The sequence below is a fragment of the Mesorhizobium sp. M1D.F.Ca.ET.231.01.1.1 genome (assembly GCF_003999155.2).
Taxonomy (GTDB): domain Bacteria; phylum Pseudomonadota; class Alphaproteobacteria; order Rhizobiales; family Rhizobiaceae; genus Mesorhizobium.
This window is the reverse complement of the sequence record NZ_RZOZ02000007.1, coordinates 177,282-234,952: the sequence shown is the minus strand read 5'-3', so window position 1 is coordinate 234,952 and position 57,671 is coordinate 177,282. Positions and strand designations below refer to the sequence as shown.

Below are 57,671 nucleotides of genomic sequence, written 5' to 3'. Positions count from 1 at the left end.
TCTCGTCGCAAAGCTACCGCTTCACGCAAACCTTGCTGCAAGACGTGATCTACCAGAACCTGCTCCTGCAACGCCGGACCGATATCCACGGGCGAGTTGGTGCCGCTTTGGAGCAACTGTACGGCGACAAGCCGGAACGGCTCGAGGATTTGACCGTGCTCGGCCATCATTTCGCGCTGAGCGCCGAGCGGGAAAAGGGCGCGCGTTACCTGCAGGCAGCGGGCGATCGCGCTCGCATGATATACGCCAACGACGACGCCCTTCGTTTTTACGAGCGAGCACTGACCGCGCTGGGCGCGACCGGGCAATCACCGGTCAAACTGGCGATTGCAGAGCGCATTGCCGATTTGAGCGGCCCGGCAGGCCGCCGCGAGATCGCGCACCGCCACTACGAGACGGTCTTGCAGGCATATCGGGAGTCGGCCGATCGTGTCGCCTCGGCGCGAGTTCTGCGCAAGATCGGCCGGCTGCTCTGGGACGTCGGCAAACGGGACAACGCAGAGTCTCGCTATGCTGAAGCGGCAGCGCTGCTCGACGGAGCGGATGCCCCGGTCGAGCAGGCGCATCTGTGGCAAGAACGTGGCCGGCAGGCGTTCCGTAGCGGAGATCACGCTCTCGCGGCAAAATGGGCAGACGCGGCGCTGGATTGCGTGCGAGCTCTGACAGCGGAGCATGTCTCCGAAGCAGGGCGTGAAGCCACACTTGTGACCGCCGAGGCGCTCAATACCAAGGCTGTTGCGCTGGCTCGCCTTGGGCGAAGCCATGAAGCCGTGCGTCAGATTGAACGTAGCATTGAATTGGCCGAAGCCGCCGGTCTGCCGGGCACGGCCTGTCGCGGCTACACCAATCTCGGCGTGCTCTACACGACCATCGATCCGGCAAAGGCGATGGAGGTCTGCCGGCGCGGTCTTGAAGTGGCGCGCCGTATTGGCGATTTGGGGTTCCAGGCGCGGCTTCTCGCCAATCTGGCGGTCGCCTGTTGTACGTTCACAGATCGCTGTCCGACTGAGGGCGTTCCTGCCGCTGAGAAGGCCATCGAGATCGACCGGGCGCTCGACCAGCGCGAACACCTGGCGGTGCCGTTGATCGTGCTTGGGCAGATCCACCAGTGCAACGGCCGTCCGGAACAGGCGGTTGGTTTGTTCCATGAAGCGCTGGATGTAGCCCGCGAAACGGGCGAACCCCAACTGCTGTTTCCGTGCTATGATGGTCTTGCAACGCTCAATCTCGACCTCGACAATCTGACCGAGGCCGAACGCTACTTTTCCCTGGCGCAGGGAATATGCGCCCAGCACGGGCTCGACCCGGAAGCGCTCGTCGTGCTGCCTTTTCTCGACTAGCCGGGTGGGAGGTTGGAATGTCCGCGCATAGTGACTTGGTACCGCTTCAACCGGGTGATCGTGCGCCAAACGTGGTACTCGACGCCATCACCCAGGAAGGCAAGATCGCGCTCGACGACTTTCGCGGACAAAAACCGGTGCTGGTCGGCCTGTTTCGAGGTCTGCATTGTGCGTTTTGCCGGCGCCATATCGCCGCCCAGGCGCGGCTTGATCCGGAGTTGCGCGAAAAGGGCGTGGGGAGCCTGACGGTGGTCAATACGCCGATCGAGCGGGCGCGTCTCTATTTCCGCTACCACCCGATGCCGAATCTGCTTGCGGCCTCCGACCCTGAACGCGCTTCACATCGTGCTTTTGGACTGCCCAATCTCGAATTCACCGAAAACGAGACGAACTGGCCGTACAAGGTCGCGATGGCAGCAGCAATGGATATGCGGGTCGACATACCAGGCGAGTTGCCCGGTCCTATGAACCCCATTGCGGCCGCCGAAATCCTCGACAAGAAGGACCATTACGAAGTGACCGAAGCCGACCAGCAGATGATGGCGACGGGACACGGACAACTGATCGGTCAGTTCCTGCTGGACCGGCAGGGCATCGTCCGCTGGAGCTTCACGGAGGTTCCAGAGGGTGGGCGATACATGTTTGCGGCGCCAAGCCCGCAGGAGCTGATGTCAGCGGTCTCCCAAGTCGCCCAATAGACTTGCGAACAAGGTAAGCATGACACCGCCCAGAGAGCGGCAACGCTGTCGCCCGCGAGCGCAAGTTTCACAACAAATTCAATAGTTTGCTTAAAATAGGATGGTACCGTTGGCTGGGCTCGAACCAGCGACCCCCAGATCCACAATCTGGTGCTCTAACCAACTGAGCTACAACGGCACGTCCGCCTGAGCGCAATCCGAGGAGAAATTGTTCTCCGCGTCGGCATCTCGGCGATGCGTCCCTTACGGGCTATCGGAGTCTAATTCAAGGCCTTTAATAAGGCAAAGACAGGTTCAGCGAACCGGCATCAGGCAAACGGACAAAAGAAAAGGCCGGCGGGAGGAGGTGCCGGCCTTTTCCTGTTACGAGCCAGCGGGAGGAGGTGCTGGCTGGTCACCCCGGAGAGCAAAGGGAGGAGGTTTCGCGCTCCGGGTATTCGCTTGATCAATTCATCGCATATCTATTTGTCTGACGAAATGCGACGTTTTGATGCATCGTTGAGCCCGAATATCAGGCAGCCTTGATGTCCTTGAACGCCTTTTCAAAAGCGGTCTTCACCGGCTTCGAGACGTCCTCGACGGCCTTGGAGGCAACGGCCTGAAAATCCTTGGCCTGCTCGACGGCCATCTCGGCGCGCTTGCGCAGGAAAGCGGTCTGCAGCTCGACGACCTCGGAGAGCGTCTTGGCACCGACCAGGGCTTCGAGATGCGAGAAGCCGGCTTCGGTATTGGCGCGCAGCACGGCGATGGTCTTGAGCGACAGGTCGCTGGAAACGGTCTTGGCGGTCTCGTAGGTCGACTCCAGAACCTTCTGGGTCTCCTCGGCGCCGCTCTTCAGCTTGGTATAGGCCTCTTTCGACTGCTCAACGCCCTTCTCGGCGAAAGCGCGGAACTGGTCGGTGGCCTTGGAAGCGTCGAAGCTCGGGAATTCAATGTTCTCGATGGTGTCAGCGGTCTTCGTGGTGGTCTTGGACATTTTCCAACCTCTCAGGGGGCAGCGGCTTTGACAGAAAGCCGTCTCGTTCATGTATGATGGCAATATAAAGGCATCTTTTGTGCATTGCAACATCTTTGTTGCAGCGCACCATAAAAATCGCCCGACCGTTAACCACGAGCCCAGAGATTTCGGCCTATGCACGGCATGGCTTGTGGACCTTCGCTCCGTACGCTTTTATTAACAAAGCGTTAACCGAAATGCCCGCTTCGGAGGGTTCGCCAGCGCATGCCGTCTGAAAACTACTCCTTCCTCGATGTCGCCGTGCTCGATGCGGTGCGCCAGCGTTTCGCCGCCGGCGACGCGCTTGCCATATTGTCGGCCGACCTCGAGCAGGTGATCTGGGCCAACGGGCCAGGCGCCGCCGTGTTCGGCTATCCGAATATCGAGGCCATCATCGGGGCCTCGGCGCGGCTGCCGCTGATCGCCAGGCGGCAGATCATGGCGACCAGCGGCTTTCCGGACATCGGCAGCGACCGCGCCGTCACCGTGAGGCTGGCGACCGGCATGGTCAGCCGGGCCGTCGGCTTGCTGGCCAGCGCGGTGACTATGCCGGACGGCGAAAAGGCGGTCATGCTGGTGGTGCCGGCGGCGCAGACCGGCTCGCGCAGCCCAGCCGAAATCGCCGGCCGCGCCATCGGCGGCTTCACCGAGGCCGGACATTTCATCGCCTTCATCGATGCGCAGGGCCATGTCGAGGCGGCTTCGGAGGGATTTGCGGCGCTCGGCATCAAGCCGGAGACCCTGGCGGCCCTGGTTGCGGATATGGCAAGCGCGGGAGACCGCATCGTCAAGCGGCTTGTCCCGGGCGCAAGCACCTCCTACCCGGCCGGCCTGGCACGGTTGACCGACGCGCGCCATCTTCTGGTGGTGATCGACGAGGACCAACTCGACGGCGATCAGGCGGCAGCATCGGAAAGCGCGCCCACCCAGCCCCCGGCCGCGGCAACGGGCCAAAAGGCGGACACGGTCCCGGCGCTGGCTGCCGACAGCGCCCGGCCAACGGAAAAGACCGTGGCCAGGGTCGACCATGCAGCGGACACCGCCGTGGCAGGCAGGCAGGCAGCCGATGCAGGCCCCGCGCAGCACGACCATTGGTATTTCAACGCCGGCGGCGACGATGTGAAAGAGCCGGCGGCGCCGGCACCGGCCGAACCGAGTGGCGCCGCGGCCGGAACGCGGCAGGACACCACCGAAACGGCGACGACAGAGCCGACCGCGGCTCGCGACATAGACCGTTCGGCGCCGCCGCTGCGTTTCGTCTGGCGCACCGATGCCGAAGGCAAGTTCAGCGCGCTGTCGCCGGAATTCGCCGACCTCGTCGGCAAGCCGGCCGCCGATGTGATCGGCCGCCGCTTCAGGGACGTCGCCACGACTTTCGGCCTCGACGCGTCGGGCGAGATCGCCACGCTGCTCGAGCGGCGCGACACCTGGTCCGGGCGCTCGGTGCTTTGGCCGGTGGCAGGCACTGACCTTACGATCCCGGTCGATCTTGCGGCGCTGCCGGTCTATGGCCGCAGCCGCGCCTTCGAAGGTTTTCGCGGCTTCGGTGTCGCGCGCAGCGCCGACGCCGTTGTCGACCCGGAAGCGCTCGGCATGGCGCTTGTGCCCAATGGCGCCGCGCCGGCCGAACCCGAACCTTCGGACGGGCAACCGGCGGCCGAGCCTACGAAGCCCGCCGATCCGTTCCTGGGTGAAGTGCCGGCGCTGACCATCGTGCCCAAGCCGGAGCGGCGCTATGCCGACAAGGTGATCCGGCTGGCCGAGCACCGGCAGCCGGCCAACGACAAGCAGCCGGGAAATGACGCAGCTGCCAGTGACAAGCCGGCCAGTGACAAGCCGGGAAATGAGAGGCCGGGAAGTGAGAGGACCCTGTCGATCCTCGAGCGCAGCGCCTTTCGCGAGATCGGCGAGCGGCTGCGCAAGGACAGTTCCGGCCCGGCCGAGCCGCAAACCAGCGACAGTGCCGGGGCAGAAAGGCGACCTGATGCGGCTTCAGCGGCCGACAAGCCTGGTCTCGCGGCCGAACAACCGAAGGCCGATGAGAGGAAGGCCGACGAATCTGATCTGACGGCGCCTCGCGCGACCTCGCATGGGCCTGTCGTGCAGGAGGATGACGAAACCTTTGAAACGGCGGAGGCTGAGACCGAAGCGGAAGATCAGAAGGACCTGGCTCGGCTCGACGGCACCGACGGCGCCTCCGAGGCGGCCATTGGCGAAGACGAAACGCCACCCGCCTCCGGTTCGCTGCTCAACTATGCCGGGCCCGAGAAAGCCGACGAGGCAGGTCCCGACACCCGCCAAACCGCAGCGACCGAAAAGGGATCCGAACCGAAGGCTGAACGGCCGGCGCCTGCCCCTGACGCAGGCGCTGACGACGACAGCATGACCGCCGACGATTTTCGCGACGCGCAAGACAGCGAGGACTGGGCCGGTTCCGACGCGGACGGCGCCCTGCCCCCGGCTGAACAGCCTGGCGAAGCGAAAGCGGCGCCGCCGGAACGGCCGCGCCTGGAGGTGCCGCCGCTCAAGCTTGAAGGCTTCGTGCCGTCGGCTTTCTCCATCGGAGAGGAAGGCAGGGCTCCCGATACGTCCATTCTCGCCAGGCTGCCTGTGCCGTTGCTCATCCATTCCGGCGACGTGCTGCATTACGCCAATGAGGCGTTCCTCGAACTCACTGGCTACGACGCGCTGAAAGACCTCACCGATGCCGGCGGGCTCGGCGCCTTGTTCGCCGACCACTACTCCGACGACGGCGAGGCCGACGAAAGCGACCGTTCCTTGAAGCTCCAGACCCGCCAGGGCCTGGAATTCCCGATCGATGCGCTCCTGCGTTCCGTGCCGTGGCGCGGCGGCAAGGCGCTGATGCTAGTGGTGCGCCGTTCCGGCGAGGACGAAGCGCCGGCCGCGCATCTCAGCGCGGCCAATGACGAGCCGAGCCAGCAGCCGGATGTTTCGGAGCTGAAGTCGCGCATCGCCGAAATGCGCACCATCATCGACACCGCCACCGACGGCGTGGTGCTGATCGGCCGCGACGGCAATATCCGCTCGATCAGCCGCCCGGCGGAGGCGCTGTTCGGCTTCGACAGCGATGAGGTCGCCGGCAAGCCCTTCGCCTCGCTGTTCGCCATCGAGAGCCAGCGCGCGGCGCGCGACTATCTCGCCGGCCTTTCCGAACCTGGTGTGGCGAGCGTCCTCAACGACGGGCGCGAGGTTATCGGCCGCGAGGCGCAGGGGCGTTTCATCCCGCTGTTCATGACCATCGGCAGCCTGCCCAACGACAGCGGCTTCTGCGCCGTCGTGCGCGACATCACGCAGTGGAAGCGGGCCGAGGAGGACCTCACCCAGGCGCGCGCGGTGGCCGAGCGCGCCTCCTCGCAGAAGACGGATTTCCTCGCCCGCATCAGCCACGAGATCCGCACGCCGCTCAACGCCATCATCGGCTTTTCCGAACTGATGGTGGACGAGAAATTCGGTCCCGTAGCCAACGACCGCTACCGCGACTACCTGCGCGACATCAACCGCTCCGGCAATCACGTGCTCGATCTCGTCAACGACCTGCTCGACATCTCAAAGATCGAGGCAGGCCAGCACGAGATGGCCTACGAGGCGGTCTCGCTCAACGACACGCTGGCCGAAACGGTTGCGATGATGCAGCCGCAGGCCAACCGCGAGCGCGTCATCATCCGCTCGAGCTTCGCCTCGCGGCTGCCCGAAGTGGTGGCGGATCTGAGAAGCGTGCGCCAGATCGCGCTCAACATCCTGTCCAATGCCATCCGCTACACGCAAGCCGGCGGACAGGTGATCGTATCCACCGCCTACGAAGCCTCCGGCGACGTCGTCATGCGCGTGCGCGACACCGGCATCGGCATGACCCCGGCCGAGATCGAGCAGGCGCTGAAACCGTTCAAGCAGATCAATGCGCTGAAACGCGGCCGCGGCGACGGCACCGGCCTCGGGCTGCCGCTGACCAAGGCGATGGTGGAGGCCAACCGCGCCCGCTTCGCCATCACCTCGACGCCCGGCGAAGGCACGCTGGTAGAGGTCGCCTTCCCCTCGACGCGCGTGCTGGCTGAATAACCCGCTTCGAAAAGAAAAAAGGCGTCCAATGGACGCCTTGAAAGATGGGATTGCTGTCACAACGGGGGCTTGAGCGAATCTGAACCTCAGGGGACGAGGAACGGGATCTCTCCCTCAAGTTACACGCGACTATCGGCGTCGTCCCTTAACAAGTCCTTACCGCGGCCTCAAAAAATTTACGAATGTGTACCACTCGTGAAATCTAGGTAAATTCGCCCGACAGAGTTTTTTAACCATACCGCAGCGGCTCAATCCGCAAGCTGTGGCAGGTTCCTGAACAGCTCCAGCGCTTCGGGATTGGCCAGCGCCTCCTTGTTCTTGATGGCGCGGCCGTGGACCACGTCGCGCACGGCAAGCTCGGTGATCTTGCCGGATTTGGTCCTTGGAATGTCGCTGACGGCAACGATCTTGGCCGGCACGTGGCGCGGGCTGGCGCCGGTGCGGATCCTTGCGCGGATGCGCTTTTCCAGATCCTCGTCGAGGCTCACCCCGGCGGCCAGCCGCACGAACAAGACGACGCGCACGTCATTGTCCAAATCCTGACCGATGCAGAGCGCTTCCAGGATTTCCGGCATCTGCTCGACCTGGTTGTAGATCTCGGCCGTGCCGATCCTCACCCCGCCCGGATTGAGCGTGGCGTCGGAGCGGCCATGGATGATCATGCCGCCATGCACCGTCCACTCGGCGAAGTCGCCATGGCACCAGACATTGTCGAAGCGCTCGAAATAGGCCGCGTGGTACTTTTTGCCTTCCGGGTCGTTCCAGAAGCCGATCGGCATCGACGGGAAGGCTTTCGCGCAGACGAGTTCCCCCTTCTCCTGCCGCACCGGCTTGCCGTCGTCGTCCCAGACGTCGACCGCAAGGCCGAGGCCGGGCCCTTGGATCTCGCCGCTCCAGACCGGCTCCGTCGGCACGCCGAGCACGAAGCAGGAGACGATGTCGGTGCCGCCGGAAATCGAGGCCAGGTGCACGTCCTTCTTGATGCCGTCATAGACGAAGCGGAAATCCTCCGGCGACAAGGGCGAGCCGGTGGAAGAGATGGTGCGCACGCTGGCGAGATCATGGCTCTTGATCGGCTTCAGCCCCGCCTTGCGCACGGAATCGATGAATTTCGCCGAGGTGCCGAAATAGGTCATCTTCTCGGCATCGGCGAAATCGAACAGCGCGTTGCCGTCGGGATAGAAGGGCGAGCCGTCGTAAAGCAGCAGCGTCGCCCCCGAGGCGAGGCCCGAAACCAGCCAGTTCCACATCATCCAGCCGCAGGTGGTGAAATAGAAGAAGCGGTCGCCGTCGAGCAGGCCGGCGTGCAGCCGCTGCTCCTTGACGTGCTGGATCAGCGTGCCGCCGGCCGAGTGAACGATGCATTTCGGGATCCCGGTCGTGCCGGAGGAGAACAGGATGTAGAGCGGGTGCGAAAACGCCAGCCGCTCGAAGGCGAGCGGCCTGGCGGCGAAGGGCGAGAGCGCCTCTTCCAGCGCCGCTGCCTTGTCGATGGTGGCGGCGACGTCGGCAGACGTGCCGAGATAGTCGACGATCAGCACCTTTCGCACTGTCGCGAGCTTCCCGGCAACCGCCCGGACCTTGTCGGCGACCTCGATCGCCTTGCCGTTATACCAGTAGCCGTCCGGCGCAATGAAGACGACCGGCTCGATCTGGCCGAAACGGTCGAGCACGCCCTGCTCGCCGAAATCGGGCGAGCAGGAAGACCAGACCGCGCCGATCGAGGCGGCTGCCAGCATGGCGGCGACCGTCTCGGGCATGTTGGGCATCATGGCGGCGACGCGGTCGCCCTCTTTGACCCCCAGCGACAGGAAGAGCTGCTGCAGACGCGAGGTGAGCGCATTGAGCTCGTTCCACGACAGCCGGCGCTCGATCTTGTCCTCGCCGCGAAAGACGATTGCCAGACCGCCGCCGGTCTTCTTCAGCAGGTTCTCGGCGAAATTGAGCTTGGCGTCGGGGAAAAAGGCCGCGCCCGGCATCTTCTCGCCATCGACCAGCGCCCGCTCGCCCTTGTCGCCGACAAGTCCGCAAAAATCCCAGACCAGGTCCCAGAACGCCTCGCGATCGTCGATCGACCAGCGGTGGAGCTCGGCATAGCTGGAGAACGCCTCGCCTGATTTCGCAGCCGCAGCCTTCATGAAAGCGGTCATCGGCGCGGAGGCGATCCGGTCCTGCGTCGGCGTCCACAAGGGGGTGTCGGCCATGATCTTCCTCCCAAAAGCGCGTCGCGATTGCGGCAGTTAAGCCCGACATCGCCCGACGTCATTGTCCTAAAACCGCCATGCGGTTTCGGCGTCGGACAGGCTTATCGCTTATGCATACCGCAGCGCAGCAGAGCAAGATTTTGTTGGAATGAGCGGCCAGGACGCGGCGCAAACGCCATCCCGGGGCCATAAAGACTTGAAAAGCGTCGGCGCTTGGTTACACCCGTCGGGCGATTTTGTCGGCAACGGAAACATACGGGGCGAGATGCCATCATCTTTGATCCGGCGCGGGGTATGGGTCATCGGCGTTGCGGTGCTGGTCATCGCGCTCGCCGTCGCCGCCTTGCCGCTGATTGCCTCGACACGCATCGTGCGCGACCGCATCGCCTGGGAGTTGAGCGCCTGGAGCGGCTTCCGCGTGACTATCGACGGCTCGCCGCGCATCGAGGTGTGGCCGAAATTCCGGGCGATCCTCAGCGACGTGACGCTGTCGCAATGGACCGAGACCGACGCCCCGCCGGTGGTCGAAGCCGAGCGTGTCGAAGTCGACCTCTCCGCCATGGCCGCCCTGCAGGGCGACGTCCGGTTCTCGACGGCAAGGCTGGTGCGGCCGACCATCAGGGTCGAGCGCACGGCGCGCGGCCTCTACCTGCCTGCGCTGCCGACGGGCGGCCGCATCACGCGCTCGATTGACACGGCGCGCGGCGTAGTCACCGCGAACCCGCAGAAACCCGATCTCGGCAGATTGCCTTCCGATCCGTTCGGCACGGTCGAGTTCCGCGACGGCCGCGTCGTGACCTCGGTGGGCGGCAAGGAGACCGAAATCCTGAGCAGCCTCAGCGGCCAAGTGAACTGGGCGGCCATGAACAGCGACGCCACGCTCACGGCGACCGGCATCTGGCGCGGCGAGAGCGTCCAGATCGATTTTTCCTCGGCGAGGCCGCTGGTGCTGTTTGCCGGAGGCGCGGCGCCCGTCACGCTCGCCTTCAAGGCGGCGCCGGCCACGCTCTCTTTCGACGGCATCGCCTCGATGTCGGAGAACGCCTATCTCGATGGTCAGGCGAAATTCGCCGCTCCTTCTCTGAGACGCCTGCTCGAATGGTCGCAGGCCGGCATCGCGCCCGGCGCCGCGATCGGATCCGTCTCGGTCGCGAGCAAGGTGACGGCGTCGGCGGGGCGGGCAAAATTAGAGAACACGACGGTGGCGCTGGACAACAATCCCGGCATGGGCGCGCTGGACCTTTCGTTCAGCGAGGCCCTGCCCGTCATTGCCGGCACGCTTGCCTTCGACACGCTCGATCTTCGATCGTTCTTTTCCGCTTTCACGCCGATCGCTCCCACCGGCGAAGCAGGCCCCGGCGAGATCGACACCAGCTTCGCCGACAAGATCAACCTCGACCTCAGGCTGTCGGCGGCGCACGCCACCGCCGGCCCGATCCAGCTCGCCGACGTCGCCGCGACCGCGCAGGTCAAGAACGGGCTTGCCGTTTTCGACATCTCCGACGCCTCGGCCTTTAACGGCAACATCCAGAGCAGCCTGCGTTTCGACCGCAAGCCGGACGGCACCCAGGTCGAGATGCGGCTCCTGGCGTCGGACGTCGACACCGGCGCCTTCGCAACCGCGGCGGGGATGACGCGGCTGGTGCCGGCCGGCACGGGAACCGTCTCGATCATCCTCAAGGGGCCGGGCAAGGCCTGGGGTTCCATCTTCGAGAACGCCGACGGGTCCTTCTCGGCGACGTTCGGGCCGGGCTCGCTCAACGGGCTCAACCTGCCGGCCTTCCTCAAGCGCAACGAACAGGGCGGGTTCTTCGCCCTCGACGACGTCGCCGACGGTTCGCTGCCGATCGACGGCGCCGAGATCAAGGCGAGCATCTCGAAAGGCGTGGCGCGGTTGGACAAGGCCGAGGTCAATGCACAGAAGTACAAGATCTGGCTTTCCGGCATTGCCTCCTATACCGGGCGCGGACTGGCGCTCTCGGGCGGTATCGTCCCGACCGGTCAGCCTGCGCAGCAACAGCCGGCGCAGCAACCAGCCGCCAGCGGCCAGCCAGCCGTGCAAGCCCCGCCGCCGCCAAAGCAATCGCTGTTCTTTGTCGGCGGCAACTGGAGCACGCCGTTCATCTCGCCGATCAGCCGGGGCGTTTCCGGCCAATAAGGCAATTGCCCCTACCCGCGCTGGGCTGCCTGCTCGTCGCGCTGGCGCTGGACCTCGCGGCGCTTGTTGGCGATCGAGGCGATGATGACGCCGACGGCGACGACAGCGATCAGGATGGTGCAGGCGGCGTTGATCTCCGGCGTCACCCCGAGGCGCACCTGGCTGTAGATCTTCATCGGCAGCGTCGTGGCGCCCGGGCCGGAGGTGAAGGAGGCGATGACCAGATCGTCGAGCGAGAGTGTGAAGGCCAGCATCCAGCCCGAAATGATCGCCGGCAGGATGACCGGCAAGGTGATCTGGAAGAAGGTCTTCACCGGCGACGCGCCGAGGTCCATGGCCGCTTCCTCCAGCGAGCGGTCGAAGGAGACCAGACGCGACTGCACGACGACGGCCACGAAACACATGGTGAAGGTGGTGTGGGCAAGCGTCACCGTGAAGAAGCCGCGGTCGAGTCCGACGGCGACGAACAGCAGCAGCAAGGACAGGCCTGTGATGACTTCCGGCATGACCAAAGGCGCAAAGACCATGCCCGAGAACAGCACCCGCCCCCTGAAGCGCGTGTAGCGCGTCAACGTAATCGCCGCCAGTGTGCCGAGCACCGTCGCAGCGGTGGCCGAAATGACGCCGACACGCGCCGTCACCCAGGTGGCGTCCATCAGGCCCTGGTTGTGGAACAGCGATACGTACCATTTGGTCGAGAAGCCGCCCCAGACTGTGACAAGCTTCGATTCGTTGAAGGAAAAGATGATGAGCAGCACGATCGGCAGATAGAGGAAGGCAAAGCCGAGCACGATCGAGCTGATGTTGAAGCGGCTCCAGGTGGCGTTCATTTGCCTTGCTCCTGGGCTTTCGCTTGTGCCTGCTGGAAGAACATGATCGGAATTATAAGCACCAGAAGCAGGATGACGGCCACCGCCGACGAGACCGGCCAATCGCGGTTATTGAAGAACTCGTTCCACAGCGTTCTGCCGATCATCAGCGTCTGCGAGCCGCCAAGCAGGTCCGGGATGACGAATTCGCCGACCGCCGGGATGAAGACCAGGAGGCAGCCGGCGATCACGCCCGGCAGCGACAGCGGGAATGTGATCTTCCAGAAGGCGCCGGTCGGTGGGCAGCCGAGGTCCTGCGCCGCCTCGATCAGCGAATAGTCCATCTTCTCCAGCGACGAATAGAGCGGCAGCACCATGAAGGGCAGGTAGGAATAGACGATGCCGATGAAGATCGCGTTGTAGGTGTTGAGGATCTGCAGCTTGTCGCTGATGATGTGCAGCGACAAAAGTAGCTCGTTGAGCAGCCCCTCCGGCTTGAGGATGCCGATCCAGGCATAGACGCGGATCAGGAACGAGGTCCAGAACGGCAGGATCACCAGCATGAGCAAGATCGGGCGGACCGTTGCAGGCGCCCGCGCCATGCCATAGGCGATCGGATAGCCGACGATCAGCGTCAGCACTGTCGAGATGCCCGCGATGATCACGCTCGTCACATAGGCGTTGAAGTAAAGCGCGTCCTGGGTCAGCAAGGTGTAATTGTCGAAATTGAGCTCGCGAAAGCCTGCGAAGAATCCTGAAACGCCGTCGCTGAAATCGAGCACGGGCGTGTAGGGCGGCATGGCGATCGCCGTCTGCGACAGCGAGATCTTGAAGACGATGATGAACGGAACGAGGAAGAAGAACAGCAGCCAGAGATAGGGGACGACGATGACGAGGCGGTCGACGAAACCCTTCGCCAGTCGGGTCGGCAGGGCGGCGGTTTCGGCTGACGGAGAAGCGGCGGCGGCGATGTTGGTCATGGCCCGCTCCTATCTTGTCAGCACGACGCCAGCGTCGGGCCGGAAGGAGACCCAGGCGCGGTCGTTCCAGGTCAGCGGATCCTCGCTGACGCGCGAGGCGTTCAATGCGCTTGCCCGCACCATCTGACCGTCGTCGAGCCTGACGTGGTAGACGGTCATGTCGCCGAGATAGGCGACATCATAGACCTCGCCCTCAAGCGCGTTGACGACATCTGCCGGCTTCTTCGACGAGACCTTGATCTTCTCCGGCCGGATCGCGAAGACGATGTCGGCGCCTGCAGCGGCATCGCCGCCACTGTCGACGACGATCTGCGCACCGGTCGTGCCGGTGATGCGCGTCGTGCTGGCCGTCCGCTCGGCGACCTTGCCCTCGAACAGGTTCACATTGCCGACGAAATGCGCCACGAAGCGCGAGGTCGGGGCCTCGTAGATCTCGGCCGGCGTCGCCACCTGCATCACCTCGCCCTTGTCCATGATGGCGATGCGGTCGGCCATGGTCATCGCTTCCTCCTGGTCGTGGGTGACGACGACGAAGGTCAGGCCGAGTTCCTGCTGCAGGTCCATCAGCTCGAACTGCGTCTCCTCGCGCAGCTTCTTGTCGAGCGCGCCGAGCGGCTCGTCCAGAAGAAGGACCTTCGGCCGCTTGGCGACCGAACGGGCAAGCGCCACACGCTGGCGCTGGCCGCCGGAAAGCTGATGCGGCTTGCGCTTGGCGAACTGCTCGAGCTTGACCAGCCGCAGCATCTCGGCGACGCGTTTTTCGATATCGGAGGCTGGCATGCCTTCCTGCTTGAGGCCGAAGGCGATGTTCTTCTCCACCGTCATATGCGGGAACAGCGCGTAGGACTGGAACATCATGTTCACCGGCCGCTTGTAGGGCGGGATGCCGCGCAGATCCTGGCCGTCGAGCAGAATGCGCCCCGCGGTCGGCTCCTCGAAGCCGGCGAGCATCCTGAGCAAGGTCGACTTGCCGCAGCCCGAGGCGCCAAGCAGCGCGAAGAACTCGCGTTCGAAGATGGCCAGCGACAGATTGTTGACGGCGGTGAAGTCGCCGAACTTCTTGGTCACCCTGTCGAACTGGATATACGGCTTGGCGCTCGGATCATTCCATGGCGCGAAATCCCTGCGGATGCTGCCAAGCGATTTCATAGTCCCCACTCCGTTCTATTCTTGGTACTTCAATTTCTTGGCGCTTCAAAAGAAAGCGACCCCGGCAGTTGGCTGCCGGGGTCGCCTTTCGATGCTTATTGGCCGGTTACGATCTTGGTCCAGGTGCGCGTGATGACGCGCTGTGTCTTGGGATCGTACGGCTGCACGGTATACAGCTTCTTCATCGTCTCCTCATCGGGATAGACGGACGTATCTTCCAGGATCGCCTTGTCGACGAATTGCTGCGAGGCCTTGTTGCCGTTGGCGTAGAGCACATAGTTCGTCGACTTGGCGATGACTTCCGGCGTCATCATGTAGTTGATGAATTCATGTGCCTCGGCGACATGCGGCGCGTCGGCCGGGATTGCCATCTCGTCGAACCACACCTGGGCGCCTTCCTTCGGCACCGAATAGCCGATCTCGACGCCCTGCTTGGCCTCCTCGGCGCGGCTGCGCGCCTGGAACACGTCGCCCGAAAAGCCGACCGCCAGGCAGATGTCGCCGTTGGCAAGCGCGTTGATGTACTCGGACGAGTGGAACTTGCGGATATAGGGCCGGATCTTCAGAAGCGCTTCCTCGGCCTTGGCAATGTCGTCGGGCGAGGTGCTGTTCGGGTCAAGGTTGAGATACTTCAGTGCCGCAGGGATCATGTCGGAAGGCGAATCCAGCACATAGACGCCGCAATCCTTCAACTTGGCGAGGCTGTCCGGATTGAAGAACACGTCCCAGCTGTCGATCTTGTCGGTGCCAAGGGCCGTCTGCACCTTCTTGACATTGTAGCCGATACCGACCGTGCCCCACATGTAGTTGACCGAGTATTCATTGCCCGGATCGAACTTGGCGATGCGCTCCGCAATGACGTCCCACATATTGGAAAGGTTGGGCAGCTTCGACTTGTCGAGCTTCTGGAACACGCCGGCCTGGATCTGGCGCGCCAGGAAGTTGGCGCTGGGCACGACGACGTCGTAGCCACTGCCGCCGGCCAGCAGCTTCGTCTCCAGGATCTCGTTGGAATCGAAGGTGTCGTAGACGACTTTGATGCCGGTCTTCTTGGTGAAATCGTCGATGATCGAGCTGTCGATATAGTCCGACCAGTTGAAGACATTGACGACGCGGTCGTCGGCATGGCCGCCTACGGTAAAGAGCGTCAGAAACGCCGAGGTCGCCGAAAGCAAAAGCGCTTTGCGGATCATGATGTTCTCCTTTGGTGAGTGTTCCCGTGCCGCCCTGTCGCGGCGTGAACGCGGGGCGGCCTTTGTTTCAGATTGTTGAGCTTTCCGGGGAGCGATAAGCGCGACCCGCTGGGGCCGCGCCGGATCGTTAAGTAGCGGTTGCGGCCCTTGCACCCCCTCCGGGAGGGTATCAGAGCGGCGTCAGCGGCGTTCGCCGCGGCGTAATCAGAAATATGACGTTGCGGTCCGGCCCCGAGGAGGCCGGCAGAGACACTTGGCAAGATACGCCTGTCTTGTTGTTGCCGTAATCGCAGCCTGCCCGCCCGGCGACACGGTTGTCAATGGGGGGAAGACTCCCGAGTGTCAATTGGGAGACGGCAGGCCGGTGATGCCCGGCCGCTCGGGCCGTGTCTGCCGCTTGAACTCGAATGCGATGTGAACAAGCAGCGCCGTGACCACGACCGCGCCGCCGATGATGGTGCGCACCGACGGCACCTCGGAATGGACGAGCCAGACCCAGATCGGACCGAGGATCGGCTCGAACGTGCCGAGCAGCGCTGCGACGGCCGCCGGCACCAGCCGGGCGCCCATGGCGAAAAAAGCAAGGCCGACGCCGAGATTGATGACGCCGAAGGCGAACAGAAAGCCCATATCGCGCGCCGAGACGGCAAATTCCGTGGCCTGGGAGGCGGCAAAAGCACCGGCCAGCAGCGCGCCGAGGCAAGTGGCCGGCACCATGCGCACATGGGCGAAGCGCCGGGTGATCACGGTCGCGCACGAAAACATCACCGCGATCAGCAGCGCCAGCCCGTCGCCGATCGGTGAGACGGCTCCGCCCAACGACTCGGAGACCATGATGGCCACGCCGGTGATGACGGCGGCGATTGCCGCCCAGGTCCCCGGACTCACACGTTCGCGAAACAACACCCAGGCGAGCAAGGCCGCCAGAAGCGGCACGCCGGCCTGCATCAACAGGATGTTCGCGACCGTCGTGTAGGCGAGCGCGACGATGAAGCTCGTCGAGGCGGTGGCAAAGCAGAGCGCGACGCCGAGCCCCGGCAGGCCCATGTCGCGGAACAGTTTCCAGGTGCCGCGCCAGCCGTCGCGCCAGGCCATGAAGGCGATGAGGAAGGCCACCGCCCAGAGCGAGCGCCAGAACACAACGGTCCAGCTGTCGCCGACATGGATGAAGCGGGCGATGGTGCCGCCAAAACTCCACATCAGCGCCGACAGGAAGACCAGCAGCATGCCGATCCGCTCCTCGCGCGGCGAGACGGCAGGCAAGGCAACGCGAGGCGAGGCGGTATCGGTCATGGACGGGACTGTCAGCGATTTGCGAGCGGCACGATCCACCACGGACGACCAGACTATATCTTATTCGCGTAGCGCAAATGCCGGAGCGAGGCGTGATCCAGCATCCGCTGAAATGTAGGACAAAGCCGACTTACGTCCCCCCGGGACCGCCGCAAGCTTTTGCGGCAAGCACTATCCCTGGAAGTCGAAGGCGCTGAGACCCGTCACCATCTCGTCGAGACCGAGCGGTCGCGTCACCGGCGGCTCGGCGCGCGCCAGGCAGCCGACGCGCTCGCAGAGCCTGCAGGCCGGGCCGACCGGGGTTGCGGATGCCATGCCTTGCGCGGCCTTGCCGGCGGACGGTCCGGGCAGCGCCGCGCCGTAGACGATCTCGTCGCGAAAGCCGATGTCGCAGCCGAGCAGAAGCGCCGTGCGCCGCGGCCGCTCGGAGAAGGCGCCTTGCGGCCCTTCGAGCGTGCGGGCGATGCAGAGGAACTCGGCGCCGTCCGGCATTTCCACCGCCTCGACCAGTATCCGGCCCGGCTGGGAAAAGGCCGCATGGACGGGAAGCTTCGGGCAGGCGCCGCCGAAACGACTTTGCGGATAGCCCAGGCTGCCCGCCTTGCGGAAGCGGTTGCCGGCGTTGTCGACCTCCAGCATGAAGAACGGCACGCCCGCCGCGCCGGGCCGCTGCAGCATGGTCAGGCGGTTCGCCGCCTGCTCGAAGGACACGCCGAAACGGGAACGCAGGACGTCGATGTCGTAGCGGGTGCGGATCGCAGCCGCATGAAAGGCCTGATAGGGCATCATCAGCGCGTGCGCGGCATAGCGGCCGAGCTCGAAGCGGGCGAGCCGGCGCGCCTCGTCGGTTGCGAGCTTCAGCGCCTGTATCTCAGCGGCCACGGCGACGGTCATGCGCATCAGGCTGGCCTCCATGGCGACCTCGCGCAACTGATCGAAGGGGGAGAGCCTCTCTGACAGGAACAGGCGTTGCGAATGACGGTCATAGCGCCTGCGCCAGTTCGGCATGGTGGCAACCGGCAGCACCTTGACCACTATGCCGTGCTCTCGCCTCAGCCAGGCCTTCAGCGCGGCGAACAGGTCGTCTCCGGGATCGAGCAGCGAAATGAAGGCTTCGGCTTCCTCCTCCAGAGCCGCGAAGTGGTTCGGCCGATGCTCGAAGGTCTCGTGCACTTCATCGACAGGCAGGCGCGTGCCGGACAATGCGGTCGCCCTGCCCTCCTGCGCCAGAAGCTCATTGAGATCCGATAGCCGCTCGGCCTGCTCGCGATAGGCGCGAAACAGCTTCACCATCGCGGCGGAAGCGTTCGGCGCGATCTCGGCGAGATCGATCAGCTCCTGGTCGCCCGGCAGTTCGCCGGCCAGCAGCGGATCGCCGAACACTTCCTTCAGCGCCGCGATCGAGCCTTTGGTCTCGCCCTGCAATTCGTGCGGGTCGATCTTGTAGACGGACGCCAGCTTGAGGATGAGCTGCACCGTCAGCGGCCGTTGGTTGCGCTCGATGAGGTTGAGATAGGACGGGGAGATGCCCAGCCCTTCGGCCATCGCCGTCTGGGTCAGGCCCTTGGCGTTGCGAAGCCGGCGGATACGCGGCCCGGCGAAGATTTTCTGGTCGGCCAATCGACTATCCTTGACAAGATTTTACAGGAAATGGCGCGATGTGCGGCGAGCCGTCTTTTACAATCGTGACAAATTTACAGCGCCAGCCTGTCAAACGCAATACAGGTTTTCCCTTATTTTCCCCGGAAAACTCCGGTTTCTCTGGCGATTTTTGCGTCGCAATGTAAACAATGTCACACATCAGCGGCGCCGAAAATAGTCTCTACGAACGCGCCATTCGAACAAGCAGAATCGATCTGGAGCAACCGATGACTGATTTTTACAACCTCGTCCCGTCCGCGCCGGAAGGCCGTTTCGACGGCATCGAACGGCCCTACTCGCCCGAGGACGTGAAGCGGCTGCGCGGCTCGGTTCAGATCCGCCAAACGCTTGCCGAGATAGGCGCGAACAGGCTGTGGAAGCTCATCCACGAAGAAGATTTCGTCAACGCGCTCGGCGCCATGTCCGGCAACCAAGCCATGCAGCAGGTCAGGGCGGGCCTGAAGGCGATCTATCTGTCGGGCTGGCAGGTCGCGGCCGACGCCAACACCGCGTCGGCCATGTATCCGGACCAGTCGCTCTATCCGGCCAATGCGGCGCCGGAGCTGGTCAAGCGCATCAACCGCACGCTGCAGCGCGCCGACCAGATCGAGACCTCCGAAGGCAGGGGGCTTTCGGTCGAGACCTGGTTCGCGCCGATCGTCGCCGACGCCGAAGCCGGCTTCGGCGGACCGCTCAACGCGTTCGAGATCATGAAGGCCTTCATCGAGGCCGGCGCGGCAGGCGTCCACTACGAGGACCAGCTGGCGTCGGAGAAGAAGTGCGGCCATCTCGGCGGCAAGGTTCTGATCCCGACCGCGGCGCATATCCGCAATCTCAACGCGGCCCGCCTTGCGGCGGACGTGATGGGCACGCCGACGCTGGTGGTGGCGCGGACCGACGCGGAGGCGGCAAAGCTGCTCACCTCTGACATCGACGAGCGCGACCGGCCTTTCGTCGATTATGACGCAGGTCGCACGGTCGAGGGCTTCTACCATGTCAGAAACGGCATCGAGCCCTGCATCGCGCGCGCCGTCGCTTACGCGCCGCATGCGGACCTGATCTGGTGCGAGACCTCGAAGCCGGATCTTGAGCAGGCGAAGAAGTTCGCCGAAGGCGTGCGCAGGCATCATCCCGGCAAGCTGCTCGCCTACAATTGCTCGCCGTCGTTCAACTGGAAGAAGAACCTGGACGACGCGACCATCGCGAAGTTCCAGAAGGAGCTCGGCGCCATGGGCTACAAGTTCCAGTTCATCACGCTGGCCGGCTTCCACCAGCTGAACTTCGGCATGTTCGAGCTGGCCCGCGGCTACAAGGACCGCCACATGGCGGCCTATTCGGAACTGCAGGAGGCCGAGTTCGCGGCGGAGGCGCATGGCTATACCGCGACCAAGCACCAGCGCGAGGTCGGCACCGGCTATTTCGATGCCGTGTCGATGGCGATCACCGGCGGTCAGTCTTCGACCACCGCCATGCATGAGTCGACCGAGCACGCGCAGTTCAGGCCGGCGGCCGAGTGACGACAACATCAGAGGAAACGCCCGAAGGGCATTTACGTCAGGGAGAAGACCAATGGCATCGATAAGCCGCGTCAAGGAACGGGCCGAAGAACAGTCGAGCGCGATGAGCGTCGACCAGCAGGCGACGATCCGCATGCTTGCCAACGATCTGCACAGGCTGAACCAGTCTGTGATGAAGGCAGTCGAGGCGGGCGTCTCCGTGGAACTGGTGCGTTCGGCCAGGCACCACGGCGGAGACGGCAACTGGGGTGATCTTTTGATCCCAGTGATCGTCACCCAGCAGAACCACAGTTGACGTTACGTCAACAAGTCTTCGGCGAGTGTCTCCCGTGCGCTATACGCTCGGGAGACTTTCGAGTTTTTCGAATTCCGCTTGCGAAAACAGGGAGAACTTCCACCGAATTTTAGGAATTCTTGCTATATTCTCATTTTCCACTATTTCTGCTTGACACCGCTGGCGATCTCGCGCCAATTGCGTTCAGGTTTCAACCCTGCATTGAACCAGAGCGCCCGCCCGATATGTCTCCCGCCGATCGTGACGACTCTCGAAAACCATTCAAACCTGCGGACCGCGGCGCGGCAGCCCGGCTGTCGGCGGATTTCTCCAAGGTGCTTGTGGTCGGCAGATCGTCGATCAACCGGGTCGTGGTGTCGAAAATCGTCGAGAAATCCGGGCTGAAGCCGATTTCCGAGTCGCCTGAGACGGCCGGGAAGGCTTTGGCCGGCCAGGCCCCCGGCGCAGTCATCCTGGACGGCGGACCCGACGACAAGGATTGCGACGGGCTGTTGTCCAGCATCGACGCGCTGCGGCGCGCTGCCGGCAAGGCGCAGCCCTCGGTGATCCTGCTCTCAACCAGGAATGGCACTCCGGACAGCCTCGGCCTGTCGAGCGTGGTGGACGCCGTGGTGGCCAAGCCGATCACGCCCGAAAGGCTGCAACCGGTGATCGATCGCCTGGTCGGCCGCGGCTAGAGCGAACGGATTCACCCGGCTTTGGCGATGGCCTCGACCAGCGCCGGCAACTCGCCGAGATCTGATATCTCCCGGAAACGCGGCGCCGCGACTGGCGCCTCGGCGTGCTCCACGGCCCAGGTCAATTCGTGCGGCACATGGATGCCCCAGCCGCCGGCCTCGATGACCGGCACGACGTCGGACTTGAGCGAGTTGCCGACCATCATGCTCCGCTCAGGACCATCGCCATGGCGGCTGAAGATGCGGGCATAGGTGGCGGTGTTCTTGTCGCTGACGATCTCGACGGCATCGAAGAGCTCGCCCAATCCCGACTGCGCCAGCTTGCGCTCCTGGTCGAGAAGGTCACCCTTGGTGATCAGCACCAGGCGATAGGAACCCGCCAGCCTTTCGACCGTCTCACGCGCATGCGGCAGCGGCTGGATCGGGTGGCTGAGCATGTCGCGTCCGACCGCGAGGATTTCAGCGATGGTCGAGGCCGGCACGCGGCCCTGGGTAACCTCGATCGCCGTCTCTATCATCGATAGCGTGAAGCTCTTTATGCCGAAGCCATAGAGGCCGAGATTGCGCTTTGCGGCCTCGAGCAGGTTCGCGGAAACCTGGCTTGCCTCGCTGTGCTCGGCAAGCATCGAGACGAAACGCTGCTCGGTCATGCGGAAGAACTGCTCGTTCTGCCACAGCGTGTCGTCGGCATCGAAACCGATCGTGGTCAAACGTGGAGCGGACATAGGGACACTCACTCTTTCGCGGATTGGGCTCATGTAAACCTCGTCGCCCCGCGCCGCCAGCAGGAAGACGCATGCGGCAACGGGACAGCACGAATTCGCGCCTCCCATGGCTGGCTCTGGCGCCTCCCCTTCCCTTCTCCCACGGCGCCCGGCTATACTTCGAAATCCGCAACACAATCTGGTGAATGATGCCGCCTGAAAAAAAGGAAGTCCGTCCGTCGAGCCGGGGGGGACGCGCCCGCACGCCTGCCTTCTTGAAGAATGAACGCGGCGTGAAGAACTGGAAGGAAGCCAGCGCCTGGCTGGAGTGGCGCGGCATCGAGGACATCGAATGCATCACGCCGGACCAGGCCGGCGTCGCCCGCGGCAAGATGATGCCGTCGAAGAAATTCACCTCCAACACATCGCTGGCGCTGCCTTCGGCGGTGTTCATGACGACGATCTCCGGCGGCTATCCGGAAGACGGCAACGGCTTCCACTATCCGGAGGACGACGGCGACCTAAAGCTGTTGCCCGATCTCTCGACGCTGACCGTCGTGCCCTGGGAGGAAGACCCGACGGCGGCCGTGATCTGCGACCTCGTCCACCAGGACGGCCGCTCCGTCGAATTCACGCCGCGCAATGTGCTAAAGCGCGTGCTGGCCGCCTATGACGATCGCGGCTTCAGGCCCGTGGTGGCGCCCGAGATCGAATTCTACCTGGTGCGCAAGAACCCCGACCCGGACTATCCGCTGACCCCGCCCGTCGGACGTTCCGGGCGGCCGATCGGCGGCGGCGCCGGCTATTCGATCGCCGGCGTCAACGAGTTCGACGAGCTGATCGACGACATCTACCATTTCTCGGAGCGGCAGGGCCTGGAGATCGACACGCTGATCCACGAGGAAGGCGCCGGCCAGCTCGAGATCAACCTGCGGCACGGCAATCCGATCGAGCTCGCCGACCAGGTCTTCATGTTCAAGCGCACGATCCGCGAGGCGGCGCTGAAGCATGAGATCTACGCCACTTTCATGGCCAAGCCGATCCAGGGGCAACCGGGCTCGGCCATGCATATCCACCAGTCCGTGATCGACAAGAAGACCGGCCGGAACATCTTCTCGGCCGAGGACGGCTCCGAGACGGACGCCTTCTTCCACTTCATCGGCGGCATGCAGAAGCACGTGCCGAACGCGCTGGTGATGTTCGCGCCCTACGTCAATTCCTACCGCCGGCTGACGCAGGCCGCCTCGGCGCCTGTCAACACCAAATGGGGCTACGACAACCGCACGACGGCGTTCCGCGTGCCGCGATCCGACCCCGCTGCGCGGCGCGTCGAAAACCGCATCCCGTCCTCGGACGCCAATCCCTACCTGGCGCTTGCCGCCTCGCTCGCCTGCGGCCTGATCGGCATCACGAAGAAGGAAAAGGCCTCGGCGCCGGTGCTGACCACCGCCAACGAGGACGAGATCGACCTGCCGCGCAACCTGCTCGAAGCCGTCGATCTGTTCGAGGCGGACAGGGAGCTCGGCGCCATCCTCGGCAAATCCTTCGCCGCAACCTATGCGGCCATCAAGCGCGCCGAGTTCGAGACCTTCATGGAAGTGATCAGCCCGTGGGAGCGGGAGTATCTGTTGTTGAACGTGTAAGCGACGACTATGTCGCGTGAATGGTGAATAGTGAATGGTGAGTGGTTTCATATTAGACGGGTGAATGCAGGGCAGAGTGCTTTTCCACAGCCATTCACTATTCACCATTCACCGGCGTTCCCATGCCCTACCAGTCTCCCATTTCCCCCGGCCGTTCCTGGTACGAGGATACGGCCGGGCCCCGCACTGAATACTCGCCCCTCGACGGCGACCGGAGCTGCGATGTCGTCATCATCGGCGGCGGCTTCACCGGATTGTCGGCGGCGGCGCACCTGGCCAAGGCCGGCACGGATGTCGTGCTGATCGAAGCGCATCGGTTCGGCGACGGCGCATCGGGGCGCAATGGCGGCCAGCTCGGCACCGGCCAGCGCGCCTGGGCGGAGGAGCTGGAGGCCGAATACGGCTTCTCGCGCGCCAAGGCGCTGTTCGATCTTGCCGAGGAAGCCAAGGCGCATCTGCTTGACTTCGCCGCCGCCAACGAAATCGAGATCGACTACATGCCGGGCCAATTGTCGGTGGCGCACAAGAAGCGTTACGTCGACGACTACAAGCGCCATGCCGAGATCATGGCGGGCCGCTTCGGCTACCCGCATGTCAGCTTCATGGATGCGGCGGAAACGGCGGAACGGCTGGGCTCGGCGCGCTATTTCGGCGGCACGCGCGACACCGGCACCGGGCATATCCACCCGCTGAAGCTGGTGATCGGCACGGCAAAAGTGGCGGCCGCGGCCGGCGCGCGTCTGTTCGAGCGGACGCCTTCGACCGGCATCGCCTCAAGCGGCGGCAAGGTGAAGGTGACGACCCCGAAAGCAACCATTTCGGCCGAGAAATGCCTCATCGCGGTCAATGCCTATGGCGGCAAGCTGGAGCCGGTGAGCGCGGCGCATATCATGCCGATCGGCTCCTTCATCGGCGCGACCGTGCCGCTCGGCGCCGAGTCCAAGGTGTTGCCGGGGGCAGAGTCGGTGGACGATTCACGCTTCGTCGTGCGCTATTTCCGCAAGTCGAAGGACGGGCGGCTGCTGTTCGGCGGCCGCGAGGTCTATGCCGTCAACGATCCGAAGGACATTCATATCCACATCCGCCGGCAGATCGCCGAGCTCTATCCGGCTCTGAAGGATGTCGAGATCACCCATGGCTGGGGCGGCTATGTCGGCATCACGGTGCCGAGGAAGCCTTTCGTGCGCGAGGTGATGCCGAAGGTGATCTCGATCGGCGGCTATTCCGGCCACGGCGTCATGCTGTCCAACTTCTTTGGCAGGCTCTATGCCGAGGCGGTCGCCGGCAACCGCGACCGGCTGAAGCTGATCGAGGATCTGAAGGTTCCCGCTTTCCCGGGCGGCCGTCGTTTTCGCGCGCCGCTGCTGTTTCTGGCGCTCAACTGGTTCGCATTGCGCGACAGGATTTGACGTCGAGCATTCCAGCGGAAGTGCTTGATTCGATGCAGGGCGCTCCGTCTACGGCATTTTGCAGAATCCTTAACAAATGCAGGAAATTTCACAAAAAGGCGCACTCATGCCACAATCGCCGGGAAGAGATGCTAGTTCTGGGCGATAAAACGGGGATTTGCGCGGGCCTGCCCGCTGTAATTTCGGGACCGACGCCAGCCGCGAACTGTTTGCGGCAAGATCGAAAGAACGTCGGCCCGGTTGTTGGAGGTGGTCTAAGTGTATGAGCCCTTCAGTTTCGGCGCGCCGGAACGACGGCGCTTCGCAGTGCAGTTCGGCTATGACATGCGGCCGTCCTTCTGGCAGGGTCTGCAGTCGAACGCGCATCTGGTGATAGCGGCTGTCGGCACCGTGGCGCTGCTCGGCGTGGCTGCGGTGGCGCTTTGGCTGGCCCTGCCGGCCAATGAACGGCAGGCGATCGCGAGCGCGGAGCAGACCGTACCCGCGATCCCGGTCAAGACGAAGAAAATCGCCCCGGCCGCGGCGAGCGCTGTCAGTATCGCCGCCGCGCCGCAAGCCGCGCGCAAGGCCGATGCGGTTTCGCCCGTGACGGCGGCCCGTGAAGCCACCATTCCGGCGCTGGCATCCAACAACCCCCGCTGGAGCGCCGCGAGTGGTGAGCCTGCGCCTGCCGCGGCAGAGGCTCTGCCAGCCTCGTCCGCTCAAGCCCGCGAGAAGCCGGCAACGCAGGACGACAAGCCAACCGCTGCCGCCTTCGCCGAATCCGCATCGGGGAACGATGCTTCGGCCGCGTTGTCGAAGGTGGCGGCGCCTGCGCCAGGGGCGAGCCAGCCGGCGGATACGAAGAAGCCGGATGACAAGATGGACAGCGCCCAGACCGCGGCCATTCCAGAGGCAAAGCCTCAGGTTCCCGAGGCTCAGCCGACGGCAACGGGGGACGCAGCCCAGGACAAGCCGAAACCTCAGCAGGCCAGCGCCGGCACCAATGGGCGCATCCTGAGGGCGGTCACCATGCGGAGCGGCCCGAAGAAAGGCGCATCCGCAATCGTCACGGTGCCCGCCAAGTCATCGGTGCAGGTGATGGGCTGCAACAAATGGTGCGAGATCGTCTATAACGGCAAGCACGGCTGGGTCTACAAGAGCTACGTCAAGACCGGCGTCTGATGCGTCGCTGGCGGCCTGCCGCCGCCGCGACGTCAATTCAGATGCAGCGCCCGCCGTCGACCTCCAGCGCCACGCCGGTGATGAAGGCGGCTTCGTCCGAAGCCAGCCAGAGCGCCGCATTGGCGATGTCGAGCGGCGTCGACAGCCGGCCGAGCGGGATCGAGGCGCGGAATCTTTCGCGGATCTCCGGCGTGTCGGCGCCCATGAATTTCTCCAGCATGCCGGTCTCGCCGGCGACCGGGCAGAGGCAATTGACGCGGATGTTCTTCGGCGCGAGCTCGACCGCCATCGACTTGGTGGCGGTGATCGCCCAGCCCTTGGAGGCGTTGTACCAGGTGAGGCCCGGCCGCGGCCTGATGCCGGCCGTCGAGGCCGTGGTGAGGATGACGCCGCCGCCCTGCCGGTTCATGATCGGCACCACGGCAAGGGCGGCATGATAGATCGCCTTCATGTTGACGGCGGTGATCAGGTCGAAGGTTTCCTCGTCGACGCCCAGCATGTCGCCGTTGCGATGGGTATAACCGGCGTTGTTGACCATGATGTCGATGCGGCCGAAGGCGCTCTTGGCGGCGTAGACCATCTCGTCGAATTCGGAGCGTTGCGAGACGTCGGTCTGGGTCCAGATCGCACGATCGCCGATTGCTTGCGCCACGCGCTCGGCGCCCTTGGCGTTGAGGTCGGCGACCACGACGCGCGCGCCCTCCTCAGCGAAGCGCTTCGCCATGCCCTCGCCGAAGCCCGACGCCGCGCCGGTGATGATGGCCACCTTGTTTTCCAGACGCATGGTTTTCCCAGTCATTCTAGATGATCCCGTTTCGCGGAGGGCGGCTGCCGCCATTCTCCCTTAGCTTTCGTCACATTCACGTTCTATGTTGCAGGCGCGAACGCTGCCGGAAGCCATCGCTTGCCGACAAGCCTCCAGGCAGCGCCAGTGTCAAGGGCAGCATATGGACCTAATCGATCCCAAGCGATTGGTCCTGCATGCGACACCAAGGCACTGGACGATTTAAATCGATTAGAATATATCAGCCCCGCTACCGGCGACCGGCATCAAATCGGACTGACCATGACCAGCCAGATCATCCCCGTCGACCCTTTCGACTTCATCATCTTCGGCGGCACCGGCGACCTGTCGGAGCGCAAGCTTCTGCCCTCGCTCTACCATCGCCAGCGTGGCCAGCAATTCTCCGAGCCGACGCGCATCATCGGCACGTCGCGCGCAAAAATGACCGACGCCGAGTTTCAGGCCTTCGCCAAGAAGGCGATATCCGAGCACGTGAAGCCGGCCGACGTCGACGCCAAGGAGCTCGATACCTTCCTGGCGCGCCTTTCCTACGTCCCGGCTGACGCGACCACCGGCGCCGGCTTCGACAAGCTCAAAAAGGCGATCGGCGACAGCGACCGCATCCGTGCCTTCTATCTGGCGGTGGCGCCTGCTCTGTTCGGCGACATTTCGCACCAGCTCAAAGAGCACAAGCTGATCACGCCGAACTCGCGCATCGTGCTGGAGAAGCCGATCGGGCGGGATCTCACCTCGGCGCGGGCGCTCAACGATGCGGTGGGCGATGATTTCCACGAAAGCCAGATCTTCCGCATCGATCACTATCTCGGCAAGGAAACGGTGCAGAACCTGATGGCGCTGCGCTTTGCCAATGCGCTCTACGAGCCGTTGTGGAATTCCGCCCATATCGACCATGTGCAGATCACGGTTGCCGAGACCGTGGGTCTCGAGGACCGCGTCACCTATTACGACAAGGCCGGCGCGCTGCGCGACATGGTGCAGAACCACATCCTGCAACTGCTTTGCCTGGTCGCCATGGAAACGCCGTCGTCGATGGACGCGGACGCCGTGCGCGACGAGAAGCTCAAGGTGCTGAGGGCACTGAAGCGCATCAATGGCAACGAGGCGCCCAAGCACACCGTGCGTGGCCAGTATCGCGCTGGCGCCTCAGCCGGCGGAGCCGTCAAAGGCTATGTCGAGGAGCTCGGCAAGGACAGCAACACCGAGACCTTCGTCGCCGTGAAGGCCGAGATCGGCAACTGGCGCTGGGCCGGCGTTCCCTTCTATCTCAGGACCGGCAAGCGGCTGGCGACCCGCGTTTCGGAAATCGTCATCGAGTTCAAGCCGATCCCCTACTCCATCTTCGGCGACAGCGCTGGCCCGATCTTCGCCAACCAGCTGGTCATCCGCCTGCAGCCGGACGAGGGCGTCAAGCAATACATCATGATCAAGGATCCGGGGCCTGGCGGCATGCGGCTGCGCCAGATCTCGCTCGACATGAGCTTCGCGCAATCGTTCCAGGGCCGGGCGCCGGACGCCTATGAGCGCCTGATCATGGATGTGGTGCGCGGCAACCAGACGCTGTTCATGCGCCGCGACGAGGTCGAGGCGGCGTGGAAATGGATCGATCCGATCCAGAACGCCTGGGAAAGCGCCAGGCAGGAAGCGCAGGGCTATACGGCCGGCACCTGGGGGCCCTCGGCCTCCATCGCGCTCATCGAACGTGACGGACGGACATGGCACGAGAGCAATTGAACGGCGCCGCCTACGCCTGGAACGGCTTTGCCGACCGCCAGCAGCTGGCGGCGGCGCTTGCCGGCCACGTCGCCGCCCGGTTGACGCAGGCGATCGCCGAGCGCGGCACGGCACTGCTCGCCGTATCCGGCGGCACGACCCCGGCAAAATTCTTCGCCGCCCTGTCCGCCATACCGATTGCCTGGGACAAGGTCACGGTGACGCTGGTCGACGAGCGTTTCGTGCCGCCCAGCTCGCCGCGCTCGAATGCCGGGCTGGTGGCGGCCAACCTGCTGCAGAACCAGGCGGCTGCAGCGCGCTTCGTGCCGCTCTATCACGAGGCGGCGAGCATCGAGGACGCAGCCGCCTCGGACAGCGAGGCCCTGCGGTCGCTGACCTGGCCGCTGGACGTCGTGGTGCTCGGCATGGGCGGCGACGGCCACACGGCCTCGTTCTTTCCCGATGCCGGCAACCTCGCTGAATTGCTCGACCCGTCCTCGCAGCGGATCGTGCTGCCGGTGCACGCGCCGAGCGGCGGCGAGCCGCGGTTGACGCTGTCGATGGCGCGGATCGTTGCCGCCGGCTTCATCGCGCTTCACATCGAGGGCGAGGACAAGCGCAGCGCCTTCGACGGCGCGATGGGAGCAGGCGCAAAAAAGCCGATCCGAGAAGTGCTGGAGGCAGCACCGATACCGGTAGAGGTGTTCTGGGCACCCTGATTTCACGAAGGAACAGCCCCGGAGGCTGTGGGAGGACGTTTTCCGGGGCTCGAAAGGACCGACCATGACAGCCAGACGCGACATCGAAGCCATCACGGAACGCATCCGCCAACGCTCGAAAGCCGGCCGCGAAGCCTATCTCGGCCGCATCGCGGAGGCATCCGGCCGCGCCGCCAACCGGGCGGTGCTGTCCTGCGGCAACCTCGCGCACGGATTTGCCGTCTGCAGCCCGTCGGAGAAGGTCGCGCTCGGCAGCGATCGCGTGCCGAACCTCGGCATCATCACCTCCTACAACGACATGCTGTCGGCGCATCAGCCGTTCGAGACCTTCCCGGCGCTGATCAAGGAAGCGGCACGCGAGGCCGGCGGCATCGCCCAGGTGGCGGGCGGCGTGCCGGCGATGTGCGACGGCGTCACCCAGGGCCAGCCGGGCATGGAACTGTCGCTGTTCTCGCGCGACGTGATCGCCATGGCGGCCGCGATCGGCCTCTCGCACAACATGTTCGACGCCGCCGTCTTCCTCGGCGTCTGCGACAAGATCGTGCCGGGGCTGGTGATCGGGGCGCTGACTTTCGGCCACCTGCCGGCGGTCTTCATCCCGGCCGGACCGATGACGTCCGGCCTGCCGAACGACGAGAAAGCCAAGGTCCGCCAACTCTATGCCGAGGGCAAGGCGGGCCGCGCCGAGCTGCTCGAGGCCGAGTCCAAATCCTATCACGGGCCGGGTACCTGCACCTTCTACGGCACGGCCAACTCCAACCAGATGCTGATGGAGATCATGGGCCTGCACACGCCGGGCGCCTCCTTCGTCAATCCGGGCACGCCGCTGCGCGACGCGATGACGAGGGAAGCGGCCAAGCGGGCGCTGGCCATCACCGCGCTCGGCAACGCCTATACGCCGGTCGGGCGCATGATCGACGAGCGCTCGATCGTCAATGGCGTGGTCGGCCTGCATGCCACCGGCGGCTCGACCAACCACACCATCCACCTGATCGCGATGGCCGCGGCAGCCGGGATTTCGCTCACCTGGCAGGACATTTCCGACCTTTCGGAAGCGGTGCCGCTGCTTGCCCGCGTCTATCCGAACGGGCTTGCCGACGTGAACCATTTCCATGCCGCCGGCGGGCTCGGCTTCCTGATCCGCGAGCTGCTCGACGAAGGCATCCTGCACGAGGACGTGCAGACGGTGTGGGGCGAAGGCCTGCGGCCCTATGCGGTCGAGGCCAGGCTCGGCGCTGACGGCAGCGTCGTGCGCGAGGCAGCGCCGCAGGAGAGCGGCGACGAGAAAGTGCTGGCGCCGTTCGCGAAGGCATTCCAGCCGACGGGCGGCCTGAAGGTGCTTGGCGGCAATCTCGGCCATGCCGTAATCAAGACCTCGGCCGTCAAACCCGAGCGGCGCGTCATCGAGGCGCCGGCCAAGGTGTTCGACAGCCAGCAAGGCCTGAACGATGCCTTCAAGGCCGGCACGCTCACCGGCGACTTCGTCGCGGTCATCCGATTCCAGGGCCCGAAGGCCAACGGCATGCCGGAGCTGCACAAGCTGACCACCGTGCTCGGCATCTTGCAGGACCGCGGCCAGCGCGTCGCGCTGGTGACGGACGGGCGCATGTCGGGCGCTTCCGGCAAGGTGCCGGCGGCTATCCATGTGACGCCGGAAGCGGTCGAGGACGGACCGATCGCCAGGATCCACGACGGCGACATCATCCGCCTCGATGCCGACGCCGGCACGCTTGAGGTGCTGGTGCCGGGAACGGAATTCGCGCTGCGCCGCACCGCGGATGCCGATCTCATCGGCAACGAGTTCGGCTTCGGCCGCGAGCTGTTCGCCGGCTTCCGGCAACTGGTCGGGCGCGCCGACCATGGCGCCGCCGCCTTCGCAAACGCGTGAGCCAGGAATTCCATCCATGAAAAAGGGCGGCCTGGCCGCCCTTTTTTGCATTCCTGCGATGCCTACTGAACGGTGATCTCGGTCCGCTCGCCGGCCTTGATCGTCACCGGCATTTCCTTGTCCTGGCCCTGGTCGGGGGCGTGACGCACGACGACATAGTCGCCGGCGGGGATCGTCTGCTGCCAGCTGTCGCCATAGGTCAGACCGAGCGACTTGCGCTTGCCTTCGATGTCCTTCTTCGACGAGAACACCTCGATCGAATAGGCGCCGGGCGCCGACATCGCCAGCACGCCGGCATCGAGCGTGACCTTGATGTCCTGGTTGTCGCCGGCCTTGATGCTGAAGGGCTGCTCGACGACGGCGATATCGAATGTCGTGAGCGCAACATAGTCATCCGGCGGAAGCCAGAACTTGCTGTCCGGACCATAGGAGTGCTCGACGCTCTCGCGCGAGCCGTCGATCTTCTTCTTGGCCTTGACGATCTCGAAGCCGATGCCGGAATTGTCGGCCTTGTCGCCGCCTGCGGTGTAGTAGGCGTTGAGCACGGCGTGGCCGACGCCGACGACGACGTCTTTCTCGACGGTCTGACCTGCGGCGAGCTGGATGGTCTCGGACACCGTGCCGGCGCCGATCTGCACCGTCACCTTCTGCTCGCCTGCCGGCACCGTCGCCTTGGCGTCGCCGTAGTGGGTGGTGCTGCCGCCGGAATAGGCGAAGTCGACACGCGCCTCGCCGCTGATCTCCGAGCCTTGGCTGGCATGCGGGTGGATGACCAAGGTGCCGGCGTTCAGCGTGAACAGCGGGCTGTAGGTCTGGCCGGCCTCGATCTTGATCTTCTGCTCGCTCCTTGCCTCGTCGGCGCGACCGACGACGACGTAGTCGCCTGGCTCCAGATTGGTCTTCAGCTCGCCGTATTCGGTCATGACCTGATCGCCGCGCGTGCCGTCGGCAGCGGCCTTGTAGATCTCCCAGGCATTGCTGTCGGTGATCGGGTCGCCGCCTTCGGCCATGACTACGCTCGGCGTGAAATTGAATTCAGGCTTGGCGGGTTCGGGCGCCGGCGCCGGCGCGGGGGCCGGAGCGGGTTCAGGCGCGAGCGCCGGCGCAGCGACGGTCTCGACCAGCGCTTGCTGCAGCGCCTTCTCGTCGGAGGCCTGGATGTATTTGCCGCCGGTGTTTTCGGCAAGGCAGGCGATCTGCTTGCCTTCATCGGCGGTCAGGCCGAAGCCGACGACGTCGGCGGTGAAGTCGACGCCGGTTTCCTTCAGCTCCTTGCCGAGCGCGCACGGATCGCCGCCGCAGGTCTCCAGCCCGTCGGTGATGAGGACGACGGTGGCCTTGTCCTCGGTGTATTTGAGCGCTTCCGCCGCCTGCTTGACGGCCGCCGTCAGCGGCGTCTTGCCCAGGAACTTCATGCTGTCCGCGGCGGCCGAAATCGCGCTCGCCGAACCAGCCTGCGGCGGCACGATCAGCTCGATATCCTCGCAGCTGCCTTTCTGGCGATGGCCATAGGCCATGAAGCCGATCTCGTCATCGGCCGGCACCGATTGCAGCACGGTGCGTAGCGATTCGCGCGCGATCTCGAGCTTCGGCTTGCCGTCGATCTGGGCCCACATGGAGCCGGATGCATCGAGAATGATGACGACCTTGTTGGCGGCGAAGCCAAACGTGGTCGTCGACAAAAGGAGGATCGCCGCAGCGACGCTCCGTGCCAATCCCGCCATGAAAATCTCCTGAGTGAGCCCCCTGTCCGCGTCGAGAAAGCTATTTGACGCGGCCTTTGGAGACAAGCCCGACGGGCAGCAAAGTCCCTCAATAGGTGGTGCGGCGCTCTTCCGACGGCGGACGGCCGAACTGCAGCCGGTAGCTCTGCGCAAAATAGGAGTGCGACGTGAAGCCGGTGGCGATCGCCACGTCGAGGATCGGCATGTTGGTCTGGCGCAGCAGTTCGCGCGCCCGCTCGAGTCTGAGCCGCATGTAATAGCGGCCGGGCGTGACGCTGAGGTGGCGCAGGAACAGGCGTTCGACCTGACGCACCGACAGGCCCGCCGACTTGGCGAGTTGCACCGCCGACAAAGGCTCGTCGAGATGGTCGGCCATCAGTTCGACGATGCGCCTGAGCTTCTCCGACTTGCCGGTGAGATCCCGCTCGGGGCCGACGCGCTGGCGGTCGCCGGCCGAGCGGATGCGCTCGTGCTGGAACTGGTTGGCGACGCCGTTGGCGAGATTGGAACCGAAATCGCCGCGCACGATCTCGAGCATCAGGTCGATCGAGGTGGTGCCGCCGGCGCAGGTGTAGCGCTTGCGGTCGATCTCGAAGACGTTGCCGGTGCAATTGATATCGGGAAAGCGCTCCATGAAGCCGGCGCGGTTCTCCCAGTGGATGGTGCAGCGATAGCCGTCGAGCTGGCCGGCCTCGGCGAGCAGGTAGGAGCCGACCGACAGCGCACCGAGCGCGTTGCCGCGCCGGCCCCAGCTGCGCAGCGCCGCCAGCACCTTGCTCTTGCCGGGGAATTCGGTGGTCAGCCCGACCGAAACGAACAGGATGTCGACCGGCGGCATGTCGGCGACGGAATAGTCGATCTTCAGCGGCAAACCATTGGAGGCCATGACCGCGTCGCCATCCGCCGAAATCGTCGTCCAGCCGTAGAAGTCGCGGCCGAGCAGGCGGTTGGCCGAGCGGAAGCAGTCGATCGCCGCGGCCAGCGAGAACATCGAGAACTTGTCGACCAGCAGGAAACCGAACTGCCGACCACCCTGAACGGGATCGCCCATGACCGGCCGTTCAATAGGGGCAGTAAGGTTCGGCAAGGATGCTGCTTTCTGATCAGAAGGACGGCCGCTTCAATCCGGCCGCGAGGTAGGCGGAAGCTACAGTGTTGGCCATCAGCATGGCAATGGTCATCGGCCCGACGCCGCCGGGGACCGGCGTGATGGCACCGGCGACCTTGGCCGCCTCGGCATAGGCGACGTCGCCGACCAGCCGCGACTTGCCTTCGCCCTTCTCCGGCGCCGGGATGCGGTTGATGCCGACATCGATGACGGTGGCGCCAGGCTTCACCCAATCGCCCTTGACCATTTCCGGGCGGCCGACGGCGGCGACCAGGATATCGGCGGTGCGGGCCAGCGCCGGCAGGTCCTTGGTGCGGCTATGCGCGATGGTGACGGTGCAGTTGGCGGCAAGCAGCAAATTGGCCATCGGCTTGCCGACGATGTTGGAGCGGCCGACTACGACGGCATTGAGGCCGGAAAGGTCCCTGCCGCGCACGCGCTCGATCAGCAGCATGGAGCCCGCGGGCGTGCAAGGCACGAAGGCAGTCTCCAGCTCGCCGGTGCCAAGCTTGCCGACATTGATGAAATGGAAGCCGTCGACATCCTTCCCCGGCGCGATCGTCTGGATGACCTTACCGGAATCGATATGCCCGGGAAGCGGCAGCTGCACGAGGATGCCGTGGATCGACGGATCGGCGTTGAGGTCGCCGATGATCTTCAGCAGCTCCGCCTCGGAGATCTCGGCCGGCAGCGTGTGCTGGAGCGAATGGAAACCGCATTCCTTTGCCGTACGCGATTTCGAGGCGACATAGACCTGGCTCGCCGGATCCTCGCCGACGATCACCACGGCAAGGCCAGGCTTTGTCGCGCCCCGGGCCGACAGCTCGGCGGTCAGCGTCTTAACCTTTTGAACCACGTCTTCGGCGACACTCTTTCCGTCGATCACTTCGGCCATCATTCACCTTCAGCACTGTTCCGGGCCGCGCCCACGCGCAGCCCTGATCCTCGATCCAGCATCGCGACCAGCCAGGCGCCGAGCGCGCGCGGTCGAATGCCGCGCGGCATTTTCACGAAAATTCGACCGGGCAATCCCGTCAAAACGTCGTCGAATGCCGTAAACCCGAAACCGGCCGCTTTTTGTCGGAGCCTGCTTATCGAAGACAGGACATTTTAGAAATAGCGGCGGCGCGTGCGGCTTTCGGTCAGGTCGCGCACCGCCTCGCGAAACTCGCGCAGGCTGGCCCGGAGCTCGTCGACCTGACTCTGGTCGGCGGAGGGTTCGCGCATCTCGGCGACCGGCGGTTGCGAATGGGAAGACCCCGAGGACGAGGCGTACGCGTCGTCGGATGATCCTTCGGGCCGCGGATGGCCCGGCTGATAGGCATAGGCACGGCTTTGCGCGGGCGATGGCTCGGAGCCGCGCCCGGATATCGGAGCGGCACCTGCGGACCGCTCAGTGCCGGCTCCGCCCGGCTCGTCCGACCTGCGCAGCATGAAATCGCGCAGCGACCAAGCCAGCGATCCGAAGAAGCCAGGCCGGCCCGCATCATCACCGGCGACAGCCGATGGTGTGGACGGTGCAACGGGCGACGCGGGGGGCGGAGGGCTCGGCGGCGCGCGATATGCCCTTTCCTCGAAGATCGGCGCATGCTCTGCGGGCCTGCGGCGTGAGCGGCTGTCCGCCGTCTCGCGCAGGCTGGCATAGGCCCCGCGCAGCGCGCCAAGGCCGATGCCGGCGAAAAGGCCGGCAAGCAGGCCGGCCAGCGCCGTTACCGCGCGCGACGGCCCTTTGGCTTCGAGCGGCGGGTAGGCCTCCGAAATCAGGCTGATGTTGGCGGTGTTGATGTCCTTCTGCTCGCCGGTTTCCTTGGCGCGCAGCAGGAACTGCTCGTAGACCGAGCGCTTGGCGGCGGCCTCGCGCTCGAATTCGCGCAGCGAAACCAGGTCGTTGTTGACGTCGCCGCTCTGCACCTTGGCCTGGGCCAGGCGCGAGGCAAGGTCCTGCTCGAGTTGGACGGAGCGCTTCAGATCAACCTGCAGCGAGGACGCGATGCGCTGCAGTTCGGCGCTGATGCGCTCGCGCGCGCCGGCGAGTTGGGCGTTGAGCGCCTGCAGCTCTGGATGCCGCGGCCCGAACTTGATCGCGGCCCGATCCGCCTCCTGCTTCAGCGCCGCATATTGCGAGCGCAGCTCGCCCATCGTGTTGGAGTTGATCTCTTCCGGCAAGGTGCCGTTGAGAACCGCATTGACGTTCAGCGCGCGCGCCGAGGCGGCGCGGGCGTTGAGCTCGAGCGTGCGGGCGCGGGCGACGGAAAGCTGCTCGTTGAGCTTCAGCATCTGGTCGTCGCTGATCAGATGACCCTGCGCGTCGACAAGGTCGTGCGTGGCCCTGAAATCCTCCACCTTGCGCTCGGCCGCCTCGACGCCCTTGCGCAATTCGTCGAGCCTGGCGGTGAGCTCGTCGGTGGCGCGGCCCGCCGTGTTGGACTGGATTTCGCTGGATATCTCACGGAACGCCGTCCTCATGGTGTTGGCGATCAGGGCCGACTTATCGGGATTCTGGGTCGTGGCGGCAATCGAGACGACGAAGGTCTTGCCGCTGCGCTCGACGTCCAGGCTTTCCGCCAGGTTGCCGACCGCCAGGGCGCGCCGGCGCGCCTCGTCGGCAGGGCCTCGCGTATCCTGCCGCGACAGAATCGAGCGGAGCATCGACATCAGGCCGAGGCCGCCCTTTCCCCGACCGTTGAATTCGGGATCATTGGTGAGGTTGAGGTCGGTGACGACCTTGTTGAGCACCGTGCCCGAAGTAAGAATGCGGACCTGGTTCTCGACGATGGCGAGCGTCGCATCCGAGGCGATCACGTTCTGCGTCAGGTCTCGATCGGTGAGCTTGAGGTCGCGCGGGTCGACGATGACCTCGGTGGTGGCCTCATATTTCTTCGGCGTCGACAGCGCGATGGCGACACCGAGCGCGGCACCAAGGATTGTCGTCGAGAGGATCAGCGCCTTGGAGCGGGTGATGCCGCGAACGACCTGCATCGGGTCGATCAGCGGCTTCCATTCCTGTGCGTCGGAATCACCCGCCGCCAGCGGCCGGCTTGCATGGCGAGGTTCGCCGTAGCGCGGTTCGAATGCGACAGGTGAAGAATAGGCCTGCGAAGAATGGTCGGGGGAACGGCCCTCTTCACGCGAACCGGCTTGCGGCACCGTCGTGGCCCAGTCGTCCTCGTCCCGGATCGTTCGCGAAATCGGATCGACCTGAGGATGATCGTCGGTGCTCGGGGGCTGTGGGTTCGACCGTCCCTCGCGCTCGAAGCGCGCGGCGCGGTGGCGCGCGGCGGCATCCTCGCGCCATGACGGGTTGGCCTTGTCGCCGATGGAGACCAGCGAGGCGTCGGCGCTGTCCTCGCCGCGCACGGCCTGGCCGAGCGCAAGCAAAGAGCGCTCGCGTCGCCAATCTTCATGGTTATCCCTGTCGACCATGTCCTGGAACTTACTCTCTGGCGGCTTGGGAGCGGCGGTCGGCCAATCGTTAAGTCACGCTAAACAGGCATGGAAAATAAAACGTTAATTTCCGGGCCCGGGAAATTCAGTTTCTCGCCCCGGTTGCAGCCTCTCCCTGCCGCCAGACCACCGCCAGAACGGCACGTTAAGCTTTCCATCTTAGGCTTTGACGAACACATGACCCAGACCAGCGACATACCGCAAAGGCGGACGCTCGCGCGGATCGGCCACTTTGTGGCCGCGCGCCGGAAGCTGGTTCTCGACTATGTTTCGGCGATCAGCGGCGCCGGCGGGCGGCTGGTGTTCTCGCTCGCCTATTTCGTGGCTTTGGCCAACACGCTGTCCATCGCCGAATTCGGCATGTTCGCCACGGCTTCGGCGGCAGGCGTCATGCTGTCGCGCGTGCTTGCCTTCGGCTTCATCTCGGCGCTCTACCGCACGGCGACGATCCGTCCCAACCTGATCGGCACCTTCACCGCCGGCTTCCTGTTCCTCGGCGTGATCTCGCTGCCGGTTCTCGCCGCCGCTTCCTACGGCGTCTACCTGATCTTCTTCGCCGGCACGGTGCCGCTGTCGGTCTTTGCGGCGGTCGTCTTCGCCGAAGCGCTGCTGTGGCGGCCGGTCGAAGTGGTGCTGATCGTCAACAACGGCCTCGGCAAGTTCGGCCGCGCCGCGGTGCTCGCAATCCTGACGACGGCGCTCAGGGCGGTCGGCGCGCTGCTGTTCATGCTCGCCGGGCGACATACCATCGACGTCTGGTCGTGGTTCTACATCGGCGCCAACGCCGCTTCGCTGATCATCGCGTTCGCCTTCTTCTACCCGCGCCAGCGGCTCAGGCTGCGTACCGAGATCTATTTCCGACGGCTCGCCGATTCCGTCTATGTCGCGGGATCGGAGGTGCTGTTCTACCTGCAGATGGAGTTCGACAAGCTTTTGGTGCTGTCGATCGGCGGACCGCACCTCGCCGGCATCTACGCCATCATCATGCGGCTGGTCGATCTCACGGCAATTCCGATCCGCACCTTCTCGATGATGCTGGTGCAGCGCATGATGCGTGCGCCCGAGCTCCTGTCCCGGCTGGCGGTCAAGAGCGGCATCGAAGGCGGCGTGTTCCTGGTCTCGACGCTGGCGCTCCTGTCGCTCGGCATCGTGTTGCACTTCTTCCCCAATGCGCTGGGCAGGAACGTCGCCGAGGCAGCGCCTCTGGTGGCACTCGCGGTCTGCGTGCCGGGCCTGCGCAATCTCGTCGAATATCAGGCCGAGCTTCTGTTCGCGCGCGGCCAGACCGCGGTGCGGGCGATCAATCTCGGCCTGCTCGCCGGCCTCAAGGCGGTGCTGCTCACCTATGTGCTGACGACGATCCCCGACCCACCCGATCTGGTGCTGTCGCTCAACATCGTCTTCCTGCTGCTCTATCTTGCCTCGATGTTTCTCACCTATTCGGCGATGCGGCGGCCGGCGAAGGCGATCTGATCTAGCGATCGAACCCAATCAACCGGCGGATGCGGGCCACATCGGTGCCGATGAAGGACTGCATGCCGATCGCCACCTGCTCGGACGCCATGGTGTCGACAAAGCGGCGGAATTCCTCGTCCGACAGCGCCTCGCCGTTCCAGTGGACGCGGCAGAATTCCTCGGCACCATGGAAATGGCCGGCGCCTTCCAGCACGTCGTCGACGTAACGGCCATAGATCATGCATTCGGAGAATTCGCGCGCCGAGCCGACAACGCTGACCCAGTCGCGCCCGTGCATCTTCTCGATCCGCTCGCACATCGCGTTGACGGTCTCGCGGCGCCAGGCAATCAGCGTCGAGATGTAGTCGTCGGTCGAGGTCTTCGACGGGTCGATGCCGAGCGCCGAGCCGGCATTGCGCGACCAGATGCGATGCTCGTCATGACCGGCATTAGCCAGCACGCCGTCGCGCCGGAACAGCCGCGCCTTGCCGTCGCGCCAGAAGGCGCTCGCGTCGAACGGCTTGAGGAAGGCGACGTCGGAATCGCAAAAGACGAGCACGTCTTCCCCGGCATGCGCGGCAATGGCGATGCGGCGAAGCTGCTGCACGTGCCAGCCGCGCAGCGGCTGGGTCCTGAAGCTCAGCCAGACGCGGCGGCAAAACAGGCTGAGCGGATCGTCGACAACGCGCAGCCAGCGCGGCAAAAGATCCCGTTCGTCGACGACCGTGCGGCGGCTGTTCTCAAGCTGGCGAAACAGCGCCATGTCGCGGTGCTCGACGAGGATATAGTGCCGCGCGACGCCGGTCACATGGCGGTCCATCGTCTCGCACAGCAGCCGGCAACGATCGAAATCCGGCGCGTAGCTCGCCGTCACGACCGCCGCCGAAGGCGTGCGCGGCAGCGGCTCGATCCTGGTGGCGGCATCGGGCACGAAACGGCTGTTCAACGGCGCGCCTCCGCCGGCCGCGGTCCGAGCGCCAATTTCTGCTTGAAGACGCGCCACAGGAAGAGCGGGTTGCCGACCACGTAGCGGCGCCACAGGCGGGCGGGTTCGATCCACAGGCGAAACAGCCATTCGAGCCGCAGGCGGCGCATCCAGAGTGGAGCCCGCGGCACCGTGCCGCTCAGAAAATCGAGCAGCGCGCCGACCGCGATCGGCAGCGTGCAATGACGGGCATCGATATGGCGCGCGATCCACAGCTCCTGGCGCGGCACGCCCATGGCGACCAGCAGCACGTCCGGCCGCAGCCTGGCGATGCGCTCGACGATCGCCGGCTCCTCGGCCAGGGAAAAATAGCCGTCATGGATGACGACGAATTTGTGCTGCACGGCCAGCGCGGAGAGCTTCACGGATGCCGCCTCGGCATTGACCCGCGTCGCGCCGAGCAACGCCACGGTCAGCGGCCGCGTCGATGCCTGCAGGAAAGCCGGGATGAAATCGGTGCCGTTGAGGTTGTCGGGGAAAGGCGCGCCGTAGAGCAGCTTTGCGGCGATGTCGACCCCGACACCGTCCGGCAGCACGAGAAAGTCGTCGAGCGCTTCGGCAAACACCGGATCGCCGTGGGCCAGATTGGCATTGTGGGCGTTGAGGAAGCTCACCTTGGTGAAGCGCCGCTCGGCGACCAGCCGCGAAAGCAGCGCTATCGCCTCGTCCCAGCGGATGGCAAGCACGGAGATGCCGAGGATCCGCTTCAGCGTGTCGAAGCCGAAGGCGGCGCGCGCGGCATGGATGTTCATGCGGCCACCTCCTGCCTGACGGCGCCGAGCTTCTCTAGCCCAAGCCTGAGCGCGGCATCGAACGCCCTCACCTGCCGGCTATGGAAGGCGCTGCCGTCGACGTCGCGAACATGGGCCGCCGCCGCCTCGAGCGCCGAGGCGAAGGCGACAGGATCGTCGGTCACGACACAGTTCTGCGGCCGGTAGCCGATGCCGCGCAACGAGCGGCTGGTGGCGACGGAAGGCAGGCCGAGCTCGAAGGTCTCGATGGTCTTCAGCTGCACGCCGCTGCCGGCGGTGCTGATCAGCGGAATGACGGCGCCGCCGCGCACGAAGGCCTGGGCATCCGCGACCCTGCCGACAAACTGGACGCCGGGATGTGGAGACGTCACGCCCGACGGCATGTTGCCGGCGATCCTGATGCGGAAATCCCGCCTGAGATGCGGGACCACCTTGGTCAAGAACCAGTCGAGGCCGATGCGGTTGGGCTGCCAGGTCCATGTGCCGATCAGCGCTGCGTCGCAGTCGATGTGGCGCAGGCCCTTCTTCGTCGGCGCTTCGGCGCGGGTCACCAGCGGCAGCACGGCCGAGCGGTCGTCGGAGGCAACGCCAAGTGCCGCGCGGTCCTCCTCGGCCAGCGTGAAGACGAAGCGCGCCGCCCGGCAGAGACGCTCTTCCATGACCTCGAGCAACCCGGCCTCGCGACGGAACAGCCAGCGTTGAAGGGCGCTGCCGGCAGCCGCGGCGTTCTCCTCGGCCGAGCGGTGCTCGACATTGTGCGCGACGAAGATCGAAGGCCGGTCGCCGAAGAGGCCTTCAAAGGCGCCGGCAAACTGCACCGAGTTGAGGACATAGCCGTCGAACGGGCCGGCGCGCTCGATCGCGGCGCGTACATCCGCATCCGAAACGACGCGCAGCTTGACCGAGGCGAAGGTGAGACCGGTCAGCATCGCCTTGGCCACCCAGGCCAGCTTCTGCCGCGGCGAGGCGCTTTCGGTGCGCACATCGATGGCGCCGAGGACAATGGTGTTCTCAGGATCGGCGGCAGGCTTTCCCGGCCAGCTGAAGCCGATCACCGTCACGCGCACGCCGGCGCGCCGCAGCGCGTCGATGATCGCGGCGTTGGCAATCTCGTAGCCCGAAGCGAGGGCGCCATCGGGCACGATCGATGTGGCGAACAGCAGATGCATTTCACCTATCCATTGGTGTAGCCGGTAGCAAAGTGCGGTGAAGCCTTGATTAAGTGGCGCCGTCAAAGGCCAAAAGCCCCGGTTTTGCTGAACCTGCCCGCGAAGGTGATTAACGAAACGTTATGGTCGGGCTGCTATCGAGGACCGGACCCACACGCCTGGAAACGGATGGACGCTTTGGTATCGATCGCAGGGGTATCGATCGCAGGGCGGTCTCCGGGGCTTGCGGCCGAGACCGTCGAGGCGGCCGTCACGCTGCCGACCTTCAAGCGGCCCGGGCTGCTCCTGGAAACGCTGGCATCGCTCAAGGCCCAGAAAACCGCGCGGCGCTTCGCCGTCATCGTCATGGAAAACGAGGCCGAGGCGCGCGAGGGCGCCAAGGCGGCCCTCCCGCTGTTCGAGCACGGCGAGATGCCGGGCCTGGTGATCATCGCGCATGAGCGCGGCAATTGCAGCGCCTACAATGCCGGCTGGCAGACGGCGATGCTTAAGTTTCCCAACTTCAAGCATCTGCTGGTGATCGACGACGACGAGATCGCCGAGCCCGACTGGCTGGAGCGCATGTGCAAGGCCGCCGAGACGCTTCGAGCCGACATCGTCGGCGGGCCGCAGGTGCCGGTCTTTGCCGATCCCTCGCATGCGAGATGGGCCGACCATCCCGTTTTCGCGCCGCCCTACCGTGAAACGAACCGCGTGCCGGCGCTCTATTCGTCCGGCAATCTGCTGGTCGGGCGCAACGTGCTTGCGGCCATGGGGCCGTCCTTCCTCGATCTGAGGTTCAACTTCATGGGCGGCGGCGATTCCGATTTCCTGAGCCGCGCCGCGCAGAAGGGTTTCGCGCTCGGCTGGTGCGCCGAGGCAAGGGTCAGGGAAACGGTTCCCGCACGCCGCGTCGAGGCCGACTGGATCCGCGCCCGCAGCCTCCGCAACGGCGTCATCTCGACCCTGGTGGAAAAGAAGAAGCGCGCGGGCACGCCGTTCGCCGGCACCAAGGTTGTTCTGAAAAGCCTGGCGCTGCTTGCCGCCTCGCCGCTGCGCGGCGCCATAAGGCTGGCGCGCACGGGCTCGCTGGCGACAGGCCTCTATCCCGTCCATGTCGCGCTCGGCCGGGTGCTTGCCGAATTCGGATATGCCAATGAGCAGTACCGGCAGCCTGAGAAGAATTGAGCGCGCGCCGCTCAGCGCCGCTTTCACGCGCGAGGGCGTCGCGACCGCGATCGCTGGGCTGCTCTTTGCCACCATCATCGTCTCCTTCCGGCCCTTCCAGCCTGCCGGCGCGGAGCTCACCGGCGACGGCGGCGACATCGTCAACCAGCTCGGCTTCGGCTCGCTCGGCGCGGTCTCGATCTTCTCGCTGCTCGCCTTCGCCGAGCCGCGCGTGGCGCGCTCGCTCATCAGCCCGTCCTGGGAGCTGATGCTGGGCTTTTTCTTCCTGTCGGTGATCCTGGCGACCGATCCGCCCTCGGCGATGCGTGCCGCCTCCTTCACGATGACCGGCATCATCACCATGGCGACGATCCTGGTGCTGCCGCGCGATGCCGACTCCTTCGCGAGGGTCATCATCTTTACCGCCGTCGTGGTGATGGGCCTCTCCTATGTCGGGCTCATCGTCTTTCCGCACGAGGCTCTCCACACCGCCGACTCACAGGAGCCGGAGCATGCCGGCCTGTGGCGCGGCGTCTTCACCCACAAGAACATCGCGGGGCCGGTCATGGCCTGCTTCAGCTTCGCCGGGCTCTATCTCTGGCGGCGCGGGCAACGCTGGTGGGGTATCGGCATCTTCTCGGCGGCGATGATCTTCGTGCTGCACACCGGCTCGAAGACGACCGTCGGACTGGTGCCGTTCTCCATCCTGATCGTGGTGCTGCCGAGCAGCATCGGCATGCGGCTCGGCACGCCGGTCCTGTTTCTGTCCGCGATCGTCGCGACGGCGGTCGGCACGCTGGGCATCGTCTTCATCCCGCCGGTGAAGCAACTGGCGGCGACCTATTTCCCCGATCTCACCTATACCGGCCGCACGACGCTCTGGGAGTTCGCCGGCGAAATGCTGGCGAAGCGGCCCTGGACCGGATATGGCTATGAAAGCTTCTGGGGAACGCCGCTGCTGCTCAACCAGGACCAGCCTTTCGACCGGCCCTGGGACATCCGCACCATCGTGCACGGCCATGACGGCTATCTCGACATCGCGGTATTGATGGGCATCCCCGCGCTCTGCATCGCGGTCTATACTTTTCTCATCGCTCCCTTGCGCGACTATATGCGCATCCCGCAGCGCAAGGAGAATATCTATCTCGGCGACTTCTTCATGATGGTGGTGCTGTTCGCGGCGCTGAACGGATTTCTCGAAAGCTTCTTCTTCCGCCGTGCCGACCCCGTCTGGCTGCTCTTCGTGCTCAGCTTGCTTGGCCTGCGGCAAGTGTCGCTGCGACCTCTCCCGGTTCGCCGCCCCGACTGACCTGGCGGATCGATCTCCTGGAGACTGGACTTTTCCGTAGCCGCGCGAGCGGCTAAGAGAGCCGTCTTTACGGAGGTTCCGATGACCATCAGGCTCGTTCTCGCCGGTTGCGGCAATATGGGTTACGCCATGCTTTCCGGCTGGCTGAAATCCGGCAAGCTCGAGCCGTCGGCGGTGTTCGTGGTCGAGCCCAATGCCGAGCTGCGCAAGCGCGCAGAAGCCCTGGGCTGCGGTGGCGCAGCCGACGCATCCGCCATTCCGGCCGAAGCCGTGCCCGATCTCGTGGTCATCGCCGTGAAGCCACAGGTCATCCGCGATGTGACGGCAAGCTACAACCGCTTCGGCGACGGCAGGACCACCTTCGTCAGCATCGCGGCGGGCACGCCGGTCGCCACCTTCGAGCAGATCCTCGGCGAGCTCGCCCCGATTGTCCGCTGCATGCCGAACACCCCGGCGGCGATCGGCAAGGGCATGATGGTGGTGTTTTCCAACCCGCTCGTCCTGGACGACGTCAGGCGTTTCGTCGCCGAGCTGCTGTCAGCGAGCGGTGTCGTGACGACGATCGACGACGAGAGCCTGATGGACGCGGTGACCGCCGTCTCCGGTTCCGGCCCGGCCTATATCTTCCATTTCATCGAAGCGCTGACGGTCGCCGCCGAGAAAGCCGGCCTGCCTGCCGAGACAGCCAAGCTGCTTGCCATGCAGACCGTCTATGGCGCCGCCTCGCTCGCCGCCGAAAGCGATGAAGAGCCGGGCGTGCTCCGCCAGCAGGTGACAAGCCCCAACGGCACGACCGCAGCAGCCCTTGCCGTGCTGATGGGCGAGGACCGGCTGACGAAGCTTTTGACCGACGCGGTGGAAGCGGCGCGTCTCAGGTCGATAGAGCTGGGGAAGTAGGTATCTGTGCCGATCACGCGAGATCGGTGTGCGAAAAATCATTGCCCTTGTAGAGCAAAGACATTCCGCGACTTTTCGCCGATGCATATGACAGGCAGTCGGCAAGGTTGAGTTGAGCCGGATGACCGCGACCCTTGCCATAGTCTGCAAAGGCCTGGATCGCGAGTTTCGCATCGCCGCTTTCAATTGGAACGACTTCGATTTCGGCATGGCGAAGAAAGGCCTCTATCGCTGTTTCCGCAGTGCGCGGCTCCACCGCAAGCAGCGTAGAAAGCCGCATAGCTGCTTCGAGCACGACTAGCGGGGACGTTATTCTCCTCGCCGCCTGTCCTATCTTGCCGCTCCAGTCAGCGGCGTCTTCTTCGTCCGCCAGGATGGCGACCACCACAGAGGTGTCGACGAACATTAAGAATGGCCCCACATCTCGTCGATTTCGTCCTTGCTCAAGGCCCTACCACCGGCACCTGCCTTGGATTTGAGCTCTTGTGCTATGGCCGCCAAGCGCTCAGCGAGCGGGATTTGTTCGCGTTCGCGTTGCAATTCCGACTCGAGTGCTTCGATGACAGCTTCGGTCATTGAGATTTTGCGTTTTTCGGCGAGTTGACGGGCGAGTTCCCTCGCCCGGGGATCCCTGATTTGGAGATTCATCTGAACGACCTCGCGCCTCTTGTCACTACAATATAGTAGGCTTGTCATGACAAAGCCAGTGCCGTTACGGGAACAGGAGTCCTGAGCGGTCAGGCGCCGTACAACATCTCATCCTGCAAGCGACGCAAAGCAAATAGTCTCGTCGTCTTGTCAGGTTCAGCGTTGTCGCTTGTCAGCAGTTCGCCCTTCCTGACCGGCTTCAGCACCTTGCCGCCTTCGAGCAGCCCGACCGGCACGGCGCGGCCGGCGCGCGCCTCGGCGACGGTCATGGTCCAGGAGCGATAGCAGGTCTCGCCGATGGCGTCGAAGGTCTCGCCGGCGGCAAGATCACGCTTGGCCACCGCGCAGACCTCGGCCACCGGCTTCGGCAGCGGCACCATGTCGGGCCTGCCGTACAGCATGATGCGGGCCGCGGTCAGCGGCACCTCCAGCGAGGTCAAGTGGTATGGCCTGAAGAAGCTGTAGTAGGGGCCGTGGCCGACATGGAGGTCGTCCATGCGCTCGACGACGCGCGGATGCGTCGCCTCGACGATGACGAAGACGCCGGGCGCCACGCCCTTGCCGATCGTGTAGTCGATGACACCCTTCTTCGACAGGATGCCGCCATCCTCGCGCGGGATGAGCACCTTGGCCAGCTGGTCGCGATCGGCCTTGGGGCCATGCATGCCCGCGACATCGGGCACAAGGCCGGTGGCGTTGGCGATGGCGCACATCTCGACCATGGTCTTGGAACCGTCGACGAACTCGACCAGCATGCGCGGGTTCATGTTGCGACGCAGCGCTTCCTCGCGATAGTCGTCGGGAACGGCATCGTGGTTGAGCGGGTTGTTCTTGCCCTTGCCGGCCGAGACGATGGTGTAGCCGAGCGCCGAGGCGAACTCGATCAGCTCCATGCAGCTCGACGGCTCGTCGCCGGCGCCGACCGAATAGACGACGCCGAGCCGATCCGCCTGCTGCTTGAGATAGCAGCCGATGGTGACGTCGGCCTCGACATTCATCATCACCAGATGCTTGCCGTGCTCCATGGCCATCAGGTCGAAATCGGCGGCGACGCCGGGTTTGCCCGTGGCATCGATGACGACGTCGATCAGCGGGTTGGTGACCAGCATCTCGTTCGAAGTGATGGCGATCCTGCCGCTTTCGATCGCCTGGCTGACCCTGGAGGCCGTCTCGGCTTCCGCAGCCATCGCATCGTCGCCATAAGCGATGCGGATCGCGTCGCGAGCCGTGTGCGGACGGCGTGTGGAGATGGCCGCGACCGAAATGCCCGGCATCAGCATGCCCTGGGTCACCAGGTCGGTGCCCATCTCGCCGGAGCCGATGACGCCGATGCGCACGGGGCGGCCCTCGGCGGCGCGCCGGGCGAGATCGCGGGCAAGCCCGGTCAGGGCGACATTTGTCATACAAGAACGTCCATGCTTTGCCTTAAAGCGCGTCGCGACGAAGCGGATTCAGGCGACGCGGTTCAAGTCTTTGTTTTGGATGCATGTCGTTCCCCCAAAACCGCTGCGCACCTTCTTGAGCGACATGCATCAGCCCGCAATACAGGGAACGCTTCGTGTTTGCCAACAAAACCGGCCAGGCGGATGGCAATTTCCAGCGCATGCCTTGCAGAACCGGAGCAGATTTTTCGCAGCAACCGGCAACCTGCACGTGTTCGCAGCGCGACCATGTCCGGGCGAGGACGGATGCCGCGGTTCACGCCGGGGTTTCCGCCGAGGGCGGGCGCGACGCCTTGGGCGATTCCACCATGGGGACTTGCTGTTTATTAAGGAAAGCAGTGATCGCGGGCGATTTCCACTGAATCGCGCCCTCTGGCCGGGTATCGTTTCTGTGCCATTTTTGCTACATCCCGCAGGACTAATGGCTGGAATCCCCGCTTTTAGACGCCTCTAGTTCATTAGGGGCTCACATCCTCGAAAAATCTGATAGATACTGTTCGCAAGCTCCGGTGGCAGGCTTGGGCAAATAAGCGCCGACAAGAACAAAAAAGGCGCGGGGATAGTCACGGGGTAGAAATGACCAGGACGGGTAAAGTGACCGTCGGCTGGCGCCTTGCGCTTGCCATGACGGTGTCGATGCTGGCTTGCGGAAGCGCCGGCGCACTCACACTCAAGGAAGCCGTAGCGGTCGCGGTGGAGTCCAATCCTGAGATTGGGCAGGCGATCGAAAACCGCGAAGCCATCGAATTCGAGCTGCGCCAGGCGAAAGGCCTCTATCTTCCCAGCGTCGATCTCGAAGCGTCGACCGGCGTGCGCCGTCTGGACAATGAATCCCGGCGCGCGCTCGATGAGGATCACGACGCTCTCTATCCGAACGAGGCGGACCTCACCGTCACGCAGACGCTTTATGATAGCGGCGCAAGACGGGCCGAATTGAACCGCCAGGCTTCGCGCGTCGACGGCGCTTCCTTCAGGGTGCTGGAACGGTCCGAATTCATCGGCCTCGCCGTCGTCCAGGACTATCTCGAATACATGCTGCAGGCGTCGATCGTCGCCGAAGCGAAGAAGAACCTCGCCTTCCACCAGTCCATACTCGGCGACATCAAGCAGGGCATCGCGGGCGGCGCGCTCAACGATGCCGACCGGCAGCAGGCCGAGGAGCGGCTTTATGCCGCCAAGGCGCGGATGCAGGAGGCGACGGAAGAGCTGGAGGCGGCCAAGATCCGCTTCTTCAAGAACGTCGGCAAGCCGCTGACCAATCCGTCACGGCCGGCCGATGTGGCCGGCGCGCTGCCGCGCTCGCTCGACGACGCGATCGGGCTTGCCAGGCAGAACAATCCGCGCGTCCATATGGCCAACAGCGACATCGACGCCGCGGCATCGCTGGTCGACGCCGCGCGGGCGAAATTCGGCCCCACGATCACGGCCGAGGGCGTCGCCCGGGGCGGATATGACATCGACGGCGACGACGGCGACACCAGCGACCTGCAGGCTCGGGTCGTGCTGCGCTGGAACCTCTATCGCGGCGGCATCGACAAGGCCAACGAGCAGGAGCAGATCCGCCGCACCAGCGAGCAGCGCCTTGCGATGCACCAGGTGCTGCGCGAGATCGAGGAAGCCGTCCGCACATCGTGGGACCGTCGCTTCCGCCAGGCCGAACTGGCGCAGACGCTGCGGCTGCAGGCAGCCACCAACGAAAAGCTGGTCGCGTCCTACCGCGAGCAGTTCAAGGTCGGGCAGCGCTCGCTGCTCGACGTGCTCGACGCGCAGAACACGCGCTTCAACACCGCGACGCTGGCCGACACCTCGTCCTATGCGTCGCTGTTTGCCGAATATCGGCTGCTGGCCGCGACCGGGGAGTTGCTGAAGACGCTGAACATCCAGCCGGCCAAGCAAGCCGCGGCCTATGCGCGCACGGAATTCGGCGTGCCGGCAACGGCCGATACCGAAACCTATGCGCGCACGCCGTCGGAGCAGAAGAACGATCTGCCGTTCGACATCCTCGCGCCGGTCAGGAAAAAGCAGCCGATGTAAGCATCGATCTCTGGTCCTTCGGGGCGGATCGTGAATCAGCAGCCCAACATCGTATCGCCCAAGGAGGCTTTCAAAGCCTGCTTCTCGGCGATTGCGGCCTATCTCGGCCGGCCGAGCGCGGAGACCGTGCTGTTTGCCGGTGTGCCGATTTCGGACACGCGCATCGAGCCGGATGACATCAGGCACCTGGCCGAACGCATCGGCCTGGAGGTCCAGGCGTTCAGCCATCGCGATTTCGTGCGTGGCCGCGTCGATCTTCCGGCCATCGTCTTCCGCGCCAGCCAGTTGCCGGTTGCGCTGCTCGCCGAGACCGAGGCCGGGCAATATCTGACGGCGCCGCAGGAGAACGGCCGCACCACGATCGGCAAATCGGAGCTCGCCGAGAGCTATATCAGCGGCGGCGCCTCGTTCTCGATCACCTATGCCAACACCGCCGAGGAGATGACGGTCGGCACGGCGCCGAGGATCGAAAGACGCCACTGGCTGACCGGAACGATGGGAGCGTTCTGGCGCACCTATTCGAAGGTCGTGCTGTCGGCCGTCTTCATCAACCTCCTGGCGATCGCCTCGCCGATCTTCACCATGAACGTCTACGACCGCATCCTGCCGAACAAGGCGATGTCGACGCTCTGGGTGCTGGCGCTCGGGATCGGCGCGGCCATCCTGTTCGACCTGTTGCTGAAAACCGCCCGCGCCTCGCTCATCGACTATGCCGGGCGAAAGGCGGATCTCAGGATTTCCTATCTGCTGTTCGAGAAAGTGCTCAACTCGTCGCTTTCGGCGCGGCCGGGTTCGACCGGCGAATACGCAAACCGCGTCACCCAGTACGAGTTCGTGCGCGAGTTCTTCACCTCGAACACCATCAGCGTCTTCATCGACACGGTTTTCGTCTTCGTCTTCCTGGCTGTCATCTACGCCATCGGCGGCTGGCTGGTGATCATACCTGCCCTGGCCTTCGCGATCGCCGTCATTGTCGGACTGATGACGCAGCGGCGCATCGGCAGGCGGGTCGCCGCGTCGATGAACGAATCCGCCCAGCGTCAGGCGCTGCTGGTCGAATCCATTTCGACGCTGGAGACGATCAAGTCGCTGCGCGCCGAGGCCTATCTGCTGCGCAAATGGGGCGAGCACTCGAAGAATGCCGCCAACACGTCCGAGAAGATCAAGGAGCTTTCGGCGGCAGCCGGCAACATCACCGGCGCCATCCAGCAATTGGTGACCGTCGCCCTGGTGGTTGCGGGCGCCTACGCCTTTTCGGAAGGCCAGGTGTCGACAGGCGCAATCATCGGCGCCGTCATGCTGGCGGGCCGTGCGGTCGCGCCGCTCGGCCAGATCGCCATCACGCTCTCGCGCTTACGGCAGGCCATGCTGTCGCTCAGGATCGTCAACACGATCATGTCGCAGCCGGAGGACCGCCCCGACACGGTCGGCTTCGTCAACCGGCCGATCCGCAGCGGCGCGATGCTCTTCAAGAATGTCGGCTTTGCCTATCCCGGCACCGAGAACGAGGTTCTGCACGGGCTCAACATCGCAGTCCGGCCCGGCGAGCGCGTCGGCATCATCGGCCGCATAGGCTCCGGCAAGACCACGATGGGCCGCCTGATCGGCCGGCTCTTCCTGCCGACTTCCGGAGAGCTGCTCATCGACGGCATCGACATCCGCCAATACCACCCTTCGGAAGTCCGCGCCGCGGTCGGCATCGTCGCGCAGGCCGGCGACCTGTTTTCGGGCACCGTCAAGGAAAACCTGCTGATGGCCGCTCCGGAAGCGACCGACGAGGAGATCATCGATGCCGCGAAGGCTGCCGGCGTCGACGACTTCGTCTCGCGGCATCCGCGCGGCTACGACATGAATGTCGGCGAGCGGGGCACCAATCTGTCGGGGGGCCAAAGGCAGGCGGTGGCGATCGCGCGGCTGCTTTTGACCAAGCCGAAAATCGTCTTCCTGGACGAGCCGTCGGGTTCGATGGATCTCGCCTCGGAACGGCAGTTGATCAAGCAGCTTAGAGTGGCGTTCGACCGCAACACGACGCTGATCGTGTCGACCCATCGCTACAGCATGCTGGAGCTGGTCGACCGCCTCATCGTCATCGAGCAGGGCCGCGTGGTCGCGGACGGAGCAAAGGAACAAGTCATACAGGCATTGCAAAAGGCGAATGCCTGACCGGGGTACGTTGGGGAATGTTTGCAAGAGAAGACCGGCCGCCGCTTTTCGCATCGGCGTCCGTGTACATCATAGGGGCGCTGTTCGTGGCCTTCACCGCCTGGGCATCCTTTGCCGAGGTCGATGAGATCGCGCGCGGCGACGGCAAGGTCATTCCCGCTTCCAAGACCCAGATCATCCAGGCGAGCGAAGCCGGCGTCGTCCAGGAAATCGCGGTCAAGATCGGCCAAACGGTCAAGAAGAACGACCTGATCATCCGCCTCGACAACACGGGCAACACTTCGAGCCTGGGCGAGGAACAGGCCAAGGCGCGGGCGCTGCAGGCGCGCATCGCGAGGCTTAAATATGAGCAGAGCGGCACCCTCGAGGGCGCGTTCCCCTGTCCGCCAGACATCCAGAAGATCGCGCCGGAAATCTGCGACAACGAACAGAAGCTGCTCGTTGCCCGCCGCGACAACTTCCAAGTGAAGCTGTCGGTGCTGAAGTCGCGTCTCGATCAGCGCGAGAAGGAGTTGGACGAAGCGACCGCCAATTCCGACCGTCTGTCCAAGAGCCTCGCCGTCAGCGACCAGGAAACGGCTCTCGTCGAATCGATGGTCAAGAAAGGCTTGATGGCCAAGACCGAGCAGATCCGTGTCGAGCGGGAGCAGACCGATCTCCGTGGACAGCTCAACCTTGCCGGAGAGACCATCAAGAAGAGCAAGGCGGCCATCACCGAGGCGCAGCTTCAAGTCGACGAGCTCGGCCTGCAATTGCAGCAGGAAGCGTTGAGCGACTTGACGCAGGCGCTGGCGGATCTCTCGGTGGTGGACGAAACCATCCGCGGCGCCACCGACAAGGTGGCGCGGACCGATATCCGCTCTCCCGTCGACGGCATCGTCAACACGCTCGACGTCAACACGCTCGGCGCCTTCGTGCAGCCGGGCGCGGTCGTGGCCGGTATCGTGCCGACCTCGGAGACGCTGCTGGTCGAGGCGCGAGTCTCGCCGCGCGATGTCGCCTTCATCCAGCCGGACCAGGATGCGCTGATCAAGGTCACGGCCTATGATTTTTCGATCTTCGGCGGTATCGAGGGCAAGGTCTCGAACATCACCGCCGACAGCCTGGTCGACCAGAAGACGGGCGAACCCTATTACCAGGTGCGCGTCGCGACCGAGAAATCCACGCTGCAAAGGAACGGCAAGACCTACTCGATCATCCCCGGCATGATCTGCTCGGTCGATATCAAGACCGGGCGCAAGACGATCCTCAACTATCTGTTGAAGCCCATCAACAAGGCGCGTCAGGAGGCAATGAGTGAGCGATAGCGCCGCACGCCCCGACATTCCGCGCGATCGGCTGCTGCCGTCGCTCGCGGCCGAGGATTTCGGCCCGGAGTTCCGCGTCGTGGCGCGAGGCGGCGTGCGCCGCGGCATCCGGCTGGAGCGCGCCTTCTGGGCATCGCTGAAGCAGTTGGCCGAGAGCCGCAAATGCACGATCGGCATGCTGGTCGAGGAGATCGCCGAAAGCCATCCCGACCAGGGCAATCTCACCTCGGCGATCCGGGTCGCGTGCATGCGCGGCCTTGCCGAGGAAAGCATTGAGCTGCGCAAGCTCGCCTCGATCCGCACGATCAACGCGATCCTGGTCGCCTGCCCCTCGCCCGCCTTCGCGCTGTCGTCGTCGAAGAAGATCCTGACCTTCAACACGTCCTTTCAGCAACTGGTCAGGCGCCAGCTGCCGAACGCGCCTGGCGACGACGGCAGGCAGGACCTCAAGCTGGCGCTGGACCTGAATGTCACCGACGTCTTCGCCCGGCTCGACGCCAATGGCGAGACGCCCGTCACCACCGGCTTCGTCATCGGCGCCGGCGAGCGCCGCTACCGGGGCCAGCTCAGCGCCGTGCGCGCGCCGGTCACCGAGCCGGAGCTCCTGATGGCGTTCGTCTTCAACGGCTAAAGCAATTCCAGGAAAGTGCGCAGCGGTTTTCCGTCCGGAATTGCGCAAAAACAAAGACTGAGACGGGCGGTCTATCTCCTACCCAAACCAGATGTTGCGGGCGTCGCCGCCCTATCCGGCGAAGAGCCTTCGCCGGGCGCCACCGTCGCGAAACCGCCGGCGATGTCCGCGATCTGGGAACCGGACTTCGAGCCGTGGATCCAGGCGCGATCGGTGCTGAAGGAATAGAGCGGGACATAATCGGGAAGGTCGCTGTCCATCGCCACATTGTTGCTGAGGCTGTCGAGGATGAAGGCGCCGCTGCCGGTGCTGACGGACAAGACAGCGTGGAAGAACTTCCGGCGGCGATCCTGCAGCACGACGAGCGACATGCTCTGCGCCGGGATGCCGGCGCGCAGCAGCGCCGCCATCTTCAATATGGCAAAGTCCTCGCAGTCGCCCGCGCGATGCTCGAGGATCTCAGAGGGCTTGGCCCAGTAGTCGAGCCTGCCGTAGACGGCGCTGTCCTTGCGATAGGCGATCAGGCGGTTGATGCTGCTGTTTACGAAAGCCAGCTTGTCGCGAAAACCCTTGTCGGTCGCAATGCCGACGATCTCGCCAAAGGCGGCGTTCTCGCGGTCGCAGGGACTTCCGGCGGTGCAGCCGACGATCGCCTTGTAGACCGGCGCCCAGCGCGCCGCGACCGGGAAGTTGCGCATCGACAGCGCCACCGACCCGAACACGCCCGGGATGATCGCCCCAGTCTGGATCGGGTCAGTCTGGATCGGGTCAACCTGGATCGGGTCGATGCCAGCTCCTCCGCTCGACGGATCTGCCGCCTGGCGGGCTTCGAGGGGCCCATAGGCGCCGGCGACACCGCCGATCCGGTAGGCGGCAACAGGCTGCCAGGGCTGCAATCTGGCCAGCGAAACACCGCCGAGATCGGCCGGCGCAGGTATCGTTCGAGAGGCGGAAATTTCGACGGAAACCGCGCTGGCGGATGACACATTCGGCAGACCGGCGAGGCCGATTGCCAGCAGCAGAACCTTGATCCCCGACGGTGCCAGGACAGCTTTTTGTATTTTCATCGCGCCCACCTTTGACTGTGGACGCTACCAATCTTGTCTCAAATTATCGGAAAGGAAGGTGGAAAAGGTTTCGCGAATCAATCTATTCTGTTTTACGTCAAATTTTATTCAAATTTATACTTTGATTTACCGAACCGACGTCACGCTTCCCGATCGGCCCCGGGGGCGCTTCGGCGAATACATAACTGGGTATATCATGACGATTTACCAAGTGTAAAAAATGCAAATCAATGCATATTCAAGTATATGAAAAAGATTGAAGGTGTGTTGCAAAGTTCGCGGCCCGCATGTCTCTTTCCGGGAAATGCCGAAGGGGGCTTGAGCTATGACGACCAGTATCGAATTCGACACCGTTTCCAATTCCCGGGACGAGAACGCGACTGCCGGCGAACATCCGATTTCGGGTGTCCAAGTCGCCCAGGCCACCGGCGGCCAGGCGGCACCCGCGGCAGGCGAGCCCGTGCCGGTCGATGTGGGAAGCGGCGCGCCGGCGCAGGGCGCGGCCAACGCACAGAACGCGCAAGGGGCAGACAAGCCGGCGGCCGACGCCAATGCTCCTGCATCCAACGCTGCTGCCGGAAACGCTCCGGCGGCGAACGCGGCGGCTTCGAATGTTCCACATGAATATCACGCCGATGCCGGCAATGTCGTGAAGCTTCCGGCCAATGTCTCGATCGACAACATCAAGGTCGACGGGCACAACCTGGTGCTGGTGCAGCCCGACGGTTCCGAGATCGTCATCAAGGACGGCGCGCTGAACGTTCCGACCTTCATCATCGGCGACGTCGAGGTGCCGCGCGTTGCCCTGATCGCCGCGCTCGAATCCAGCCATGTCGATGTCGCCTTCGGCGCCGACGGCTCGATCTCGGCCGGCGGAAACGGCGCGCCGGGCAGCGCCGGCGGAAACTTCTCGGTTCCTCCGGGCGGGATAGGCGACGGCTTCGGCCTGACGGCGCTTCTGCCGCCGACGGCATTGCAGTTCGGGCAGCCGGAGCATCGCGAGCTCTTTCCCTCCATCGCCCCCGACAAGGGCGTTTCCGTTGTGGCCGTGTCGCTGCTCAGCCCGGACGAGGCGGCCAGCGAGACCGGCTTGAACGGCGGACCGCAGCAGTCGCCGGGCAGCGACGCGCCGAGCAACGCGGAGACGTCAAGCATCGGAACGATCACCATCGACGCGCCGGACGGCATCGGATCGATCGTCATCAACGGCGTCACCGTCACCGGCGCCGGCCAGCAGATCCCTGGCCAGTTCGGCTACCTGACCATCGTCTCCCTCGACCCGAACACGGGCGCTATCGAATACAATTATACGGTGACCGAGTCGGTCACCCATCCCGAACATACGAACGGATACGATCCGAACGATACGGTTCCGGATCATTTCAGCATCACCGTCACGGATACCGACGGTGACACCGCCAGCACCACTTTTGCCGTCGCTATCATCGACGACGTGCCGACGGCGATCGCCGACACCGACAGCTTGGCCGCCGGCCAGGTCGGTCCGGCAACGGGCAATGTGCTGGTCGGCGGCACCGATGCGGGCGATACCAACACGACGGACGGCGTTGCCGATACGCAAGGCGCCGATGGCGCGACGGTGGTTGGCGTCGCCAAGGGCACGACGAATGCCGATCTGGATGACGCGAGCACGCTCGATGTGCAGGTTCAGGGCGCCTACGGCAAGCTGACGCTGCACGCCGACGGCAGCTACACCTATGTGCGCGACGCCAACACGCCCGGCGGCGTCAACGACGTCTTCACCTATACGATCAAGGACGGCGACGGCGACACCTCGCACACCACGCTGACAATCTCGATCGGCAACTCGACGCCCGAGATCACCGACCTGACGCCGGAGGCCAACGGCGGCGACGTCATCGTCAACGAGGACGACCTCTTGGCCGGCCGCGGCCCCGGCGAGTCGGACGGCTCCGACGCGTCGAAGGAAAGCACCACCCAGGGCGGCACCTTCACTATCCACTCGCCCGACGGCATCGCCTCGCTGAACATCGGTGGACATGACTTCATCAACGATGGCGCGTTCACCGCCGGTTCCTTCACGACCGCTCTCGGCAACACGCTGACGGTGACGGCCTACAATGCCGCCACCGGTGAGGTCACCTACACCTACACGCTCGTCGACAATGAAGCGCACGACGCAGTTCAGGGCACCAACAGCCTGTTCGAGAATTTCGACGTCACGTTGACCGACCTGGACGGCCAGAGCGCCAACAGCACGCTCTCCGTCAATATCATCGACGACGTGCCGACGGCGCATGCCGACACCAACAGCGTCGCGGAAGGCGCGCAGGTCTCGGGCAATGTGCTGACCGACGGCACCGACGACGTGCTCGGCGCCGACGGCGCGGCGCCCGGCGGCGCGGTGACGGGCGTGGCCACCGGCTCGAACGTCGCCAACCCGGTGAGCGGCAACCTCGGCGGCGCCGGCATCGCGGGCCAGTACGGCACGCTGGTGCTCAACGCCGACGGCACCTACACCTACTCCGCCAACCCCAACGCGGTGACCACCAACGCGGTCGACCACTTCGTCTACACCATCACCGACGGCGACGGCGACACCTCGACGGTGACGCTCGACATCACCGTCAACAACGTGACGGTGACCGCCTCCGACACCGACGCGCTGGTCTATGAGAAGGGCCTGCCGGCGGGCAGCGACGCGGCCGGCAACAGCGAGATCTTCAACGGCGCCATCACGCCCGCAGGCGGCACGGGGCCGTATACCTACACGCTGAACTCATCGGCTACCGGCAGCTACGGCAACCTGGTGCTCAACGCCGACGGCACCTACACCTACACGCTGACCAAGACCTTTGACGGCGCCACCGCCGACAACGGCATCACCACCGAGCAGGACAAGGACAGCTTCACCTACACGGTGACCGACGCACACGGCAACACCACCACCGGCACCATCCTGGTCGACATCGTCGACGACGTGCCGACGGCGCATGCCGACACCAACAGCGTCGCGGAAGGCGCGCAGGTCTCGGGCAATGTGCTGACCGACGGCACCGACGACGTGCTCGGCGCCGACGGCGCGGCGCCCGGCGGCGCGGTGACGGGCGTGGCCACCGGCTCGAACGTCGCCAACCCGGTGAGCGGCAACCTCGGCGGCGCCGGCATCGCGGGCCAGTACGGCACGCTGGTGCTCAACGCCGACGGCACCTACACCTACTCCGCCAACCCCAACGCGGTGACCACCAACGCGGTCGACCACTTCGTCTACACCATCACCGACGGCGACGGCGACACCTCGACGGTGACGCTCGACATCACCGTCAACAACGTGACAG

At 64.6% G+C, this 57,671-nt stretch carries 44 protein-coding genes and 1 tRNA gene (1 of these 45 only partly in view); 23 read left to right on the top strand and 22 right to left on the bottom strand.

Annotation, left to right across the window (positions count from 1 at the left end; all coding sequences use genetic code 11):
• Both EN874_RS20230 and EN874_RS20225 read left to right on the top strand, forming a co-directional pair.
• On the top strand, positions 1–1,340 hold the 3' portion of the coding sequence (locus EN874_RS20230; protein ID WP_127426544.1) for an adenylate/guanylate cyclase domain-containing protein. Its footprint begins 1,960 nt before the window's first position; 1,340 of the gene's 3,300 nt are visible here — the last part of the coding sequence; its start codon lies beyond the left edge, outside the window; the stop codon is at positions 1,338–1,340.
• 17 nt (positions 1,341–1,357) lie between these two features.
• Positions 1,358–2,038, top strand: a complete 681-nt coding sequence (locus EN874_RS20225) for a redoxin domain-containing protein (protein WP_126085759.1) — start codon at positions 1,358–1,360, stop codon at positions 2,036–2,038.
• Positions 2,039–2,139: 101 nt separating this feature from the next.
• Here EN874_RS20225 and EN874_RS20220 read toward each other — a convergent pair.
• Positions 2,140–2,216 (bottom strand) — tRNA-His (locus EN874_RS20220).
• A gap of 333 nt (positions 2,217–2,549) precedes the next feature.
• Entirely contained in the window at positions 2,550–3,014 is a 465-nt protein-coding gene (locus EN874_RS20215) for a phasin (protein ID WP_126085789.1), read from the bottom strand.
• 246 nt (positions 3,015–3,260) lie between these two features.
• Between EN874_RS20215 and EN874_RS20210 the strand changes: the two genes are divergently transcribed.
• The gene (locus tag EN874_RS20210) at positions 3,261–7,112 is read left to right on the top strand and encodes a PAS domain S-box protein (protein ID WP_127426545.1); all 3,852 of its coding nucleotides are present in this window, start codon (positions 3,261–3,263) and stop codon (positions 7,110–7,112) included.
• 248 nt (positions 7,113–7,360) lie between these two features.
• On the opposite strand, the gene EN874_RS20205 is transcribed toward EN874_RS20210, so the two are convergent.
• Positions 7,361–9,319, bottom strand: coding sequence for an acetoacetate--CoA ligase (locus tag EN874_RS20205; protein WP_127426546.1), 1,959 nt, complete (start codon positions 9,317–9,319; stop codon positions 7,361–7,363).
• Between the two features lie 262 nt (positions 9,320–9,581).
• Between EN874_RS20205 and EN874_RS20200 the strand changes: the two genes are divergently transcribed.
• Positions 9,582–11,474 (top strand): AsmA family protein, encoded by a 1,893-nt coding sequence (locus EN874_RS20200; RefSeq protein WP_127426547.1) that lies wholly within the window; start codon positions 9,582–9,584, stop codon positions 11,472–11,474.
• An 11-nt stretch (positions 11,475–11,485) separates the two neighbouring features.
• On the opposite strand, the gene EN874_RS20195 is transcribed toward EN874_RS20200, so the two are convergent.
• The 6 genes from EN874_RS20195 to EN874_RS20170 all read right to left on the bottom strand — a co-directional run bounded on the left by EN874_RS20195 (position 11,486) and on the right by EN874_RS20170 (position 18,518).
• Positions 11,486–12,304 (bottom strand): ABC transporter permease subunit, encoded by an 819-nt coding sequence (locus EN874_RS20195; protein WP_126085793.1) that lies wholly within the window; start codon positions 12,302–12,304, stop codon positions 11,486–11,488.
• On the bottom strand, positions 12,301–13,263 hold the full coding sequence (locus EN874_RS20190; RefSeq protein WP_127426548.1) for an ABC transporter permease subunit: 963 nt from the start codon (positions 13,261–13,263) through the stop codon (positions 12,301–12,303). The genes EN874_RS20195 and EN874_RS20190 overlap by 4 nt, the downstream gene beginning before the upstream one ends.
• 9 nt (positions 13,264–13,272) lie before the next feature.
• Positions 13,273–14,412: an ABC transporter ATP-binding protein gene (locus tag EN874_RS20185; RefSeq protein ID WP_127426549.1), complete on the bottom strand. Its 1,140-nt coding sequence runs from the start codon at positions 14,410–14,412 to the stop codon at positions 13,273–13,275.
• 95 nt (positions 14,413–14,507) lie between these two features.
• Positions 14,508–15,605 carry a polyamine ABC transporter substrate-binding protein gene (locus EN874_RS20180; RefSeq protein WP_127426550.1) on the bottom strand — a complete coding sequence of 366 codons (1,098 nt, stop codon included), beginning with the start codon at positions 15,603–15,605 and terminating at the stop codon, positions 14,508–14,510.
• 342 nt (positions 15,606–15,947) lie between these two features.
• Entirely contained in the window at positions 15,948–16,898 is a 951-nt protein-coding gene (locus tag EN874_RS20175) for a DMT family transporter (RefSeq protein ID WP_127426551.1), read from the bottom strand.
• Between the two features lie 171 nt (positions 16,899–17,069).
• Positions 17,070–18,518 (bottom strand): XRE family transcriptional regulator, encoded by a 1,449-nt coding sequence (locus tag EN874_RS20170; protein WP_127426552.1) that lies wholly within the window; start codon positions 18,516–18,518, stop codon positions 17,070–17,072.
• Positions 18,519–18,766: 248 nt separating this feature from the next.
• Here EN874_RS20170 and aceA point away from each other — a divergent pair, with 248 nt between their 5' ends.
• The 3 genes from aceA to EN874_RS20155 all read left to right on the top strand — a co-directional run bounded on the left by aceA (position 18,767) and on the right by EN874_RS20155 (position 21,028).
• Entirely contained in the window at positions 18,767–20,056 is a 1,290-nt protein-coding gene (gene aceA, locus EN874_RS20165; RefSeq protein WP_127426553.1) for an isocitrate lyase, read from the top strand.
• Positions 20,057–20,108: 52 nt separating this feature from the next.
• On the top strand, positions 20,109–20,351 hold the full coding sequence (locus EN874_RS20160; RefSeq protein WP_126085800.1) for a hypothetical protein: 243 nt from the start codon (positions 20,109–20,111) through the stop codon (positions 20,349–20,351).
• A 293-nt stretch (positions 20,352–20,644) separates the two neighbouring features.
• Positions 20,645–21,028, top strand: a complete 384-nt coding sequence (locus EN874_RS20155; protein WP_127426741.1) for a response regulator transcription factor — start codon at positions 20,645–20,647, stop codon at positions 21,026–21,028.
• Between the two features lie 11 nt (positions 21,029–21,039).
• On the opposite strand, the gene EN874_RS20150 is transcribed toward EN874_RS20155, so the two are convergent.
• Positions 21,040–21,753 carry an HAD family hydrolase gene (locus EN874_RS20150; RefSeq protein ID WP_126085801.1) on the bottom strand — a complete coding sequence of 238 codons (714 nt, stop codon included), beginning with the start codon at positions 21,751–21,753 and terminating at the stop codon, positions 21,040–21,042.
• Between the two features lie 188 nt (positions 21,754–21,941).
• Between EN874_RS20150 and EN874_RS20145 the strand changes: the two genes are divergently transcribed.
• The 3 genes from EN874_RS20145 (at position 21,942) to EN874_RS20135 (ending at position 25,948) form a co-directional block, all read left to right on the top strand.
• Positions 21,942–23,375: a glutamine synthetase family protein gene (locus tag EN874_RS20145; protein ID WP_127426554.1), complete on the top strand. Its 1,434-nt coding sequence runs from the start codon at positions 21,942–21,944 to the stop codon at positions 23,373–23,375.
• 122 nt (positions 23,376–23,497) lie between these two features.
• A complete protein-coding gene (locus EN874_RS20140; protein ID WP_127426555.1) occupies positions 23,498–24,784 on the top strand; it encodes an FAD-binding oxidoreductase in 1,287 nt (428 codons plus the stop codon).
• Positions 24,785–25,042: 258 nt separating this feature from the next.
• Positions 25,043–25,948 (top strand): SH3 domain-containing protein, encoded by a 906-nt coding sequence (locus tag EN874_RS20135; protein WP_127426556.1) that lies wholly within the window; start codon positions 25,043–25,045, stop codon positions 25,946–25,948.
• Between the two features lie 37 nt (positions 25,949–25,985).
• On the opposite strand, the gene EN874_RS20130 is transcribed toward EN874_RS20135, so the two are convergent.
• The gene (locus EN874_RS20130) at positions 25,986–26,732 is read right to left on the bottom strand and encodes an SDR family oxidoreductase (protein ID WP_127426742.1); all 747 of its coding nucleotides are present in this window, start codon (positions 26,730–26,732) and stop codon (positions 25,986–25,988) included.
• Between the two features lie 282 nt (positions 26,733–27,014).
• On the opposite strand from EN874_RS20130, the gene zwf reads away from it, so the two are divergent.
• From zwf to edd, 3 genes are all read left to right on the top strand, one after another.
• Positions 27,015–28,484, top strand: a complete 1,470-nt coding sequence (gene zwf, locus EN874_RS20125) for a glucose-6-phosphate dehydrogenase (protein WP_127426557.1) — start codon at positions 27,015–27,017, stop codon at positions 28,482–28,484.
• Positions 28,466–29,182 carry a 6-phosphogluconolactonase gene (pgl, locus tag EN874_RS20120; protein WP_127426558.1) on the top strand — a complete coding sequence of 239 codons (717 nt, stop codon included), beginning with the start codon at positions 28,466–28,468 and terminating at the stop codon, positions 29,180–29,182. Before zwf ends, pgl begins: the two co-directional genes overlap by 19 nt.
• Positions 29,183–29,246: 64 nt before the next feature.
• Positions 29,247–31,070 (top strand): phosphogluconate dehydratase, encoded by a 1,824-nt coding sequence (gene edd / locus EN874_RS20115; RefSeq protein WP_127426559.1) that lies wholly within the window; start codon positions 29,247–29,249, stop codon positions 31,068–31,070.
• A 62-nt stretch (positions 31,071–31,132) separates the two neighbouring features.
• Here the strand turns inward: edd and EN874_RS20110 are convergent, their stop codons facing one another.
• The 4 genes from EN874_RS20110 to EN874_RS20095 form a co-directional block, all read right to left on the bottom strand.
• On the bottom strand, positions 31,133–32,794 hold the full coding sequence (locus tag EN874_RS20110; protein ID WP_127426560.1) for a VWA domain-containing protein: 1,662 nt from the start codon (positions 32,792–32,794) through the stop codon (positions 31,133–31,135).
• Between the two features lie 88 nt (positions 32,795–32,882).
• Positions 32,883–33,845, bottom strand: a complete 963-nt coding sequence (locus tag EN874_RS20105) for a GlxA family transcriptional regulator (protein WP_126085807.1) — start codon at positions 33,843–33,845, stop codon at positions 32,883–32,885.
• A gap of 52 nt (positions 33,846–33,897) precedes the next feature.
• Positions 33,898–34,797 (bottom strand): bifunctional methylenetetrahydrofolate dehydrogenase/methenyltetrahydrofolate cyclohydrolase FolD, encoded by a 900-nt coding sequence (gene folD, locus EN874_RS20100; RefSeq protein ID WP_127426561.1) that lies wholly within the window; start codon positions 34,795–34,797, stop codon positions 33,898–33,900.
• Between the two features lie 215 nt (positions 34,798–35,012).
• Positions 35,013–37,325, bottom strand: a complete 2,313-nt coding sequence (locus tag EN874_RS20095; RefSeq protein ID WP_127426562.1) for a GumC family protein — start codon at positions 37,323–37,325, stop codon at positions 35,013–35,015.
• A 198-nt stretch (positions 37,326–37,523) separates the two neighbouring features.
• Here EN874_RS20095 and EN874_RS20090 point away from each other — a divergent pair, with 198 nt between their 5' ends.
• Positions 37,524–38,819: a lipopolysaccharide biosynthesis protein gene (locus tag EN874_RS20090; RefSeq protein WP_127426563.1), complete on the top strand. Its 1,296-nt coding sequence runs from the start codon at positions 37,524–37,526 to the stop codon at positions 38,817–38,819.
• Position 38,820: 1 nt separating this feature from the next.
• On the opposite strand, the gene EN874_RS20085 is transcribed toward EN874_RS20090, so the two are convergent.
• The 3 genes from EN874_RS20085 to EN874_RS20075 are packed head-to-tail and all read right to left on the bottom strand — an operon-like array spanning position 38,821 to position 41,707.
• Positions 38,821–39,747 (bottom strand): DUF6492 family protein, encoded by a 927-nt coding sequence (locus EN874_RS20085; protein ID WP_127426564.1) that lies wholly within the window; start codon positions 39,745–39,747, stop codon positions 38,821–38,823.
• Entirely contained in the window at positions 39,744–40,538 is a 795-nt protein-coding gene (locus EN874_RS20080; protein ID WP_127426565.1) for a WecB/TagA/CpsF family glycosyltransferase, read from the bottom strand. The genes EN874_RS20085 and EN874_RS20080 overlap by 4 nt, the downstream gene beginning before the upstream one ends.
• Positions 40,535–41,707 (bottom strand): glycosyltransferase family 4 protein, encoded by a 1,173-nt coding sequence (locus EN874_RS20075; protein ID WP_127426566.1) that lies wholly within the window; start codon positions 41,705–41,707, stop codon positions 40,535–40,537. The genes EN874_RS20080 and EN874_RS20075 overlap by 4 nt, the downstream gene beginning before the upstream one ends.
• A gap of 168 nt (positions 41,708–41,875) precedes the next feature.
• On the opposite strand from EN874_RS20075, the gene EN874_RS20070 reads away from it, so the two are divergent.
• From EN874_RS20070 to proC, 3 genes are all read left to right on the top strand, one after another.
• Positions 41,876–42,874, top strand: a complete 999-nt coding sequence (locus tag EN874_RS20070) for a glycosyltransferase (protein WP_127426567.1) — start codon at positions 41,876–41,878, stop codon at positions 42,872–42,874.
• Positions 42,843–44,162: an O-antigen ligase gene (locus EN874_RS20065; RefSeq protein WP_127426568.1), complete on the top strand. Its 1,320-nt coding sequence runs from the start codon at positions 42,843–42,845 to the stop codon at positions 44,160–44,162. The genes EN874_RS20070 and EN874_RS20065 overlap by 32 nt, the downstream gene beginning before the upstream one ends.
• Positions 44,163–44,243: 81 nt before the next feature.
• Positions 44,244–45,059 carry a pyrroline-5-carboxylate reductase gene (gene proC / locus EN874_RS20060; protein ID WP_127426569.1) on the top strand — a complete coding sequence of 272 codons (816 nt, stop codon included), beginning with the start codon at positions 44,244–44,246 and terminating at the stop codon, positions 45,057–45,059.
• A gap of 13 nt (positions 45,060–45,072) precedes the next feature.
• On the opposite strand, the gene EN874_RS20055 is transcribed toward proC, so the two are convergent.
• From EN874_RS20055 to EN874_RS20045, 3 genes are all read right to left on the bottom strand, one after another.
• A complete protein-coding gene (locus tag EN874_RS20055) occupies positions 45,073–45,465 on the bottom strand; it encodes a type II toxin-antitoxin system VapC family toxin (protein WP_127426570.1) in 393 nt (130 codons plus the stop codon).
• Complete coding sequence (locus tag EN874_RS20050; protein ID WP_126085818.1) at positions 45,465–45,707, bottom strand: type II toxin-antitoxin system VapB family antitoxin; 243 nt, start codon at positions 45,705–45,707, stop codon at positions 45,465–45,467. The genes EN874_RS20055 and EN874_RS20050 overlap by 1 nt, the downstream gene beginning before the upstream one ends.
• Before the next feature lie 89 nt (positions 45,708–45,796).
• Positions 45,797–47,110, bottom strand: coding sequence for an NAD(P)H-dependent oxidoreductase (locus EN874_RS20045; protein ID WP_127426571.1), 1,314 nt, complete (start codon positions 47,108–47,110; stop codon positions 45,797–45,799).
• A 155-nt stretch (positions 47,111–47,265) separates the two neighbouring features.
• Between EN874_RS20045 and EN874_RS20040 the strand changes: the two genes are divergently transcribed.
• From EN874_RS20040 to EN874_RS20020, 5 genes are all read left to right on the top strand, one after another.
• On the top strand, positions 47,266–47,511 hold the full coding sequence (locus EN874_RS20040; RefSeq protein ID WP_127426572.1) for a hypothetical protein: 246 nt from the start codon (positions 47,266–47,268) through the stop codon (positions 47,509–47,511).
• Positions 47,512–47,785: 274 nt separating this feature from the next.
• Positions 47,786–49,183, top strand: a complete 1,398-nt coding sequence (locus tag EN874_RS20035; protein WP_245513723.1) for a TolC family protein — start codon at positions 47,786–47,788, stop codon at positions 49,181–49,183.
• A 30-nt stretch (positions 49,184–49,213) separates the two neighbouring features.
• Positions 49,214–51,346, top strand: a complete 2,133-nt coding sequence (locus EN874_RS20030) for a type I secretion system permease/ATPase (RefSeq protein WP_127426574.1) — start codon at positions 49,214–49,216, stop codon at positions 51,344–51,346.
• 17 nt (positions 51,347–51,363) lie between these two features.
• Positions 51,364–52,653, top strand: a complete 1,290-nt coding sequence (locus tag EN874_RS20025) for an HlyD family type I secretion periplasmic adaptor subunit (RefSeq protein WP_126085823.1) — start codon at positions 51,364–51,366, stop codon at positions 52,651–52,653.
• Positions 52,643–53,284, top strand: a complete 642-nt coding sequence (locus tag EN874_RS20020) for a ribbon-helix-helix domain-containing protein (RefSeq protein ID WP_127426575.1) — start codon at positions 52,643–52,645, stop codon at positions 53,282–53,284. The genes EN874_RS20025 and EN874_RS20020 overlap by 11 nt, the downstream gene beginning before the upstream one ends.
• 71 nt (positions 53,285–53,355) lie before the next feature.
• Here EN874_RS20020 and EN874_RS20015 read toward each other — a convergent pair whose 3' ends face one another.
• A complete protein-coding gene (locus EN874_RS20015; protein WP_127426576.1) occupies positions 53,356–54,351 on the bottom strand; it encodes a transglutaminase-like cysteine peptidase in 996 nt (331 codons plus the stop codon).
• 325 nt (positions 54,352–54,676) lie between these two features.
• On the opposite strand from EN874_RS20015, the gene EN874_RS20010 reads away from it, so the two are divergent.
• On the top strand, positions 54,677–57,671 hold a 2,995-nt coding region (locus EN874_RS20010; protein ID WP_135882245.1), incomplete at its 3' end, for an Ig-like domain-containing protein.

Excerpts from the sequence above, each read along its gene's own strand:
- EN874_RS20225 (WP_126085759.1), top strand. The coding sequence starts at position 1,358 with ATGTCCGCGCATAGTGACTTGGTACCGCTTCAACCGGGTGATCGTGCG.
- EN874_RS20215 (WP_126085789.1), bottom strand. The coding sequence starts at position 3,014 with ATGTCCAAGACCACCACGAAGACCGCTGACACCATCGAGAACATTGAA.
- EN874_RS20210 (WP_127426545.1), top strand. The coding sequence starts at position 3,261 with ATGCCGTCTGAAAACTACTCCTTCCTCGATGTCGCCGTGCTCGATGCG.
- EN874_RS20200 (WP_127426547.1), top strand. The coding sequence starts at position 9,582 with ATGCCATCATCTTTGATCCGGCGCGGGGTATGGGTCATCGGCGTTGCG.
- EN874_RS20195 (WP_126085793.1), bottom strand. The coding sequence starts at position 12,304 with ATGAACGCCACCTGGAGCCGCTTCAACATCAGCTCGATCGTGCTCGGC.
- EN874_RS20190 (WP_127426548.1), bottom strand. The coding sequence starts at position 13,263 with ATGACCAACATCGCCGCCGCCGCTTCTCCGTCAGCCGAAACCGCCGCC.
- EN874_RS20185 (WP_127426549.1), bottom strand. The coding sequence starts at position 14,412 with ATGAAATCGCTTGGCAGCATCCGCAGGGATTTCGCGCCATGGAATGAT.
- EN874_RS20180 (WP_127426550.1), bottom strand. The coding sequence starts at position 15,605 with ATGATCCGCAAAGCGCTTTTGCTTTCGGCGACCTCGGCGTTTCTGACG.
- EN874_RS20175 (WP_127426551.1), bottom strand. The coding sequence starts at position 16,898 with ATGACCGATACCGCCTCGCCTCGCGTTGCCTTGCCTGCCGTCTCGCCG.
- aceA (WP_127426553.1), top strand. The coding sequence starts at position 18,767 with ATGACTGATTTTTACAACCTCGTCCCGTCCGCGCCGGAAGGCCGTTTC.
- EN874_RS20160 (WP_126085800.1), top strand. The coding sequence starts at position 20,109 with ATGGCATCGATAAGCCGCGTCAAGGAACGGGCCGAAGAACAGTCGAGC.
- EN874_RS20150 (WP_126085801.1), bottom strand. The coding sequence starts at position 21,753 with ATGTCCGCTCCACGTTTGACCACGATCGGTTTCGATGCCGACGACACG.
- EN874_RS20145 (WP_127426554.1), top strand. The coding sequence starts at position 21,942 with ATGCCGCCTGAAAAAAAGGAAGTCCGTCCGTCGAGCCGGGGGGGACGC.
- EN874_RS20140 (WP_127426555.1), top strand. The coding sequence starts at position 23,498 with ATGCCCTACCAGTCTCCCATTTCCCCCGGCCGTTCCTGGTACGAGGAT.
- EN874_RS20130 (WP_127426742.1), bottom strand. The coding sequence starts at position 26,732 with ATGCGTCTGGAAAACAAGGTGGCCATCATCACCGGCGCGGCGTCGGGC.
- zwf (WP_127426557.1), top strand. The coding sequence starts at position 27,015 with ATGACCAGCCAGATCATCCCCGTCGACCCTTTCGACTTCATCATCTTC.
- pgl (WP_127426558.1), top strand. The coding sequence starts at position 28,466 with ATGGCACGAGAGCAATTGAACGGCGCCGCCTACGCCTGGAACGGCTTT.
- edd (WP_127426559.1), top strand. The coding sequence starts at position 29,247 with ATGACAGCCAGACGCGACATCGAAGCCATCACGGAACGCATCCGCCAA.
- EN874_RS20110 (WP_127426560.1), bottom strand. The coding sequence starts at position 32,794 with ATGGCGGGATTGGCACGGAGCGTCGCTGCGGCGATCCTCCTTTTGTCG.
- EN874_RS20105 (WP_126085807.1), bottom strand. The coding sequence starts at position 33,845 with ATGGGCGATCCCGTTCAGGGTGGTCGGCAGTTCGGTTTCCTGCTGGTC.
- folD (WP_127426561.1), bottom strand. The coding sequence starts at position 34,797 with ATGGCCGAAGTGATCGACGGAAAGAGTGTCGCCGAAGACGTGGTTCAA.
- EN874_RS20095 (WP_127426562.1), bottom strand. The coding sequence starts at position 37,325 with ATGGTCGACAGGGATAACCATGAAGATTGGCGACGCGAGCGCTCTTTG.
- EN874_RS20090 (WP_127426563.1), top strand. The coding sequence starts at position 37,524 with ATGACCCAGACCAGCGACATACCGCAAAGGCGGACGCTCGCGCGGATC.
- EN874_RS20080 (WP_127426565.1), bottom strand. The coding sequence starts at position 40,538 with ATGAACATCCATGCCGCGCGCGCCGCCTTCGGCTTCGACACGCTGAAG.
- EN874_RS20075 (WP_127426566.1), bottom strand. The coding sequence starts at position 41,707 with ATGCATCTGCTGTTCGCCACATCGATCGTGCCCGATGGCGCCCTCGCT.
- EN874_RS20070 (WP_127426567.1), top strand. The coding sequence starts at position 41,876 with ATGGACGCTTTGGTATCGATCGCAGGGGTATCGATCGCAGGGCGGTCT.
- EN874_RS20065 (WP_127426568.1), top strand. The coding sequence starts at position 42,843 with ATGAGCAGTACCGGCAGCCTGAGAAGAATTGAGCGCGCGCCGCTCAGC.
- proC (WP_127426569.1), top strand. The coding sequence starts at position 44,244 with ATGACCATCAGGCTCGTTCTCGCCGGTTGCGGCAATATGGGTTACGCC.
- EN874_RS20055 (WP_127426570.1), bottom strand. The coding sequence starts at position 45,465 with ATGTTCGTCGACACCTCTGTGGTGGTCGCCATCCTGGCGGACGAAGAA.
- EN874_RS20050 (WP_126085818.1), bottom strand. The coding sequence starts at position 45,707 with ATGAATCTCCAAATCAGGGATCCCCGGGCGAGGGAACTCGCCCGTCAA.
- EN874_RS20045 (WP_127426571.1), bottom strand. The coding sequence starts at position 47,110 with ATGACAAATGTCGCCCTGACCGGGCTTGCCCGCGATCTCGCCCGGCGC.
- EN874_RS20035 (WP_245513723.1), top strand. The coding sequence starts at position 47,786 with ATGCTGGCTTGCGGAAGCGCCGGCGCACTCACACTCAAGGAAGCCGTA.
- EN874_RS20025 (WP_126085823.1), top strand. The coding sequence starts at position 51,364 with ATGTTTGCAAGAGAAGACCGGCCGCCGCTTTTCGCATCGGCGTCCGTG.
- EN874_RS20015 (WP_127426576.1), bottom strand. The coding sequence starts at position 54,351 with ATGAAAATACAAAAAGCTGTCCTGGCACCGTCGGGGATCAAGGTTCTG.